Annotated in this window: 53 protein-coding genes and 3 pseudogenes (2 of these 56 running past the window's edge); 21 read left to right on the top strand and 35 right to left on the bottom strand. The window is 58.3% G+C overall.

Features of this window, described 5'->3' with window-relative positions; all coding sequences use genetic code 11:
* A protein-coding gene (locus KBY02_RS13220; RefSeq protein ID WP_011268164.1) for a TetR/AcrR family transcriptional regulator crosses the window boundary here: on the top strand, positions 1–388 show its 3' portion. Its footprint begins 158 nt before the window's first position; 388 of the gene's 546 nt are visible here — the last part of the coding sequence; its start codon lies off the left edge, out of view; its stop codon occupies positions 386–388.
* Between the two features lie 78 nt (positions 389–466).
* Positions 467–1,771, top strand: coding sequence for a leucine-rich repeat-containing protein kinase family protein (locus KBY02_RS13215; RefSeq protein ID WP_024651155.1), 1,305 nt, complete (start codon positions 467–469; stop codon positions 1,769–1,771).
* A 20-nt stretch (positions 1,772–1,791) separates the two neighbouring features.
* Here KBY02_RS13215 and KBY02_RS13210 read toward each other — a convergent pair whose 3' ends face one another.
* Positions 1,792–2,496: a YebC/PmpR family DNA-binding transcriptional regulator gene (locus KBY02_RS13210; protein WP_003364547.1), complete on the bottom strand. Its 705-nt coding sequence runs from the start codon at positions 2,494–2,496 to the stop codon at positions 1,792–1,794.
* Positions 2,497–2,822: 326 nt separating this feature from the next.
* Here KBY02_RS13210 and KBY02_RS13205 point away from each other — a divergent pair, with 326 nt between their 5' ends.
* Positions 2,823–4,445 carry a type VI secretion system Vgr family protein gene (locus KBY02_RS13205; protein WP_225650562.1) on the top strand — a complete coding sequence of 541 codons (1,623 nt, stop codon included), beginning with the start codon at positions 2,823–2,825 and terminating at the stop codon, positions 4,443–4,445.
* Here KBY02_RS13205 and KBY02_RS13200 read toward each other — a convergent pair.
* Positions 4,385–5,158: an enoyl-CoA hydratase gene (locus tag KBY02_RS13200; protein ID WP_024651156.1), complete on the bottom strand. Its 774-nt coding sequence runs from the start codon at positions 5,156–5,158 to the stop codon at positions 4,385–4,387. The two genes, KBY02_RS13205 and KBY02_RS13200, sit on opposite strands and share 61 nt — an antisense overlap.
* Before the next feature lie 90 nt (positions 5,159–5,248).
* On the bottom strand, positions 5,249–6,457 hold the full coding sequence (locus KBY02_RS13195) for an acetyl-CoA C-acyltransferase (protein WP_058821918.1): 1,209 nt from the start codon (positions 6,455–6,457) through the stop codon (positions 5,249–5,251).
* A gap of 190 nt (positions 6,458–6,647) precedes the next feature.
* Here KBY02_RS13195 and KBY02_RS13190 point away from each other — a divergent pair, with 190 nt between their 5' ends.
* On the top strand, positions 6,648–7,127 hold the full coding sequence (locus KBY02_RS13190) for an LEA type 2 family protein (RefSeq protein ID WP_003400587.1): 480 nt from the start codon (positions 6,648–6,650) through the stop codon (positions 7,125–7,127).
* A 129-nt stretch (positions 7,128–7,256) separates the two neighbouring features.
* Positions 7,257–8,135, top strand: a complete 879-nt coding sequence (locus KBY02_RS13185) for a glycoside hydrolase family protein (RefSeq protein WP_024642675.1) — start codon at positions 7,257–7,259, stop codon at positions 8,133–8,135.
* A gap of 37 nt (positions 8,136–8,172) precedes the next feature.
* On the opposite strand, the pseudogene KBY02_RS26265 reads toward KBY02_RS13185, so the two are convergent.
* Positions 8,173–8,469: pseudogene (locus tag KBY02_RS26265) on the bottom strand (hypothetical protein); the annotation flags it as partial.
* Positions 8,470–9,052: 583 nt separating this feature from the next.
* On the opposite strand from KBY02_RS26265, the gene KBY02_RS13180 reads away from it, so the two are divergent.
* Both KBY02_RS13180 and KBY02_RS13175 read left to right on the top strand, forming a co-directional pair.
* Positions 9,053–9,295 (top strand): hypothetical protein, encoded by a 243-nt coding sequence (locus KBY02_RS13180; RefSeq protein WP_024642676.1) that lies wholly within the window; start codon positions 9,053–9,055, stop codon positions 9,293–9,295.
* Positions 9,292–12,033: a glycoside hydrolase family 3 protein gene (locus KBY02_RS13175; RefSeq protein ID WP_032657595.1), complete on the top strand. Its 2,742-nt coding sequence runs from the start codon at positions 9,292–9,294 to the stop codon at positions 12,031–12,033. Before KBY02_RS13180 ends, KBY02_RS13175 begins: the two co-directional genes overlap by 4 nt.
* A 16-nt stretch (positions 12,034–12,049) precedes the next feature.
* Here KBY02_RS13175 and KBY02_RS13170 read toward each other — a convergent pair whose 3' ends face one another.
* From KBY02_RS13170 to KBY02_RS13160, 3 genes are all read right to left on the bottom strand, one after another.
* A complete protein-coding gene (locus tag KBY02_RS13170; RefSeq protein ID WP_011268171.1) occupies positions 12,050–12,700 on the bottom strand; it encodes a TetR/AcrR family transcriptional regulator in 651 nt (216 codons plus the stop codon).
* A gap of 22 nt (positions 12,701–12,722) precedes the next feature.
* A complete protein-coding gene (locus KBY02_RS13165; protein WP_003400566.1) occupies positions 12,723–14,084 on the bottom strand; it encodes an MATE family efflux transporter in 1,362 nt (453 codons plus the stop codon).
* A 113-nt stretch (positions 14,085–14,197) separates the two neighbouring features.
* Complete coding sequence (locus KBY02_RS13160) at positions 14,198–14,452, bottom strand: hypothetical protein (protein WP_003315380.1); 255 nt, start codon at positions 14,450–14,452, stop codon at positions 14,198–14,200.
* A gap of 153 nt (positions 14,453–14,605) precedes the next feature.
* Between KBY02_RS13160 and KBY02_RS13155 the strand changes: the two genes are divergently transcribed.
* A complete protein-coding gene (locus KBY02_RS13155) occupies positions 14,606–14,923 on the top strand; it encodes a DUF883 family protein (RefSeq protein WP_003400563.1) in 318 nt (105 codons plus the stop codon).
* 109 nt (positions 14,924–15,032) lie between these two features.
* On the opposite strand, the gene KBY02_RS13150 is transcribed toward KBY02_RS13155, so the two are convergent.
* Positions 15,033–15,374, bottom strand: coding sequence for a hypothetical protein (locus KBY02_RS13150; RefSeq protein WP_003319121.1), 342 nt, complete (start codon positions 15,372–15,374; stop codon positions 15,033–15,035).
* A gap of 267 nt (positions 15,375–15,641) precedes the next feature.
* Here KBY02_RS13150 and KBY02_RS13145 point away from each other — a divergent pair, with 267 nt between their 5' ends.
* The 7 genes from KBY02_RS13145 (at position 15,642) to KBY02_RS13115 (ending at position 21,574) form a co-directional block, all read left to right on the top strand.
* Positions 15,642–16,712 (top strand): M4 family metallopeptidase, encoded by a 1,071-nt coding sequence (locus KBY02_RS13145; protein ID WP_003400558.1) that lies wholly within the window; start codon positions 15,642–15,644, stop codon positions 16,710–16,712.
* A gap of 30 nt (positions 16,713–16,742) precedes the next feature.
* Positions 16,743–17,042 carry a protealysin inhibitor emfourin gene (locus tag KBY02_RS13140; protein WP_003400556.1) on the top strand — a complete coding sequence of 100 codons (300 nt, stop codon included), beginning with the start codon at positions 16,743–16,745 and terminating at the stop codon, positions 17,040–17,042.
* A gap of 265 nt (positions 17,043–17,307) precedes the next feature.
* Positions 17,308–17,937: a paraquat-inducible protein A gene (locus KBY02_RS13135; protein ID WP_003400553.1), complete on the top strand. Its 630-nt coding sequence runs from the start codon at positions 17,308–17,310 to the stop codon at positions 17,935–17,937.
* Positions 17,934–18,548: a paraquat-inducible protein A gene (locus KBY02_RS13130; protein WP_003315385.1), complete on the top strand. Its 615-nt coding sequence runs from the start codon at positions 17,934–17,936 to the stop codon at positions 18,546–18,548. The genes KBY02_RS13135 and KBY02_RS13130 overlap by 4 nt, the downstream gene beginning before the upstream one ends.
* A complete protein-coding gene (locus KBY02_RS13125; protein WP_003400549.1) occupies positions 18,541–20,220 on the top strand; it encodes an intermembrane transport protein PqiB in 1,680 nt (559 codons plus the stop codon). Before KBY02_RS13130 ends, KBY02_RS13125 begins: the two co-directional genes overlap by 8 nt.
* A complete protein-coding gene (locus tag KBY02_RS13120; protein WP_011268174.1) occupies positions 20,217–20,840 on the top strand; it encodes a membrane integrity-associated transporter subunit PqiC in 624 nt (207 codons plus the stop codon). The genes KBY02_RS13125 and KBY02_RS13120 overlap by 4 nt, the downstream gene beginning before the upstream one ends.
* A 284-nt stretch (positions 20,841–21,124) precedes the next feature.
* A complete protein-coding gene (locus KBY02_RS13115; protein WP_225650561.1) occupies positions 21,125–21,574 on the top strand; it encodes a helix-turn-helix domain-containing protein in 450 nt (149 codons plus the stop codon).
* A gap of 30 nt (positions 21,575–21,604) precedes the next feature.
* Here the strand turns inward: KBY02_RS13115 and KBY02_RS13110 are convergent, their stop codons facing one another.
* A complete protein-coding gene (locus tag KBY02_RS13110) occupies positions 21,605–22,516 on the bottom strand; it encodes a LysR family transcriptional regulator (protein ID WP_003400544.1) in 912 nt (303 codons plus the stop codon).
* Between the two features lie 112 nt (positions 22,517–22,628).
* Between KBY02_RS13110 and KBY02_RS13105 the strand changes: the two genes are divergently transcribed.
* On the top strand, positions 22,629–23,465 hold the full coding sequence (locus KBY02_RS13105; protein ID WP_225650560.1) for a pirin family protein: 837 nt from the start codon (positions 22,629–22,631) through the stop codon (positions 23,463–23,465).
* Positions 23,466–23,532: 67 nt separating this feature from the next.
* On the opposite strand, the gene KBY02_RS13100 is transcribed toward KBY02_RS13105, so the two are convergent.
* Positions 23,533–24,396 (bottom strand): aldo/keto reductase family oxidoreductase, encoded by an 864-nt coding sequence (locus KBY02_RS13100; protein ID WP_225650559.1) that lies wholly within the window; start codon positions 24,394–24,396, stop codon positions 23,533–23,535.
* Between the two features lie 125 nt (positions 24,397–24,521).
* Between KBY02_RS13100 and KBY02_RS13095 the strand changes: the two genes are divergently transcribed.
* Positions 24,522–25,418 carry a LysR family transcriptional regulator gene (locus KBY02_RS13095; protein WP_057456831.1) on the top strand — a complete coding sequence of 299 codons (897 nt, stop codon included), beginning with the start codon at positions 24,522–24,524 and terminating at the stop codon, positions 25,416–25,418.
* A gap of 23 nt (positions 25,419–25,441) precedes the next feature.
* On the opposite strand, the gene KBY02_RS13090 is transcribed toward KBY02_RS13095, so the two are convergent.
* From KBY02_RS13090 to KBY02_RS13055, 8 genes are all read right to left on the bottom strand, one after another.
* Positions 25,442–26,971 carry a sodium:solute symporter family protein gene (locus KBY02_RS13090; protein WP_003400538.1) on the bottom strand — a complete coding sequence of 510 codons (1,530 nt, stop codon included), beginning with the start codon at positions 26,969–26,971 and terminating at the stop codon, positions 25,442–25,444.
* Positions 26,968–27,228 (bottom strand): hypothetical protein, encoded by a 261-nt coding sequence (locus KBY02_RS13085; protein WP_003364607.1) that lies wholly within the window; start codon positions 27,226–27,228, stop codon positions 26,968–26,970. Before KBY02_RS13085 ends, KBY02_RS13090 begins: the two co-directional genes overlap by 4 nt.
* A 146-nt stretch (positions 27,229–27,374) precedes the next feature.
* The gene (locus tag KBY02_RS13080) at positions 27,375–28,310 is read right to left on the bottom strand and encodes a choline kinase family protein (protein WP_003400536.1); all 936 of its coding nucleotides are present in this window, start codon (positions 28,308–28,310) and stop codon (positions 27,375–27,377) included.
* Positions 28,307–29,260: a phosphotransferase family protein gene (locus KBY02_RS13075; RefSeq protein WP_024642682.1), complete on the bottom strand. Its 954-nt coding sequence runs from the start codon at positions 29,258–29,260 to the stop codon at positions 28,307–28,309. Before KBY02_RS13075 ends, KBY02_RS13080 begins: the two co-directional genes overlap by 4 nt.
* Before the next feature lie 10 nt (positions 29,261–29,270).
* Positions 29,271–30,551, bottom strand: a complete 1,281-nt coding sequence (locus tag KBY02_RS13070) for a M20 family metallo-hydrolase (RefSeq protein WP_111522313.1) — start codon at positions 30,549–30,551, stop codon at positions 29,271–29,273.
* Positions 30,529–31,287, bottom strand: a complete 759-nt coding sequence (locus tag KBY02_RS13065; protein WP_024639596.1) for a DeoR/GlpR family DNA-binding transcription regulator — start codon at positions 31,285–31,287, stop codon at positions 30,529–30,531. Before KBY02_RS13065 ends, KBY02_RS13070 begins: the two co-directional genes overlap by 23 nt.
* A gap of 80 nt (positions 31,288–31,367) precedes the next feature.
* Entirely contained in the window at positions 31,368–32,771 is a 1,404-nt protein-coding gene (locus KBY02_RS13060; RefSeq protein ID WP_225650558.1) for an amidase, read from the bottom strand.
* Positions 32,772–33,081: 310 nt separating this feature from the next.
* Entirely contained in the window at positions 33,082–34,689 is a 1,608-nt protein-coding gene (locus tag KBY02_RS13055; RefSeq protein ID WP_225650557.1) for a M10 family metallopeptidase, read from the bottom strand.
* A 450-nt stretch (positions 34,690–35,139) separates the two neighbouring features.
* Here KBY02_RS13055 and KBY02_RS13050 point away from each other — a divergent pair, with 450 nt between their 5' ends.
* Positions 35,140–36,468, top strand: coding sequence for a sensor histidine kinase (locus KBY02_RS13050; protein WP_003400519.1), 1,329 nt, complete (start codon positions 35,140–35,142; stop codon positions 36,466–36,468).
* A gap of 118 nt (positions 36,469–36,586) precedes the next feature.
* Here the strand turns inward: KBY02_RS13050 and KBY02_RS13045 are convergent, their stop codons facing one another.
* On the bottom strand, positions 36,587–37,213 hold the full coding sequence (locus KBY02_RS13045; RefSeq protein ID WP_003400516.1) for a glutathione S-transferase: 627 nt from the start codon (positions 37,211–37,213) through the stop codon (positions 36,587–36,589).
* Positions 37,214–37,255: 42 nt separating this feature from the next.
* A complete protein-coding gene (locus KBY02_RS13040; protein ID WP_003400513.1) occupies positions 37,256–38,152 on the bottom strand; it encodes a LysR substrate-binding domain-containing protein in 897 nt (298 codons plus the stop codon).
* A gap of 158 nt (positions 38,153–38,310) precedes the next feature.
* Here KBY02_RS13040 and KBY02_RS13035 point away from each other — a divergent pair, with 158 nt between their 5' ends.
* The 3 genes from KBY02_RS13035 to KBY02_RS13025 all read left to right on the top strand — a co-directional run bounded on the left by KBY02_RS13035 (position 38,311) and on the right by KBY02_RS13025 (position 42,111).
* Entirely contained in the window at positions 38,311–39,876 is a 1,566-nt protein-coding gene (locus tag KBY02_RS13035; protein ID WP_024642689.1) for an MFS transporter, read from the top strand.
* Complete coding sequence (locus KBY02_RS13030) at positions 39,873–40,850, top strand: LLM class oxidoreductase (RefSeq protein WP_225650556.1); 978 nt, start codon at positions 39,873–39,875, stop codon at positions 40,848–40,850. Before KBY02_RS13035 ends, KBY02_RS13030 begins: the two co-directional genes overlap by 4 nt.
* An 82-nt stretch (positions 40,851–40,932) precedes the next feature.
* On the top strand, positions 40,933–42,111 hold the full coding sequence (locus tag KBY02_RS13025; protein ID WP_225650555.1) for an LLM class flavin-dependent oxidoreductase: 1,179 nt from the start codon (positions 40,933–40,935) through the stop codon (positions 42,109–42,111).
* A 51-nt stretch (positions 42,112–42,162) separates the two neighbouring features.
* Here KBY02_RS13025 and KBY02_RS13020 read toward each other — a convergent pair whose 3' ends face one another.
* The 15 genes and pseudogenes from KBY02_RS13020 to KBY02_RS12950 all read right to left on the bottom strand — a co-directional run.
* Entirely contained in the window at positions 42,163–43,020 is an 858-nt protein-coding gene (locus KBY02_RS13020; protein ID WP_011268190.1) for a DUF6282 family protein, read from the bottom strand.
* Positions 43,017–43,796: a hypothetical protein gene (locus tag KBY02_RS13015; RefSeq protein WP_225650554.1), complete on the bottom strand. Its 780-nt coding sequence runs from the start codon at positions 43,794–43,796 to the stop codon at positions 43,017–43,019. The genes KBY02_RS13020 and KBY02_RS13015 overlap by 4 nt, the downstream gene beginning before the upstream one ends.
* 86 nt (positions 43,797–43,882) lie before the next feature.
* Positions 43,883–44,854, bottom strand: coding sequence for an NAD(P)H-dependent flavin oxidoreductase (locus tag KBY02_RS13010; RefSeq protein WP_058821931.1), 972 nt, complete (start codon positions 44,852–44,854; stop codon positions 43,883–43,885).
* A 77-nt stretch (positions 44,855–44,931) separates the two neighbouring features.
* Positions 44,932–45,294, bottom strand: a complete 363-nt coding sequence (locus tag KBY02_RS13005; protein WP_161936255.1) for an antibiotic biosynthesis monooxygenase — start codon at positions 45,292–45,294, stop codon at positions 44,932–44,934.
* A 34-nt stretch (positions 45,295–45,328) separates the two neighbouring features.
* Positions 45,329–46,048, bottom strand: coding sequence for an RraA family protein (locus tag KBY02_RS13000; RefSeq protein ID WP_003400491.1), 720 nt, complete (start codon positions 46,046–46,048; stop codon positions 45,329–45,331).
* Positions 46,032–47,222: an isocitrate/isopropylmalate dehydrogenase family protein gene (locus tag KBY02_RS12995; RefSeq protein WP_225650553.1), complete on the bottom strand. Its 1,191-nt coding sequence runs from the start codon at positions 47,220–47,222 to the stop codon at positions 46,032–46,034. The genes KBY02_RS13000 and KBY02_RS12995 overlap by 17 nt, the downstream gene beginning before the upstream one ends.
* On the bottom strand, positions 47,219–48,247 hold the full coding sequence (locus KBY02_RS12990) for a nucleoid-structuring protein H-NS (RefSeq protein ID WP_225650552.1): 1,029 nt from the start codon (positions 48,245–48,247) through the stop codon (positions 47,219–47,221). The genes KBY02_RS12995 and KBY02_RS12990 overlap by 4 nt, the downstream gene beginning before the upstream one ends.
* Before the next feature lie 278 nt (positions 48,248–48,525).
* On the bottom strand, positions 48,526–49,437 hold the full coding sequence (locus KBY02_RS12985; protein ID WP_074997275.1) for a LysR family transcriptional regulator: 912 nt from the start codon (positions 49,435–49,437) through the stop codon (positions 48,526–48,528).
* A 407-nt stretch (positions 49,438–49,844) separates the two neighbouring features.
* Positions 49,845–50,813, bottom strand: a pseudogene (locus KBY02_RS12980) (IS5 family transposase).
* 293 nt (positions 50,814–51,106) lie between these two features.
* Positions 51,107–51,337: a hypothetical protein gene (locus KBY02_RS12975; RefSeq protein WP_225650550.1), complete on the bottom strand. Its 231-nt coding sequence runs from the start codon at positions 51,335–51,337 to the stop codon at positions 51,107–51,109.
* Positions 51,324–53,699: pseudogene (locus tag KBY02_RS12970) on the bottom strand (DUF637 domain-containing protein); the annotation flags it as partial. The gene KBY02_RS12975 and the pseudogene KBY02_RS12970, both read right to left, overlap by 14 nt.
* Before the next feature lie 372 nt (positions 53,700–54,071).
* A complete protein-coding gene (locus KBY02_RS12965; RefSeq protein WP_152999819.1) occupies positions 54,072–54,269 on the bottom strand; it encodes a hypothetical protein in 198 nt (65 codons plus the stop codon).
* Positions 54,270–54,499: 230 nt separating this feature from the next.
* On the bottom strand, positions 54,500–54,646 hold the full coding sequence (locus KBY02_RS12960; protein ID WP_154686159.1) for a hypothetical protein: 147 nt from the start codon (positions 54,644–54,646) through the stop codon (positions 54,500–54,502).
* Between the two features lie 341 nt (positions 54,647–54,987).
* A complete protein-coding gene (locus KBY02_RS12955; RefSeq protein ID WP_058398227.1) occupies positions 54,988–55,518 on the bottom strand; it encodes a contact-dependent growth inhibition system immunity protein in 531 nt (176 codons plus the stop codon).
* A gap of 1 nt (position 55,519) precedes the next feature.
* Positions 55,520–57,197: the 3' end of a DUF637 domain-containing protein gene (locus KBY02_RS12950; protein ID WP_225650577.1), read on the bottom strand. Its footprint extends 1,856 nt past the window's final position; only the last 1,678 of its 3,534 coding nucleotides appear in the window; the start codon falls outside the window, past its right edge; it ends in the stop codon at positions 55,520–55,522.

The raw sequence follows: 57,197 nt of genomic DNA, 5'->3' as shown, positions 1-57,197 counted from the left end.
TCGCCGCTGGGGTGATCTGACCACGTTGCTGGCGGACGCTGCCCTGGAGCGTCTGCGCCCTGACGTGCCGATCGATCAGGGCAGCCTGCATCAGGACCTGCTGACCTGGAGTGAAATGTATCTGGACGAAATGTCCTCGGCACCTGGCCGGGCATTGATGCGCGATGTCGCCGCCAGCACCTCCGGCTGTGTCGGCAAGTGCGCGGCAATGGTTCGCGAGCAGCTGCAGGTCATGATCGATCGTGCCATCGCTCGCGGCGAGGTTTCTCCCAGTGCCGACGACATGATCGATGCCGTCGTTGCGCCGATGATTTACCGGATTCTGTATGCCGAATCGGCACCTGCGCCCGAACGCGTGCGTCAATGGGTCGACCGCTGCCTGAGCTGAGCCGCTTTGCAGGGAGTCAGCGGCGGCAACTCCCGTTATCATGCGCGCCTCGTCCGACATCAATGACCGAACCTATTCATGCATACCCTCGCAGACCTACGCGCCGGCAAGCTGGCAGGCATCAAACGGCTTGACCTCTCCTGTGGCCTGAGCGAATTCCCGGTCGAAATCTTCGACCTGGCCGACACGCTGGAAGTCTTGAACCTCAGCAGCAACAGGCTGACCTCGCTGCCTGACGACCTGGGTCGCCTGACCCGCCTGCGCGTGCTGTTCGCATCAGACAACGCCTTTACACACCTGCCGGAAAGCATTGGCCAATGCCCGCAGTTGCAGATTGTCGGCCTCAAGGCCAACCGCATAGAGCAGGTCAGCGCCGCGGCACTGCCGCCGCGCCTGCGCTGGCTGATCCTCACCGATAACCGCATCGAGTTGCTGCCCGACGAATTGGGCCGCCGCCCAAACCTGCAAAAGCTGATGCTCGCCGGCAACCGCTTGCGCACCCTGCCCGCGACCCTCGCGCAGTGTCACAGGCTGGAACTGATCCGCATTGCCGCCAATCGCCTGACCGAGTTGCCGGACTGGCTGCTGAGCCTGCCTGCGCTGGCATGGCTCGCCTTCGCCGACAACCCGCTGTGCGCCGAACGTCCCAACGCGCCGATCCGGGAAATCCCCTGGCAACACCTGAGCCTTCACCAGCGCCTGGGCGAAGGTGCGTCGGGGATCATTCAGCAGGCGGTCTGGCACGACGCCGGCGCTGAGCGCATGGCAGCGGTCAAGCTGTACAAGGGCGCGGTCACCAGCGATGGCTCGCCACTCAATGAAATGGCCGCGTGCATCGCAGCAGGCCGCCACGCACAGCTGATCGAGGTGCTTGGACAGATCAGCGGACATCCCGAGCAGCAGCGCGGCCTGGTCATGGCGCTGATAGCCCCTGATTTCGGCAATCTGGCCGGGCCGCCGAGCCTGGAATCCTGTAGCCGCGATGTTTACGCCAGCGATACGCGCTTTTCCCTGCCGGTGCTGCTGCGCCTCGCTGAAGGCATCGCATCGGTCACCGCGCACCTGCACGCCCGCGGGATCACGCATGGCGACCTTTATGGTCACAACATTCTTGTGCAGGAGGATGGCCATTGCCTGCTCAGCGACTTCGGCGCGGCGTCCTTTCACCCGTCAGCCGGGCTGGGTGAGGCGCTGGAGCGCATCGAAACGCGGGCATTCGGTATCTTGCTGGGGGAATTGCTGGAGCGTTGCGAGGCAGATCCGCAGGATCAGAACGTCATGGCGGGTCTACAGGCGCTGCAGGCGAGTTGCGTGCAGCCTGATTGCCAGCAACGACCGTCGCTGGCAGAGGTTCTTCTACAGATAAAAACATGGAGCGCGTAAAGCGCTCCATTGCGCAGTGATCAACCTGCCAGGCCCACGTACACGTTCTGCACGTCATCGTGGTTGTCGATGGCTTCGAGAAACGCTTCGACTTCGGCCATCTGCTCATCGGTCAGGCCGTCCACGGTGCTTTTCGGGCGATAGCCCAGTTGCGCGGACTGGACGGTGAAACCGAACTCCGGGAGCGCCTTGCAGACCGCGTCCATGTCGGTGGATTCGGTGAGGAACAGCGTCGCGCCCTCTTCACCTGGCTCGAAATCCTGAGCGCCGGCCTCGATTGCCGCCAGCTCCGGGTCGGCATCCGCTGCTGCAGGAACAGCTTCGATCATGCCCTGATACAAAAAGTCCCACGAAACCGAACCCGCAGCGCCCAACTGGCCCTTGCGGAACAGCACGCGAATTTCCGAGACCGTCCGGTTGATGTTGTCGGTTAGGCACTCGACGATCACCGGCACGCGGTGTGGCGCAAAACCTTCGTAGGTCAGACGCTCGAAGTTGACGCTCTCACCCAGCAGGCCTGCGCCCTTCTTGATGGCACGCTCCAGGGTCTCGCGCGGCATCGAGGCCTTCTTGGCCTGCTCGACCACCAACCGCAGACGCGAGTTCATGTCCGGGTCTGCGCCAGCGCGAGCTGCGATCATGATCTCCTTGGACAGCTTGCCAAACGTACGTCCCTTGGCATTGGCTGCCGCTTCTTTATGCTTGACCTTCCACTGTGCGCCCATGTCTGCTCTCTTGATTCGCTAGGCACCTCGCCGCCTGCGCCTGCATGACTGACAGAACGCGGCGCTGGCAAGGCGCTGAAAAAGGGTCACCGGCAAATACCCTGTCCGGCGCGGCGCATTTTATACGCGATCACGGCAGATGAAACCCCCGACAGACAGATTGGCCTTATGAACTCGCCAGGATGGCTGCCAATCCGGCCAACGGCAATCATCTTCTTTCTGTCACCGCTTGTAGGCTCTTTCCGAAAAACCTTGCAGCAATGCTTTTGCGCCTCCTTATTCCGTAACCTGCGCGGCCCCGTTTTTGAAGCTAGAGAGCCCCGCAGATGCGCAAGGACCTGCAAGTGCCCTTCATGCTGGCGATCACCGACTGCCAGCCGGATCTGCATATCATCAACTTCGCCGGCCATGAAGCCCTCAACGAAACATATCGCTTCGACCTCTGGATGATCGGCAGCCACCCGCAGCTGGATGTGCGCAGCCTGCTGCATCGCGAAGCGTTTTTAAGCTTCGGCGAATCTGGCGGCGGCAGGCATGGCCGTATCGAGCATGCGGCCCGGCTGCACAGGGGGAATCGCGTGAGCCTTTACCATCTGATTCTGGCGCCTGATCTGCAGCGGCTGGCGCAACACCGACAACGCCGCACCTATCAGGACCGTGCGATTCCTCAACTGATCGTGCGGTTGCTTGAAGCACACGGTATCGAAACGAACGCTTACCGCTTCGAGCACGTGAACGGTCTTTATCCTGCCAGGCCGCTGCATATCCAGTACGACGAAAGCGATCTGCACCTGTTGCAGCGCCTGTGCGAGGAAGAAGGCATGCATTTCCGCTTCGAGCATCGCCGGAGCGGCCACCGGCTGGTGTTCTCGGACGACCCTGCCAGCTTTCCGGCGCAGCCATTGCCGGTGCGTTTCAAGCGCCCGCAAGCGTCAGACGTGCCTAGAGAGACGCTGTTACACCTGGCCGAGCGACTGGGGTTTCCGCAGTTTTCAAGACAACCCGCCGACCACCCGCAACCTGCGCACGCACCTTCTTCGCCGCACGATGCACACCCTCTGACGATCGCGGCCAATCATGCCTTTCAACCGCCAGGCTTACGTGGAGCGATCAGTCCCCGGGAGGCACTGAGTCGGCAGCGTGGCAGTCGCGGACTGGAGCGCCTGCGTTGCGAACGGAGTGATGTCAGAGGACAAAGCATCGACACCGCCTTGCAGTGTGGTGAAGTCATTCAGGTGCTCGATCACCCGGAGCCATTGCTTAATGATCAGTGGTTGCTGACCGAAGTTGTTCACGCAGGCAGGCAGTTACAGGTGCTGAAGGGCGCCGCCGCTCATGATGCGCTGGCAATCCTGCGCATCCTCGTCGAAGCGCAACGTTCGTCACCCGAGGCTGAACAACTGCAAGGCAACGGTTACTGCAACAGCTTCAGGGTAATACCCTGGGCAACGCCGTTTCGCCCGTCGATCAGCCACCCTCGACCCATTGTCACCGGTGAGCATTTCGCCACCTTGCAGCGCAACGACAACCAACCGGACCCACCCGGATATCGTTCAATCCGCTTCGACTGGCAAGCTCAAGGCCCGGAAGACGAACCCGCACAACGTTGGCCGGTGGCAAAAGTCGCCTGCCCGGAGATTCATCGGCTACCGGCGGGTACACGTGTGCGGGTCTGCTACCTCGACAATCATCCCGAACGCCCCGTGATCTGCGCGGCACTGTTAGCGAATCCGGGGCAGGACGCAGTGACTGCTTACCCCACCGACTGCGTTCGACTGGCGAACGGTCAGCGCCTGCACATCAACGCGCATGACGGATTCACAGTGCGCGGGCGGACCGCCGAGTTGCAGGTCGACGCGCAACGCATTCTGATCGTTGCCCATGCAGATCAGCAGTCCTTGAAATCGGGCTGGCGCTTGTCGATGAAGGCGCGCATGCCCTCCTTCTGATCCTGGCTGGCGAAGGCGGCGTGAAAAACCCGGCGCTCGAAGCGGATGCCTTCGGCCAGGCTCACCTCGAACGCGCGGTTGACGCTCTCTTTGACCATCATCGCCACTGGCAGGGATTTACTGGCGATGACCGCTGCCACTGCAAGCGCTTCCGGCAGCAACTGATCGAGCGGCAGCACGCGGGCCACCAGACCGGCGCGCTCGGCCTCGTGAGCATCGATCAATCGGCCGGTCAGGCACATCTCCATGGCCTTGGCCTTGCCGACTGCGCGGGTCAGACGCTGCGTTCCGCCCATCCCCGGCAACACGCCGAGATTGATCTCGGGCTGTCCAAACCTGGCGTTCTCGGCAGCCAGAATGAAATCGCACATCAATGCCAGTTCACAGCCGCCACCCAAGGCAAAACCGGCCACCGCAGCCACCAGGGGTTTGCGTCGGGCCGCGACCCGGTCGCTGTCACGAAACAGGTCATCGAGGTAGATCTGCGGGTAGGACAGGTCGACCATTTCCTTGATGTCCGCACCAGCGGCGAAGGCTTTTTCCGAGCCGGTCAGCACGATGCAGCCGATCGCACTGTCCGCCTCGAACTGATCGAGCGCATGGTTCAATTCGTTGATCAGACGCGCATTCAAGGCGTTCAACGCATCGGGCCGGTTAAGTCTGACCAGGCCCACACCACCTATAATCTCAATGAGAATAGTCTCGTAAAGCATTGATAAATATCCTTTTTATTTAATTACACAATCAGCAGCTTTTTATAGATTCAACATTCAATTATTAGATCAAGCCATTGATTAACAAGGCTAATTCAACAACTCGATAGCTATCGCAGTAGCTTCACCGCCGCCGATGCAGATCGCCGCCAGGCCACGCTTGAGTTGTCGATGCTGCAAGGCCGCCAGCAGCGTCACGATGATCCGCGCACCCGAGGCGCCGATCGGATGACCAAGCGCGCAGGCACCGCCATTGACATTGACTTTATCGTTCGGGATGCCCAGCTCGCGCATTGCCACCAGTGGCACCACCGCAAACGCCTCATTGATCTCGAACAGATCCACATCATCCAGGCTCCAGCCTGTCTTGCCCAAAAGGCGCTGAATGGCGCCTATCGGCGCTGTTGGAAACAGGCCCGGCTCGTCGGCAAATGCCGCATGCGCATGAAACACCGCCAGAGGCCGCAGGCCACGCCTTTGAGCCTCGGACTGACGCATCAACAGCAGCGCTGCTGCGCCGTCGGAGATAGAACTGGAGTTGGCCGCGGTGACCGTGCCGCCCTCGCGAAAAGCGGGTTTGAGCGTGGGTATCTTGTCGGGACGCGCCTTGGGGGGCTGCTCATCGTGGGTGATTTGCCTCGACTCCTTGCCCACGGTGACTTGCACCGGCACGATCTCGGCGTCGAAATGGCCTTCGGCAATGGCCTTTTGCGCGCGAGCCAGTGAGGCCAGGGCAAACGCATCCTGCGCCTCGCGAGTGAAACCGTTGAGCCCGGCGCAGTCCTCGGCGAAGGTGCCCATCAGCCGTCCTGGCTCATAGGCATCCTCGAGGCCGTCGAGAAACATGTGATCGAGCACCTTGCCGTGCCCCATGCGATAACCGCTGCGCGCGCGGTCCAGCAGGTAAGGCGCATTGGACATGCTCTCCATGCCGCCAGCCACCACCACCGCAGTACTGTCTGCCAGCAACAGGTCATGGGCCATGATTGCGCTCTGCATGCCGGAACCGCACATCTTGTTGACCGTGCTGCACAGCGTCGCATGGCTGAGCCCGGCACCCAGCGCCGCCTGCCGAGCGGGTGCCTGGCCCAGACCTGCCGGCAGCACACAACCAAACAGCACATGCTCCACGTCTGCAGGCTCGATGCCTGCCCGCTCGACAGCGGCACGGATGGCGATCGATCCCAGCGCGGTGGCACTGAGGCTCTGCAGATCGCCCTGAAAACCACCCATGGGCGTGCGCACGGCACTGACAATGACCACGGGGTCTTGATGAGGGGGTGTCCTTTCGATGGACATGGCTATCTCCAGTCTTGTTTTTATAGGTACGGTTTTCTAAAGGTACGGGGGAATCATCAACCTGCTGCCTTGCAGACGCAATGGTTGAGGCAGGCAGATTAGCCGCTATCCCGGCATCGTGCCCGACGCGGCGAATCTCTCACCACTGGCGAGGTCTGAAGATCACTGAACCTGACGCTGGAGCACACGAATGCCGCTACGCCTGATCCGCGCCCTGCTCTCGGGGCTGCTCATCCTCGGCTTGAGCGCCTGTGCGCTGATTCCCCATCGAGACCCGCTGGCGATCAGTGTCGTGGGTATCGAACCCATCCCCGGCCAGGGCCTGGAACTGCGCATGGCAGTCACGTTGCGGGTGCAGAATCCAAACGAGACCGAGATCAACTACAGCGGCGTCGCGCTGGACCTGGACGTGAACGACAGGCTGCTGGCCTCCGGGGTCAGCAACCAGAAAGGCACTGTAGGACGCTTCTCCGAGGCAGTGCTGGTGGTGCCGGTCAGCGTGTCGGCATTCGCTGCCTTGCGCCAGGCACTGGGGCTTAGTCAGAGCCAGCGTCTGGACAATCTGCCCTATACGCTTCGCGGCAAGCTGGCCGGCGGCCTGTTCGGCACAATGCGCTTCAGTGACAGCGGCACGCTGGATTTGCGCCAGGCCGAGGGAGATCCCTGGTAACAAGTCATTACCGGTGGTAATGCCTGTCGGGGTTTGGCAGGGTATACGGGACGATACAGGTGGCATGCTTTCTGCTGGCTGACGGCAGTGCATGCTCTGCACCTCTCCACCCTCAAGGAAGATTTGCCAATGACCCCGCAGAACCCGTCAGCACGTTTTTTCCCGACCTTTCTGGCCCTTGTGGCGCTGATGCTCAGCCTGTGCGTAGCACCGGCATGGGCTGCAGAAAAAAGCGCCAAGCGCGGCATCGCCTACGACATCGCCCTGCCCGCCGACCTGAGTGCGTTATCTGCAGGCGTGAGCTGGTGGTACAACTGGAGCCCCAGGCCCCACGACCGCCTGGCGTCGTACGACTACGCCTCGATGTACGGCGTGGATTTCATTCCGATGGTATGGAACGGCAACGTTGACGACGGGCAGTTGAAGCAATACCTGCTGGCTCACTCAGCCATCCGCTATCTGCTGGTGATCAATGAGCCGAATCTGCTCGATCAGGCCAACATGACGCCCGAAGCGGCGGCCGGCTTCTGGCCGAGACTGGAACAGATCGCCGCCCAGACCGGCGTAAAACTGGTGGGGCCAGCGATGAACTGGGGAACCATGCCGGGCTACGGTGACCCGGTCGTGTGGCTCGATGCCTTCTACACAGCCTATCGGTCGATGAATCAGAATCGCGACCCGCGCATCGATTACCTGGCTTTTCACTGGTACGACTATGGCTTGCCAGGGATGCTCGACCGGCTGTCGAAGTACGGAAAACCCTTCTGGGTCACCGAGTTCGCCAATTGGCACGCTCCGGATGACGGAGCGCAGATTGATTCGGTCGACAAGCAGAAGCAGCAGATGGCGGAAATGGTCGCCACCCTCGAGCAGCGCCAGGACGTGTTCAGATACGCCTGGTTCACCGGCCGGATGAACCCTGACCCGCACTTTTCAAGTTTGCTGGACGCTGAGGGCAAGCTGACTGAGCTGGGCCAGTATTACCTGTCGCTGCCACACAGCGAGTAAGCCCTTGCGGCTCGGTCAACGCATTTTCGCAGCCTCTCAGCGAGGCTGCGCCGACCTCGGTCAGACCGCTGATGATGTGCTGGGTGTAGGGAAATGAATGATCGGGTTCCAGGACTCTTGTCGAGATCAACAGCCCTTCCCTGACCAGCGTGTCGACTGTCGCCACGCAAACGTGGATTGCCGGGGCGCTTGAATACGCGCGCACCAGTTCCCTGTAGATCTGACCGAAGGTCAGTTTTTGCGGTTTGCTGAAGCACAGGCGACCGACGATGCTCAACACCGCGAGGTCGACCCGCTGTTTTCCCTCACTCACCACGATTGCCTTTAACGTAATAAAAACTGACGCGCCGTCGGCTGATTATCCCTATTGCCCTTGCGCCACCTGCACACGGCCATGGTCGGTCGGTAATGCACACTTTCACGTCCAAATTTAATGGAATAGAAATTAAAGACGTCGTTAATTAACGTGCACTTCAAGGCCTGAAAATTCCTTTAAGCGCGCATTAATTCACGTGTACATCCCGATACTTTCTCTTAGGGAGCCGGCTTTTTAAAACGCGCACGAACCACGAGGATGCAAAGCTTACCAGCTCGCTAAACCTAACGACAATTAGGTTTATTAAAAAACAATAAAACTCTAACATTTGATGATTTAATGGATTTTTATGGCTGCAAAATGGCTAAATTACCGATTTTATTCTTAAAAATCGGTCTAAAACCTCCGGCCTATTCTGAAAAAACCACATGATGGCCAGGTGGCATCATTTATTAAAATCTCCATTACTCATACTTTAGCGACCTGTGAACTGTTTACTGTCGCGCTGGACTGATTGTTCAGCCGAGCTTTGTGCCATCGCAACAGCCGTCCGTTTTTATCCTGCAAACCATCAATCGAGATTCAATCGATGACTAGATCAATGCTGTCTGTTTTCAGTGCAGTACTTCTGTGCGCGCAAAGTGCCTTAACTTTCGCCGCGGACTCAACTTCCAGCACACCTGCCGCTGGGTCCGATCAACAGATCCGGACGCAGGTGGAAGCCAAGCGCGACCAGTTGTCAGGCGCCGACAAGATCAACCCGGCCCAACAGCAGAGTTCGTCGTCCCTGCTCGACGCGCCGGTGAACACCGACGACGCCCCTGCCCAGGCACAACGACCATGAACAACCTCAATCAACCGATCACATCGACCGCAAGGACATTTGCCTTGTCAGCCTTCAAACAGACGCTGGGCCTGAGTCTGCTGACGTTCAGCGTCATGCAGGCCAACCTTGCACTCGCCGCCGTGACCCCGGCGACCGGCAACGAAGTCGAAGCGCGCGTCAGCTCGATTCTCGACAACATGAACCAGTCGGAAAAGATCAACTTCACCCGCGTCAACGACGGTCACATGATCCCGTCGCTGCTCAAGTGGGGCATCAAGGGCACCGTGGCGTATGACTCGTCCATGGGCGTGCACGTCAACAACGCCACCTTCGGCGCCCAGTACCCGTCGCAGTCTGCGCTGGCAGCGACCTGGAGCATCAACCGGGCCAAGGAATTCGGCCTGGCCATCGCTTATGAAACGCGAATTTCCGGCGGCCAGCAGATGCTTTCGCCAGGCGTGAACCTGTACCGGACGCCCTACAACGGCCGCTCGGCAGAATACGTCAGCGGTGAAGACCCGTTCCTCGGCGCCGTGCTGGCACCCGCTATCGTCAACGGCATTCAGGCTCAGGGCATCCAGGCCAGCGGCAAGCACTACCTGGCCAACGAGCAGGAAGCCAATCGTCAGGCGATCGACGTCAAGGTCGATGAGCGCACCCTGCGCGAACTGTACCTTCCAGGCTTCGAGTCGATGGTGAAGAACGCCAATGTCGCCTCGATCATGTGCGGCTTCAACAAGGTCAACGGCGACTATGCCTGTGAAAACCATCACCTGATCACTGAAGTGCTCAAGGGCGAATGGGGCTATCAGGGCATGGTCATCAGTGATTTCAACGCCATCCACGATGCCTTCAAGGGCGCGTGGGCCGGTACGGACATCGACATGCCCTCCGGCCTGCAGTTTACCGAAGCCAATCTCCTGCCCTACCTGTGGAGCGGGCAACTGACCCAGAACGTGATCGACGACAAGGTCAAACGCAACCTGCGTGGCATCGTCAGCTACGACCTGCAGAACAACCTCAACACCGCCAAGACCTTGGAACATCCGGAATACGGCATGCGTGCCGCGCTGAATACCGCGCGCGAATCCATCGTGTTGCTGCGCAACGAGAACACCGCTGCCGGCAAACCGCTGCTGCCGCTGGAGCGTTCGGCGAAAATAGCCGTGATCGGCAACTGGGCGCACGACGTACCGGCATCGCCTTTCGGCACCGCCAATTCACCGCCCAACAGCTACGTGACCGAGCTGAGCGGCTTGCAGCAACTGGCCTCCAGCAGTAGCGATGTCACGTATCTGTCAGAGATGAGCCTGAATCCGGCGAGCTCGGTGTGGTATCAGCCAGCAACCGGCGACAACGGGATCAGCAACGCCGGGGTAAAAGCCGAATACTTCTCCAATACCAGCTTTTCCGGTGACCCGGTACTGACGCGCGTCGAGCCCGGCGTGAACCTGAACTGGACCACCGGCAGCAACGTGACCAACGCAGGCAGCACGGCAGTGTCTGGCTTCAGCCCGACAGCCGGCGCTTTCTCGGCACGTTTCACCACTACCATCAAGCCCACCATTTCGGGCGCCCAGGCGTTCAAGGTGCGTGCGGATGGCCCGTACAAACTCTGGGTCAATGATGAGCTCATCGTGCAGAGCGACGGCGTGCCTTACTCGGGCGATGTGGTGAATGCACTGACAACGTCGGGGAAGACTGCCGCATTGTCAGCCGGCAAGACCTATACCGTGAAACTGGAATACCAGCGCGTACAGGGTAATTTCATTCCCGCACTGGGCGGCCTGACCGGCGTGCAGATGAGCTGGGCTTCGTTGCGTCCGCCGAAGGATCTGTCGAAATACGATGCGGTGGTGGTTGCGACCGGGACCACGTCTGAAAACGAAGGCGAAGGTTCCGACCACGGCTTCGATCTGCCGGACCAACAGGCTGAACTGATCAGCTTCGTTGCCAAGGCCAACCCCAACACCATCGTGGTCATGCACGGCGGTGGCGTGGCCAATATGCAGCCATGGGCGAACAAGGTCGGCGCCACGCTGCAAGCCTGGTTCCCGGGCCAGCAAGGCGGTCAGGCACTGGCCGAGATCCTCTACGGCAAGGTCAACCCGTCGGGCAAGTTGCCGGTCACGATCGACAAGAACATCGAGGATAACCCGAGCTATGCCTCTTATCCGGATCCGGCGGCCTATCGCGGCAGCAACCCGCTGACCGAGATGACCTACAGCGAAGGCCTGTACATGGGTTATCGCGGGTATGACAAGAAACACGCCAAGCCGCTTTATCCATTCGGCTATGGCCTGTCCTACACCACGTTCAGCTACAGCGACCTGAAACTGTCGACCAACGTGCTGACCCCAGGCTCGACGATCGACGTGAAATTCACGGTGACCAACACCGGCGACAAGGCCGGCTTCGAGGTGGCGCAGCTGTATGTGCAGCCGGTCAAACCTGCCGTGGACCGTCCGGAGAAAGAGCTCAAGGGCTTCACCAAGGTGTACCTGCAGCCGGGCGAGAGCAAGACCGTCAGCGTACCGATAGACTCGCGCTCCCTGGCTTACTACGTCGACAAGACGGCAAGCTGGGACGTCGATGCCGGGAAGTTCAAGATCCTCGTCGGCGCGGATTCGGAGAACCTCACGCTCAACAGGACGCTGATCACCCTGTACCCGGAAAAACTGACCACGCGTGACAGCAACCCGCTGCCATTGCCACTGCGCAAGGCAGTCCAGGTCAGCGCGGCACAGACCTACTGATGCACCCCGTCAAGGCTCATGGATGAGCCTTGATATCCCTTCCCAATCGCTGCACGTAGATATCGAAAACCGCCATGACATCCACGTCGCGGGGGCTTCGCAGCCACTGAATCTGCAAGCCGTCCATGACCGAGAAGATCTCCTGGGCCAGGGCTTTGACATTGATATCGCCGCGCACTTCCCCCGCTTCTATCAACGCCTGCAAATGGCTGCGTGCGTGTTCGTGGGTCAGCTGGAATCGCTCAAGGTGCCAGGCCCATGCCGGGTGCGCCTTCGACAGGCTCTCGGTATTCATCAGCAGCGCTGCCTGACACTCCTCGGCATTCTCGATACTGAAACTCATGCTCAGCTTGAGAAACTTCAGAAACCCTTCAAGCGTCGGCTCGGTGACCAGATCCTGAAAGCGCGAGGTGACCCGCTGGTCCCTACGCTCCAGCAAGGCGGCGAGCAAGGCTTCCTTGTTGGGAAAATGGTGCAGCAACCCTACCGTAGTGATACCGGCAAGCAGTGCAACCTCGCGCATCGACGCACTCGAATAGCCGTCTCTGGCAAAAACGACGGTAGCGGCATCCAGCAAGGCCTTTCTGCGCATGTCTCCCTTGGGCGCGCGGCGACGCTTGGGTGGGGCCGTTTCTGCGGATTCATTCCCTGATTCTTCGATGACCATAAAAACCTGATAACGCCTTGATTCAATGTGCCCCGATGCTCATGACCGGGGCCCTGCTGGTAAAAAACCGTTTCGCCGTCAGCGACGCCGTGGTGATGGAGATCAGCGCGATGAGCGCATTGCCGGTAAACATGCCGGGCAAGGCGCCGCTGCTGCCGAACCAGTGGGTCCCGGCGAAGACGAACGGCACTGTACCCGCCGTTGCCCTGAGCCAGGCAAATACCGCGACCCACCACGACCTGTTCATGGTCAGGAATACCGCGATGGCGACGAAATCCAGGCCTATCAGAACCCAGAGGCCACCGCCCCACAAGCAAAAGGCCATGAACACGGCACGGGCTTCGTCACCCAACTGGTAGAGGTCGGCAATCATGCCACCACAGAGCAGCAGCACCAGCCACACGGCCAGCCCGTAACAGACCACCAGCCGCCGGGTAAAAACGACCGCAGATCGCACACGATCATCGCGGCTCGCACCAATGTTCTGACCCAGCACCGGAGCCAGCGCGCCAGGCAGGGCAAAAAAGGCGCAGTAGGAAAACTGTATGACCCGATCCAGCACTGTCATGGCGGCCAGAGCCGAGGTGCCAAATGCCGAAAGCGAGGCGACAAGATAAGCCAAACCGACCGGCGTCGCCAGATTTGCCGCCATCGCCGGAAGCGCCAGCCTGAAGGTATGCCGCGCATGCAGGCGCAACAGTTTCAGATTGCGCGTGAACACTATGCCTATTCGGCTGCGCACCCAGTACAGCCCGATGGAAGCGGAAACTGCTGCAGACACAGCGAAGGCGATCCCTGCACCGTCGAGCCCCAGGCCGAGTGCAAAGATGAAAAACGGGTCCGCCACCGCCAGCGTGGCGGCAGCGGACAGCACGACGCCCATCGCCCGGCGGTTGTCACCAATGGTTCTGAGCATCTGCGCCGACATCTGCATCACCGCCTGCAACGCGGTAAAAGGCAGGGTCAACCAGATAAAACTGCGCGCTGCCTCGTAAGTGGCCGCCTCGGCACCCAGCCATCTTGTGATCGGCACGATGAACGTCAACTGCGCGGCGGCGGCCAGACCGCCGACCGTAATCACCATGAGCATCAGACTGCCGGTGAGCCTGGGTATCGACCTGGCCGCCCGATGGCCGATGCGCGCGGAAAGCACCGAGGCCCCGGCGATGATCAGGCCGGTCGCCAGCGCGCCGTTGAAAAACATCAGGACCTTGGCAATACCGACCGCCGCCAGAAGCACGGGGTCATGCAGCATAGACACATAGACCAGCGTGAGAATGTCGACCAGAAAGACGGCGAACAGGCTCAAGGCGCTGGCACTGGCGGTGACGACGATATGGCGCGCTACGCTGCCCTGGGTGAATCTTGCACTGGCTTGGGCCATCAACGTTCTCAAAAGGCCTTACGGATCAGGAAGGCAAGACACCCTCACCAGGACGCCCTCACGCTACACGTGAAGAACGATCAGCGCCGGATTGTCGGGGCGCTGTCGGGCTGCTACCTGCTCGCCGCCATCAGACGATTCACTTCACTGCGGACCATGTTGGCGTATTCCGGGGGACTCATGGTGTCCAGCTCGGAACGAACCCACTCAGACCACTTGCCCTTGCGTTTGGCGCGTTCGCCCATCAGGCGTGCTGCCTCGCCCTTGGCCTTGCCCAGATTGCTCTGCCACAGTTCGAACAGCCGGGATTTTTCGTCTTCCAGAGCGGTACGTTCAGGGAGCGGCCGATTGGCCAGATTGAAACTCATCACAGTCACCTACGGCTAAAAACGGCTGCATCTTACACCCGTAAGGGGCATTGCTTGCAGAGTCTTGCGTCGGGTCATTCAAGCAATTGCAACTTTTCAGGATGCGCGAGACTCCATTGAACACTGTTGCCACCACTTGAAAGGAATACACCCATGGCTCGTAAGACCCCTGCTCAACAAGCTGCCGATCAAATCAAGGATCAGGCATTCAGTGACCTGCAGGCACTGATCGAAGAATCCGACAAACTGCTCAAGGAAAGCGCTGCACTGGTTGGCGAAGAAGCAGAGACATTGCGCGCGCAGTTGAGCGTCAAACTCAAGCAGGCACTGGACTCGATGGCCAGTGTTCGCGACCGTACCAAGCCGGTTGTCGAAGCGACCGAAACCTACATCGGTGGTCATCCATGGCAGACCGTGGCTATTTCTGCCGGCTTTGGCCTGGTAGTTGGCCTGCTGCTGGGTCGTCGTTGATCGACTGATTGACGGCATCGCGGGTCAGGTTACCGGCCCGCGATGCCGTTGCAGTAAGATGCCGTTGCAGTAAAGTGTGATGAAGCAGATGTAAACCTGGCGAACGCCCTTAGCGGGTGTGCTGCACCACCGAAGGCTCGGCAAAACGGTGCGACTTGGTCACCTTCGCCTGTAACGCCACGCGCTCTTCCTCGGCCTTGGCCTGGCTTTCATAAGGCCCTATCAATACCTGCTGCTTACCGTCCACGTCCACGATGATCGGGGCATAACTGCGCTCGAGCAACCAGGCGCTGGAATCGCTGACCGCCTCCCGCGAGTTCATCTGAATGAACCACTGCGGCGTAGAGACCGGAGCAGTCGCTGCCGTCCCCTGGACTTTATCCCTGGCGGGCCCGCCTCCATCGCATCCGGCCAGAGCCAGTACCGCTATCATCATTACCGTCTTGCGCACGTAGGTCTGCTCCTCGTCTGAAGTGGCGCGAGTCTAACATTGCCGCGCGGCCCGTTGATCACCTGTGTCGAGGTGTCGCACTGCCTCTGCAATGACGTGAAGTACCGACAATACGGGGCTATCGCCACATCAGGCAGGTTTGGCGGCAACCGTCGATCATGTAATCAGATATTTCGTTGCATATAAACGCGACATGAAGTGTCACACGACTGCGACCATGTTGATCGGTGGCTTGCCGCCATCGATGCATTAGTACAGGAGTTCATCATGTGCGACGACCGAAATCCCCTGCATTGCTTCATTCCGCCTTACATGCTCGAGCGTATGGCGCAATCCCCCAAGAATCTGGTCAGCGCCCGGGCCATCGCCAACCTGACGAGTAGCTCGGCGTTTCTCGCCTCCCGCCTCTCTGCGCGAACCATGCCATCCATGCACGCGATCAAATCGCCAGACGGACGAAAGCATCGCGTGATTCATGATGCCAAGGGCACTGACGATCTGCCCGGCGCCGTGGTGCGCAAGGAAGGCCAGGCAGCGACGGGCGACAAGGCAACCGATGAAGCCTACGATGGCTCAGGCGACGTCTACGATTTCTATGCGCAACTGTTCGAACGCAACTCGCTGGACGACAGCGGCATGTCGCTGGTCTCGACCGTGCACGTCGCCGAAGTGGATTTCAACGGCGATCACGTACCGTTGAGCAACGCCTATTGGAATGGCAGCCAGATGGCTTACGGCGACGGTGATGACCTGGTCTTCAAGCGCTTTACCGGCAGCCTTGAAGTGATCGGTCATGAACTGACCCACGGCGTGCAGAGTTTCACCTCGAATCTGGACTACCGCGGGCAATCCGGGGCCTTGAACGAGCATTTTGCCGACGTGTTCGGCATGCTGGTGCGCCAGTGGAAACAAGGCACCAGCGCCGCCGAGTCGGACTGGGTGGTGGGCAAGGAGTTGCTGGTGCCGGCGCCGACGCGACGAGGCATTCGCGATATGGAAAAACCCGGCACTGCCTATTCCAACGATCCGGATCTGGGTGATGATCCGCAACCTGCAACGATGGCCGACCTGTATACCGGTGCCAAGGATCGCGGCGGTGTACACATCAACTCGGGCATTCCCAACCGGGCATTCGTGCTGGTGGCCAAGGCGTTGGGCGGAAATGCCTGGGAAGTGGCGGGCAGAATCTGGTACGAAACGATGCTGGAGCTGGCCTCGGACAGTCAATTCATCGATTGTGCCAAGGCCAGCATAAAAGTAGCCTCGGACCCACGCTTCGGCCCCAAAGCCAAGAAAGCCGTGCAGGCGGCCTGGAAAGAGGTCGGTCTCAAGGTATAGGCAAAGCATAACCACCAAAAGGTGCTTGAAATGAAGGTCTGTCTAGTGCAATCCGGCGGTTTTGCAGGTGCAGTCAAACGCTGTGAGGTCGATACAGCCACCCTTGAGCAGCCCGAAGCAGAGCAATTGCAGAGGTTGGTGAGCGATAGCGGTCTGAAGCAGTCCAGCAGTGCTTTCAATGACGAAGCGCGGGACCTGAATCAGTACGAAATCACCATCGAGGATGACGCCAGGGCAATCTGCCTGACGTTCGACGAACACAACGTGCCTGCATCCGCCCGCCAGTTGCTCGGCTTTCTCAAGCAACGCGTCAAACCCGGCAAGCTATAAGACAGGCTTTTGCCATAGGACTCTGGCAGCAGCGATGTCCTTTCGTCGTCAGATGGGGGCGTCGCTGCTACCGGATTCGCCAGCACTCTTCGCGCGTGGAATAATGGCGCAGTGACATGTGAACCACCCACCACCTGGGCGGTCAATGATTTGTACCGATCTGCTAGCGCTGAACGTACAAAAAAAAACGCTTCACACTGCCATTAACGAGGTATCTTTTCGTGCTGCGCGTTCTTACCTCCTTACCTCTGCATCAATGGCGTCGATGAGCACTGTGCATCCTATCGAACACTCTTCCGGCCTGATCATCTGCGAGCACTGTGACTCGCTCTACGAAGCCCATCCCCTGCAGCCCGGCGAGGCGGCATTCTGCCTTCGCTGCGAAGCATTGCTCGGTCGTGGCCATCGAGTGACCATAGAGCAGCTGCTCGCGCTGACCATCGCTGCAGCCATGCTTTTCGTCTTCGCCAATCTGTTTCCGGTCATCAGCATCAATATGAAAGGCCTGTCCAACGAGGTCACACTCTGGCAATCGGTTGAAGCGCTTGCTCAAGGGCGGATCACGATCATTGCCCTGGTGGCCGGCCTGTCGATCATTTTTGCCCCTCTGTTGCAGATCGTTCTGCTGTTCTGGGTGCTGGTACATGCGCACAAGGGCATTATCGCGCCCGGCTTCAGAACCTGCATGCGTGCGCTGGAGCACTTGCGTCCATGGAGCATGCTCGAGGTGTGCATGCTCGGCATTCTGGTGGCGATCATCAAACTGTCCGGGATGCTCGACGTACACCCTGGCGTCGGTCTCTGGGCCATGGCCATGCTGATGGTGCTGATCCTGCTGATCGCCAACAAGGATATCCGCCGATTGTGGGATGAACTGGGAGTGCAGCCGCAATGAACGGCATCCCCTTCGCCCATGAACACAAGCTCTGCCTGTGCCACACCTGCGGTTATGCCTGCCAGGAGGACGCTACGCGCTGCCCGCGCTGTGACTCGCCTGTGCACAAACGCAAACCCAACAGCATCAGCCGCACCTGGGCCTATCTGATTGCCGCCCTGATTTTCTATATCCCGGCCAATGTGCTGCCGGTGATGTACACCAACCTATTGGGTAACCGCAGCGAAAGCACGATCATGAGCGGCGTCATCGAGTTTTTCGAAAGCGGCTCCTGGGACATCGCCATCCTGATTTTCGTCGCCAGTGTTCTGGTGCCGTGCATCAAGTTTCTGGTGCTGGGCATGCTGCTGATCACCTGCCAGCGTCGCAGCACCTGGGCGATGCGCGAGCGTGCGCGCCTGTATCGCTTCATCGAACTGATCGGCTACTGGTCGATGCTCGATGTGCTGGTTGTGGCCCTTGTGGCGTCTCTTGTCCAGTTTCGTGAGCTCAGCACCATCGAGCCGCGAATCGGTATTCTGTTTTTTGGCTTGGTAGTGGTGATGACGATGTTCGCCGCCATGAGTTTCGATCCCCGGCTTATCTGGGACGCAGAGGTTGAAGATGTCTGACAGTACCCTCCCCCCGCCTGCTTCAGTGCCACGCCCTGAAGTCAAACGTCGTCGCCTGCGTGTCTCGCTGATCTGGCTGGTGCCGATCGTTGCCGCGATCATTGGCATATCCATGGCCTTGCATGACTGGATGAACATCGGTCCCAGAATCACGGTCAGCTTCCTGACAGCCGAAGGTCTGGAAGCCAACAAGACTCAGGTCAAATACAAGAACGTGGTCATCGGCATGGTCACGGATATCAGCCTCAGTGAGGACCGCACCCATGTGCTGGCCAACATCGAGCTGAACACCAGCGCCGCACCGTTTACACGGGTCGACAGCCAGTTCTGGGTGGTGCGCCCACGCATCGGCGCACACGGGGTTTCGGGTGTAGACACGCTGCTTTCGGGCGCCTTCATCGGCGCCGACGCAGGCAGCGCCGAGGAAACCAAGAGCAGCTTCACCGGCCTGGAAACGCCGCCGCCGGTGACCTTCGGTGAAAAAGGCAAGCGCTTCACCCTGCACACCGACGATCTGGGCTCGCTGGACATCGGCTCACCGATCTACTTCCGACGCATTCAGGTCGGTCAGGTAGTGGCCTACGACCTGTCCAAGGACGGCCGCGGCGTCGACATCCAGATTTTCATCAACGCACCGAACGATCAGTACATCACCACTGACACACGCTTCTGGAACGCCAGCGGTGTCGACATCACCGTCGGCGCCTCAGGCGTCAAGGTCAATACGCAGTCGCTGACCTCGATCATTTCCGGCGGGATCGCCTTTCGCGAGCCGAACTGGAGCCCGGACTCGAAGCCGGCGGACGAGAACGCAGAATTCAAGATATTCGATGACCAGACCGCGGCGATGGCACCACCCGATGGTGAGCCACGCTACATCCGCATGCGTTTCAATCAATCGCTTCGCGGGCTGACGGTCAATGCGGCAGTTGACTTCCTCGGGGTCAATATCGGCAAGGTGGTATCGGTGGACCTGGATTACGATCCGGCCACCAAGACCTTCCCCGGTATCGTTGGCGCAGTGATCTATCCCAAGCGCCTGGGGGCGGCCGAGTCCAAGCTCAAGGAACTCGGCGGCTCGGGTGATGAAGAAGAACAGTCTGCCCGCGTACTGGGTGCTTTCGTGGCCAATGGTCTGCGTGCCCAGGTGCGTAACGGCAACCTGCTGACTGGCCAGCTGTACATCGCCATGGAGTTCGATCCAAAGGCGCCAAAGGTGGCGTTCAACGCCAAGGCCCGACCGCTGGAGATTCCGACCGTGCCGGGCAGCTTCGACAAGCTGCAGGAGCAACTGCAGGCATTCGTCGAGAAACTCAGCAACTTGCCGATCGACCAGCTGGCGGGCAACCTCAACGGCACCCTCAGCGAGTTGCAGAAAACCCTCAAACAGGTCAACAGCAGCGTGTTGCCGCAAATGCGCGGCACCTTGCAGCAGGCCGAAAAAACCCTGGGGACTGCCAACGACTCGTTCGCCGAAGATTCGCCAGCGCGTCAGCAACTGGGCCAGGCCATGGATGAAGTGCAACGTACCGCGCGTTCGGTGCGGGTCCTCACCGACTTCCTCAGCCGCCATCCGGAATCGCTGATTCGCGGCCGTACGGGCGACGCAGCGCCTCGTTCGTTCAACGCCCCGTCCTCGTCCCGAGCCATTGATCCGGAGCCAAAACAATGACCTTGCGCCTGAAACTGATGGTACTTGCCGCAGCAGTGGGCCTGGGTGCCTGCACATCGACGCAGACCCACTACTACACGCTGATCGCGCCGATGAGCGCGACGAGCACGGCCGCCAGCAAACCCATGCCTTTCCAGTTCGAGATGCTGCCGGTCATCATGCCGGTGCAGGTCGACCAGCCGCCGCTGGTGGTTCGTCAGGGTAACGGCAGCCTGGCCATTCTGGACACCGAACGCTGGGGATCACCGCTGGGCGACGAGTTTCACGATGCGCTGACCCCGCAACTGGAGCGTCGCTTCGGCAGCCGCGACATGGCCGGCTTGCCGAAAAACAGCGATCAGCCAACGCTGTCGCTGCGTACCGACGTGCGGCGCTTCGAGTCGATGCCTGGCAATTACGCACTCATTGACGTGGTGTGGACACTCGGGCTTCGCGAAGCTGGTGCCACGGCGGGCAGCAAACGGCAGAGCCTGACCTGCAGCAGCGTGATCCGCGAGCAGGCCGGTGAAGGCATGGAAAATCTCATCATGGCCCACCAGAAAGCGGTTGCCCAGCTGGCAGACAAGATCGCCGCTACGGCCGCGAGCTGGACCGCACAGCGCGCCTCGCGCTGTCTCTGAAATCTATCGGGAGGTCTGCGTAAAAGGCCTCCCGATTTCGCCTCATTCAGCCTGAAACCGTTGTGCCAGCCACCTGCACGTCGCTGCTCGAAACGTTCAATTCAGTACAAAAATGTATCACCCTGCCGGATTCCTACGTACACTCTGCCATCTGTCTGGTACGTTAGTACCTGATTGGACCGAACACGCAGCTCCTCGCCCTTTTAGGGATGTCTGATCAGACGACGCCAGAAACGCTTGTTAACCCTGACTGTAGCGGTGCACAGTTTATCGAGGACAAACGGATGACAGGGATCGGACCACGACTTAAAAAGGAACGTTTGCGCCTCAAGCTTTCGCAGAGTGCACTGGGCGCGATAGGTGGCGTGGAAACCAACGCCCAGGGCAACTACGAAAATGGCGTCCGCCCCCCCCGTGCGGATTATCTGTCCAGCATTTCGAATGCCGGAGTGGATGTTGCCTATGTGGTCACTGGCCTCAGCGCTACGCGTAACGCCCCCGCTGTCATAACGTCGGACAGTCAGAGCAGCGCCCCGCTCAACCGCGTCGTCGAACGCCTGCACGGCAACCTGCACGACGTGACCCAGAATCTGTACCACTTCACCCGCCTGATCGAATCGAACTCAGGCATTGGCAATGTGGACAGCAATCAGCTGGAAAACATCAAGAACGACGCCGAAGCGATCACCGTCGCCACTGTTCGGCTGATCTACATGACGTCACGAATCAAGTAACGCGCAAGTATCGCGTGCCGCCAAGGCTGTTCAGCGCGCCGGAAACGCCTTGTCCCTGAGTTTGTCCATCACCAACGCAATGAATGCCGACACCGCTGGCGGCAGATGCTGTCGGCTGGGATAAAGCACATGCAGACCATGGCTGGTGCGCTGGTACTGCGTCAGTACCGGCACCAGTCGACCATCCCGCAGATCCGAGCGGATCAGCGTTGCGGGCAACAACGCGATACCAAGCCCGGCAAGGGTCGCCTTGCGCAACGCCTGTGCGGTGTTGGCATTGAACCGGCTGGCAATGTGCACCTCATGCATCTTCGCCTCCGGGCCGAGCAACCGCCAGGCAGTGACGCCACCGCGATGCGCTGCACTGACACAGTAATGACCGTGCAGGCTGTGCAGGGAATCAGGCAGGCCATGAGCGGCAATATAAGCCGGACTGGCGACCATCGTGTCATGGCCTTCATCGATCAGTTGCCGCCCTACGTACCCCGAGTCCTGCAAGGGGCCACCGCGAAAGGCGATGTCCAGCCGGTCAGCGATCAGGTCGGCGTGATCATCACTGAGCACGAACTCCAGTTGAACACGCGGATAACGGGCAAGAAAACCGGCCACCCAGTCCATTGAGAAAAAGTCGAAGAAATCAGCCATCGCTGCAATACGCACCAGGCCGCGCGGCTCGTCACGACCTGACACAAGCTGCTCTGCGGCTTCCATCACCCCGTCCACCGCGCTCACGCAGCGGCCATAGAAATCCTCTCCAGCCTGAGTAAGCACCAGCTTGCGGGTCGAGCGCTGCAACAGGCGAGTGTCCAGCTGCATCTCCAGTTGCTGAACCCTGCGACTGACCGTATTGGACGGCATGCCCAAGTGCCTTGCTGCCTGGGCAAAACTGCCGCTGCGCACCACCTGCACGAACAGCGCAACATCGTTGAGATCGAACGCCACGCCCCGATTCCTCGTATTTATGGATCAGTCCAAGCCAACTATACCGGCTAATCAAGCAATCCATTGACGCTTATTCTTTGCGCTCAGGCATCAAGGCCCAGAGGAATACGCCATGAACAGCATCGTCAGCATTCGGCCACGCGCCATCGTCCATCGCACTACCGGCAAAACCCGCGGGCCGATCACCCGACTGGTGAGCCCGGGCGATCTGGGTCAAGTGTTGAAGCCTTTCGTGTTTCTGGATCGAATCGGCTTCACCTCCGAGCCGGGGAAAACGGGATTCGGCATGCACCCGCACTCGGGTATCGCAACGCTGACCTACATGATCGAAGGCGAACTTACCTATGAAGACACCACCGGCAAATCCGGGATACTGCCCAGCGGCGGTGTGGAATGGATGAGCGCCGGCAATGGCGTCTGGCATGACGCCCAGCCGATAAGCGGCTCGGCTGTCAGGGGCTTTCAGCTATGGGTCGCGCTGCCCGAAGCGCAGGAAAATGGTCCGGCACAGAGCGTATACCTGTCGGCAGCGCAGGTTGCGCAACAAGGCCCGGCAAGCGTGCTGCTGGGACGCTACGGCAGCGCAAAGAGCAGCCTGCCGGCGCCGGAAGGTATGAATTATCTGGCAGTACAGCTAAAGGATGGCGAGCACTGGCGCTACACACCGCCTGCGGGCCATAGCGTAGGCTGGCTGGCAGTCAACACTGGACAGCTCGACGCGGGCGGCCAGGTCGGCGCGGGTGAACTGGTGATTTTCGAGGAATCGGATCGCCCCATCGACATCGTCGCCAAGGGTGATACCCACTTCGTGCTGGGATCGGCAGTCAAGCATCCGCACGAACTGGTCACAGGTTACTACTCGGTGCACACCAGCAAAGCCGCGCTGATTCAGGGCGAGCTGGAAATAGAACGTATCGGCGCACTGTTGCGCGAGGAAGGCAGGCTCTGATTGAGCAGCAGCCTTTAAAACAGACCCACCCGAAAGCATTCAGGTGGGTTGCTCAACAGCTATCCCTCTAAGCAACACTATCGAGTTCGGCGAGCAATTGCGGCGCAATCACCAGCTCGCTGGCGACAAGGTTTTCGCGCAAATGAGCGATGGATGAGGTGCCCGGAATCAGCAGAATATTGGGCGCACGTTGCAGCAACCAGGCCAGAGCGACACACAACGGCGAGGCATTCAGCCCAGCGGCTACTCGGCTCAGGGTTTCCGATTGCAGGGGTGAAAATCCGCCCATCGGGAAGAACGGGACATACGCAATGCCCTGCTCGCCCAGTTCTGCAATCAGCGGCTCGTCATGGCGATGCGAAAGGTTGTAGTGATTCTGCACGCAGACAATCTCGGCAATCCCCTGCGCCTGCCTGACTTGCCGGGCAGTGACGTTACTGACCCCGAGATGACGGATCAGACCCTGGCGCTGCAACTCGGCCAGCACCGTCAACGGTTCCTCGATCGAGCCTTCTGCGGGTGAATGCTGCTCGCCCCATGCCCGGAAGTTGACCACATCGAGCACCTCCAGCCCGAGGTTCTTCAGGTTGTCGTGGACCGCCGCGGTCAATTGCGCCGGGCTGGATGCAGGATTCCATGAAGCATCCGCGCCACGCACTGCGCCGACCTTGGTGACGATCAGCAAGTCATCCGCGTAAGGGTGCAGCGCTTCGCGAATCAGCGTATTGGTGACATGCGGGCCGTAAAAGTCTGCGGTATCGATATGGTTTACCCCCAGGGCGAGGGCTTCGCGCAATACCGCGATGGCGCCCTGCGGATCTTTTGCAGGACCGAACACGCCAGGCCCGGCCAGTTGCATCGCGCCATAGCCCATGCGGTTGACGCGATGGCTGCCCAACAGGAACGTACCTGCCTTGTTTGCATGATTCATTTAGTGCCCCTTGATTCGATGTGTGTTCCTCACTATAGGCACTGAGCACTGCATTGATAATCATGCGTAATCGGCACAACCTGTACGCCTGAGCGAACACTGAACAGAGCAACCGGGCCACGACAATGACTACCGATATTCAGGACCTGCTGGCCTTCGTCGCCGTGGTCAATGCCAGAGGCTTTCGCGAGGCAGCGCGGCTCAGCGGCAAATCCGCCTCCAGCCTCAGCGACGCCATTCGCCGCATGGAAGCGCGGCTTGGGGTGCGGCTGCTGAATCGCACCACCCGCAGCGTGGCTCCGACAGAGGCTGGCGCCAGGCTTATGGAGCGTATTGTGCCCGCACTGGGCGAAGTGGAGTCGGCCCTGGATGTGGTCAATGACTTTCGCGATCGCCCGTCAGGCACTCTGAGGCTGAACGTTCCGGTCAGCGCCGCCAGGCTGGTGCTGCCTTCGATCATCACACCGTTCCTGCAGACCTACCCCGACATCCGCCTGGAGGTGGTCACCGAAGAAAGCTTCGTCGACATGCTTGCAGCCGGATGCGATGCCGGCATTCGCTACGACGAACGCCTGGAGCAGGACATGATCGCGGTGCCCATAGGCCCGAGGTTCCAGCGTTTTGCGACGGCTGCGTCACCGGCCTATCTGCAGGTCAGAGGACGCCCCGAGCACCCGCGAGATCTGCTCGCGCATGCCTGTCTGCGAGGAAAATTCCCCAGCGGGGTCATACCGCTGTGGGAATACGAGCGGGACGGCGAAACCGTCAAGGTTGACCCCACAGGCCCTCTCACCGTCAGGATAGGCGGAGCGTTCGATCTGACGGTGCAGGCCGCCATCGACGGGCTGGGCGTTGTTCATCTGTTCGAGGACTGGCTACGCCCTCACCTGGACAGCGGCGCACTGGAACCGATACTCGAACCCTGGTGGCAGCGCTTCACCGGGCCGTATCTGTACTACCCGGGGCGCCGCTACCTGCCCTCGCCGCTGAGGGCTTTCATCGACTTTATCAATGCGCGATGAGCGGCCTCAGAGCGCAGGCAGCATCAGCTCATCGCCACAACCGGCCCCACGCCACGCCGCGCTGGCGCGGCCATGGCGAACAACTCGTCGACGCGTCTGACTTCATCCGCACTCGGTTTGATGGCAACGGCACAGGCAACGAAGATGCCCGCATTAAAAATCAGACCGACGATGCCACTGGTCAACGAACCCAGTGCCGGAATGTCATCCGGGTAGATCGTGGTCAGTACGATGGCGATCACGATCCCCACCAGCATGCCGGCAATCGCGCCTTGCTTGTTGCCATGACGACTGAACACGCCGAAGAACAGCGGCACGGCCAACTGGATGATGCCCTGATAGGAAATCTGCGCCAGCAATTGCAGGCGGGCATAGTCGAAGGTCAGGTAGGCCAGTAATGAAGCCGCGGCAATGAACACCACCATGCCGACCTTGGCGAGAATGGTCTTCTCGCGATCACTGCGTGGCTTGCTCCAGGTCGCCAGGTCATTGGCAAACTGCGTGCCGCACACCTGAACGCAGCCGTCGACATGACCGATGCTGGCCGCCAGCACGATCATGATTGCCACGCCAAGCAGCCATGGCCCGCCGATGTCGAACAGTGACAGGAACCAGCCGTGTTGCGGATGAGCCGCGACATTCGGGTCCTGGCTGATTGCTGCGGCGAAGAGCATCAGAATGCCGTAGAAGCCGCCGACCAGCAGGATGGTCAGCAGCGTGCCCTTCTTCACCGAACGCACGCCGCTGGCGGTGTAGATGCGCTGAAAGCTCATCGGCCAGCACATCGAGCCGATAACGCCGGTAAAGATCAGGCTGAACATGTACATCGGCCCGTAGGTACTGCCTGCTCCGCCAGGAATCACCAGCATGCTGGCGGGCAACTGCGACAGGTTGCTGAACGACGCCTGCGCGCCGAACAGCAGGAAGATGCACAGCCCGGCGCACAACACATAGGCAATCAACCCCTGATACATGTCGGTCATGATCAGGCCGCGCATGCCCATGCTCACTGTCCAGTACTGACGAATCAGGATCACCACCACCCCGACCAGCAGGCAGGTGGTCACGCCCCAGCGGCCGAAGCTGGCGAACTGGAAAAGCGTCGCGAGGGCCTGAATCCCCATCACCACCCAGGGGAATACCGAGATGATGCCGATGATCGAAGCAATGCGTTTGACCACGGGACTGTTGAAGCGCATGCCCAGCAAATCCGGTTGGGTGGTCAGGTTGAAGCGCTTGCCCCAGGTCCAGGCACGATTGGCCATCAGGTACATCGCGGTTACGCCCAGCGTGGCGTAGACCATGCCGTAAAAGCCCAGCGCGCCACCGACCGACAAGGCGAAAAACGCCGTGAACGTTGCGCCCGGCCACCAGGAGTTGGTGTAGCACATGGCGATGAACCACGGCCCGTAAGAGCGACCACCCACCGCGTAATCGGAAAAGCTCTCGCTCTTGCGGTTCGTCGCGTACAGCACCGCAATCATGCCCGCCAGAAACACGCCGATCAGGCCGAAGGTGATGTAAAGACCCGAAACCGTAGTCGTACTGATCATTGCCCGTCCCCCTCTTGTGGAATTTCACCCAGCAGCGACTCGACCACGTAGAGCATCCACAGGCCCAGCCCCATGAGCACCGCGATCAGAATCCAGTAGAAGATCGGCAGCGGAATGCCGAGCACCAGCACGCTGCTGCCGCTGACCTTGAGGTAAAACGGCGGAAACAGCGCCATCATCAGCAGCGCGAAGAAGTACAGGCCAAACACCAGATTCTTCAGGCGGCCGGGGGTAGAAAGGGACGGAACGTTACTCATGGAGTGCTCCTTGAATTTCAGGATCTGGCTATGGATAAGTGATCGGATAAAACTCAAGCAGTGAAAGAAACACGCGGTTACCCGCTACTTTTTTATTATTGAAATACTTGTCTTACATGTTCAAAGGCGCGCCGGACGAGATCGACTCAGGCCTGCCGCAGCCAGGTTTCCCATTGCGAATCATTGATGATGCTGCGCGCCCGCATGTGTTTCCAGGCGCCGTACTTGTAAAAGTCGAAGTCCAGTTGCGACACCGCGTGCTGCACCATCGCCCAAGTCGACCATTTGATGTCGGCCAGGGCCTTGTTGAGCTTGATCCGCGCTACGGTTTGCGCGCTGACCTGGCCGAAGTAGTCCTCGATCAGCGCCAGCTCCATGTCGTCGCTGAAAAACATCTCGCCGAACCACAGCGCCAATTCGTAATGACGGTCGTTGTTGGAGGCATACTCGAAATCCACCAGACGAATCTGGCGATCCGCGTTGAGCATGAAATTGCCTGCCAGCGTGTCGTTCATGCACGGCGCCAGATCGATCCCGGAAGCTTGCAGCGCAGCTTTTGCGCGCTGGTATTGCAGGCACAGCCAGTCGTCATCCTGAGGCTTGATGCCCTTGAGTTCGGCCACCTGGCTCTGGTGCTCGGTGATCATGTCGAACACGGTCTTGGTCTGTTGCAGCAGCGGCTGATCGTTGAACGCCTTGAGCCCGCGCAAGGCACTGTGGCGTATATCGCGTTGCAGGAAGTCATGGTTGGACGACGCCCGCCAGCCCTCCATGAACTCGAACACCTCGACACCGAAGGCTTCGAGAAAGGCGAAAACCGGCGCGCCATAACCGGTTTGCGCAGCTTTCACACTGGCCTCGTGAGCAGTGTGACGATCAATGAACATCTCTGTACCGACGCCTGGCACCTTGAAGAAGTACGCCGTGTCGGCGCCCTCAACCTCGACCCGCCAGTTGGTGTTGGAAATGCCACCACTGACAGGCTCGTAGTCAACGCGGCGGCCCTGCCAGCTGTCGATGCTGCGCACGGCGGCTTCCAGTTGTCGCTCCTGGGTACTGACCGACTGCCCTAACGTTTTCATGCTCTACCCTCCTGAACCTGACGCATCCAGCCTTCCAGCCGCGGGTCCTGAACGCACTGCCGACACCGCAGCAGCGTCCATTGCCCGACCTTGGAAAACTCCAGTGGCCGCGAGGACGTGGTACCGGCCCAAAGCCCCCACAATGTCCAGTACCAGTCGTTGATCAGCGCATACAGACGGCACACGGCGTAGTCGATTTCCAGGCATTGCCCGGCCCACGCGCCGATTCCTTCGCGCCACTGGCGCTCGAACGAATAAAGCTCGTTGAGGGTAATCGCCACGTCGTACCACGGGTCCATGCAGCCACCGTAGTCAAAATCCACCAGACGCAACTGACCTTCGCTGGACACCATGACGTTGCTCGACACACCGTCGCCGTGCAGCGGAACCGCTTGCACGGATCGGCTCTGCAGCGACTGCCAGGCCATGTCGACGCAACGGTCGATCCATTGATGCTCGGCAGGCAGCGCAACGTTGTCGCGTTCGCACACTGCGCGCAGGCGCTCGATGTCCGCCATTGGCGAGCGCACCACATCAGGCACCGGCCCGGCATGCACCTGCCGCTTGAGTGCCCACAGTGCCTGAAGCCGGCCGGGTGCGAGCAGATCGTCGAGCCGCGCAGCTCGCCAGTCCGGGCCCAGATCCTCGAAGATCAGCACGCCAGTGGCCTGGTCTGCCCCAAGTAAACGCGGTGCAGCAGCGCTAAGCCCGGCACAGTCGCTGGCCTGGGCTACCGTGTCGAAATCGATCAGTGGCGCCATGTCGGCATGCAGAACCTTGGCGTAGCAACCGCCCTGCGCACTGCTGACCCGAAAGCCGGCCCACTCGGTCGACAGTCTCGAGGGTGACGCAACGCCCTGGGTAACGTTCTCGATCCCGGCGTCTGCCGCGAACCCGCAATGTGCCAATGCGCTGCGCAGGCGTGTGGTCAAGTCGTCGGCATATGACATGGTCAGCCCCTCAACCAAATGAAGCGGACGAGGTGCAAGCCCGATGCAACAGACCGGTCAGCATGCGCAAACCGTTGTGCATGTCCTGATCGCTGGTGTATTCGGCCTCGTTATGAGAAACGCCATTACTGCTGGGGATGAACAGCAGGCATACGGGATAGCGCCTGTTCAGACTGATCGCGTCGTGACCGGCCACGGTCATGCTGTCGGTGGTCGACAAACCCAGCTCGGCGCCTACGTCATGCGCCAGTGCAGCGAACCCTTCATGCAGCCTGGCAGGTGAGCGCAGCACGCTGCTTTCCACTTCAAACGCGGTCATGGTCTTGTCAGCGATCGCACGCAGCGTTGCATCCAGGCGTTCCGAGGCAGCACTTAGCAGATCGACGTCGCGGGAGCGGTACTCAATCAGCAGCGATACCCGCGACGGCACCACGTTGGGCGAATTGGGGTAGACCTCGATACGCCCTACCGAACTGTGCATCTGCACGCCGTGCTGCAAGGCCTCGTCATGCACCGCAGTGATGGTGTGTGCGGCGGCCAGCAACGCATCCCGGCGCGCGGCCATGGGCGTGGGGCCGGTGTGATTCTGTTCGCCGTCGAAACGTACCCGCCGTTTCAGGGCGGCCCAGGTCTCGCGCACCACGCCGATCGCCGTCTGGCTGCTTTCCAGGCCAGCGCCCTGCTCGACATGAATTTCGACATACCCGGCAATGTTCAAGTCAACCTGATCATTGCCCAGATAACCGATGGCCTGCAGGGCGTCCTTGAGACGGATACCGTCGCCATCGCGGCTTTCCCAGGCGCTGTCCAGCGTCAAGGCACCGGTGAACACACCACTGCCGATCAGGCTCGGCTGAAAGCGCGCGCCCTCCTCGTTGGTCCAGTTGACGACCGCCAGATTGCAGCGCGGGACTTCACCACGCTCAAGCAATTGCCGCGTCAGACTGGACACCGCCACGGCGCCGGCAAGCACGCCGTATACGCCATCGAAACGCCCGGCACTCGGTTGGCTGTCCAGGTGCGAACCGCAGAGCAGATAAGGCGCATCCGGATCAAAGGTCATGAGGCCGAACAGGTTGCCCACCGCATCGATACGGACTTCGAAGCCGTGCGCTTCGAGCCAGCCATTAAACAGGTCACGTACCTGACCGTCTTCAACCGAGGCCGCCAGCCGATGCAGGCCACCGGCCGGTGTCGCACCGATGGCCGAGCTTTGCCGAAACAAGGCTTCGAACGCTGCCAGATCAGTTGCGCTCGGCTCGATCAGCTCAGGAATAGAGGGTATCGACATGATCGTTCTCCAGGCGTGTCGCAAACTCGTCGGATAGCGCGCGATTGGTGACCAGGGTGGTGATCGCGGCAAATGGCAGGGTGTTGATGAAGGTGCGATGACCGAACTTGCCATCGTCGGCCAGCACCACACTGCGCGTGCAATGCCTGACCAGCGTTCTGCGCAACATGGCTTCTGGCTCCTGGTAATCCATCAGGCCGAAGTCCAGATCAATGCCGCCGATGCCCATGAAGGCAATGTCGTAGTGAAACTGCCGGGCGAATTCCAGCGTGTGGGGGCCGATCAAGGCGTTGTCGGTACGTCGCACGTCGCCGGGCGCAACCAGAACCTGATTGTCGCTCTGGTGCGATATCAGCTGGGCGATGTCCAGCGAATTGGTGATGATCTTCAGCTGGCTGAATCGGGTCAGTTGCTGGGCCAGCGCCAGCGTCGAGGTACCGGTGTCGAGGAAGATCGCCATGCCTTCGCTGACCAGTTGCGCAGCGCGCACAGCGATGCCCGCCTTGGCGCGAGGCTTGAGCCTGCTGCGCTCCTGCAGCGGTAATTCTTCGCTGGACCTGGGCAGAATGGCGCCGCCGTGAATTCGCCTTAACCTGCCCTCCTCCTCCAGATGTTTGAAGTCGCGGCGGATGGTCTCTTCGGAGACGAACAGCAATTGTGCAAGGTCCGACGCCTTGACCCGCTGTTGTTGAACGAGCAGACGCATGATTTCGTCCAGGCGCGGCTGATTGAGCATGGGGGTGACATTCCGTTGCAAAGTGATGACTCCAGTGTCCGGGCCCTTGGGCCGCTGATCTGCGTGCAAGAGCGACATGTCTATTGCCCCGAAACCGGTGGCAGGTGCTGATCCCAGGGCGCGATGGCCTCTACCGCAGCACAGAACTGCAGCACCTGGGCATCGGCAAAGCGTGGGCCGACGACCTGCAGACCGATCGGCAGTCCTGCGTCGCTCCGCCCACAAGGCAGATTGGCGGCCGGGTTGCCAGTGATGTTGAAAGGGTAAGTGAACGGCGTCCAGCGCGCCCACGGTACAGCGCCGTCCTGTCCGGCATAGCCGACGGGCGCTACATCGTCTGCGGCAAACGGCAGGATCGGCAGCGTGGGCATGAGCAGCAGATCGTAATCGTCAAACAGCGCGTGCACGTGATTGGCGAACGCCGCACGCTGTTGCAGGGCCTGTAGATAATCACTCAGGCTGTACTGGGCAGAGCGCGTGATCAGATCGGCAAAGCCCGGATCGAGCTGGTCCAGTTTCTGCGCAAGCGCCTTGCCATAGGCAATACCGCGCCCGGCGACCCACAGGGTTTCGAAGGTTGCCAGCGGGTCCTGCCAGTCCGGCTTGAGCGTGCTGACTGTAACGGGCAGCGACCTGGCGATATTGCCCACGGCGGCGTCAACCGCTGCAGCGACTTGCGCATCGACCGGCGTGTCGAACAGCGTCGGGCAGAAACCGATGCGCAAGGGCTTCAGCGGCTGGTCGCAACGGGCCAGAAAGGATTCGTCGGGGGCTGGCAGCGCCTGATGATCGAGTGGATCGGGGCCCGACAGAATGTCGAACAGCAACGCGCTGTCGCGCACGGTTCGGGTGATCGGCCCGGCATGACTGAGCATTTCGGTGGCCGACCAGGGCCAGGTTGGAATACGCCCCAATGTACCTTTGAGGGCAAATGCGCCACAGAACGAGCCTGGTATGCGCACCGAGCCGCCGCCATCCGAGCCCAGGGCCGCAGGCACCATGCGCGCCGCCACGGCGATGGCCGAACCGGAGCTGGAGCCGCCGCTGGTGAGGCTCGGGTCCCACGGGTTGCGTCCGTTGCCGAACACCCGCGACGTACTGGCGCCCGTCCAGCCGAACTCGGTGGTCGCGGTCTTGCCGAAAATAATTGCGCCAGCGTTTTTGAGGCGACGGATGATCGGTGCGTCCTGAACCGGCACCGACTCCAGCGCAGTCAACGAACCCCGCGTGGTGCGCAGCCCGGCAGTGGAAAAGAGATCCTTGATTCCGAAGGGTATGCCGTGCAGCGGCCCGCGTAGCTCACCGCGCTGCAGTTCGGCCGTCATGCCTGCGGCCTGTTCGAGCGCGGCATCGGTGTATACGTCACCGAATGCATTCAGTGTGGAATTGTGGGTTTCGATCGCTGCCAGGCACAACTCGGTCAAACGTATCGGCGTCAGGCCCCCTTCGCGAACACGCGTGGCAGCTTCAATCACGGTAGGCATGGAAGATGGCTTGGACTCAATCAAAGCAGATACCTCTCAGACACTTATGCGTAATGCACGGCACCAACGACTGTCGGGGCATTACATTCAGCAGCCCCTGATGAGTCAAGTGGGTTTTGTTGGATATATTGAATTTGTGGTTTTAAATTTTGTAACAGCACCGTCACGGTGCCGAAAAACGCGCAAAACGACGCGTCGCACAATTGCGGTGCGCGATTAAAACCATAAAAGAAGGGGAGATTCGGCCAGAAAAGACTGCGCCTGTCAGCGGCGCAGTCCTGTCATTGAGATCGGTCTTTCAGGTCAGCGATCAGACCGCAAGATCGTGGGCATGGAACTCGCTGACGCCGACCAGCTGGATTTCAAAGTCCGCATGCAGGTCGCCGTTGACGTTGCCGGACAGCACATGGTCGGCGAAGCGCAGTTGGCCAGCGCCGGTGAACTCGCCGCTGCCGATGAAGCTGAAAGCATCGAGGGCCTTGGTGTCCACGTTGGCATCCATCTTCAGGAAGCTCAGTTTGTCGCCTTGCTGGCTATTGAAGTCGGTGATCACGTCGCTGTTGTGGCCTTTGCCCATTTCCGACAGATCGTTGAACACGAAACGGTCGGCGCCGCTACCGCCAGTCATGATATCGGCGCCCTGACCGCCCACCAGTTTGTCATTGCCGGCACCGCCGAAAAGAACATTGTCCGCATCGTTGCCGGTCAGAGTGTTGTTGCGATCATTGCCCAGCACGGTAAAGGCGCCCTCGCCTTTGAGGTGGACATTCTCGAAGTTCGCCAACGTCCCGGCATTGAGGTTGATCACCTGTGCGATGGGCGAGGTATTGTCGTAGGTGATCTTCAGCGTATCGACGCCCTGATCGGCCTTTTCCTGAACCAGGTCCAGTTCGCCTGCCTGATCAATGACGTAGGTATCGTTGCCCAGCCCGCCGATCATGGTGTCCAGACCGCCGCGGCCATTGAGCACGTTATCCAGATCGTTGCCGATCAGCGTGTCATTGAAGGCAGAACCTATGGCGTTTTCAATGTGCGCACCGTAGGCGATCGCCAGGCCGGAATTCATCGACGTCGGCGCGTCAGGGTTCGCGTTGTAATCGAGAAACGCCTTGCCGATGGTGCTGAACTCACCCTCGTTGAGGTTGATTTTCACCGATGCTTCCTGATTGCTGGCATCAATGGTGTCCTTGCCGCCAGCGTCCCAGATGGTCTCGAATACCGACTGCCCTGGTGCCCATTTATAGACGTCGTCGCCGGTGTGATAGTGGGTGTTGGCGCCGTATATGAACTGCATGGCCGCAACATCGAGCAGCATCGGCGTGGTGGGCTTGAAGCTGTAATTGTTGGTGTAGCTCATGATGGTGTAACGCGCATCTTCGAATTTGGCATCGAGCAGAACATCGTTGTACTGCGAGGCTTCGAACGAATGCTTCAACCCCAGTGCATGACCGGTTTCATGCATGAACGTGAGGTAATCATCCGTGCCCTTGGCAGGATCGACCGCGTTGACGTTCGGCCCGATCCAGACATCGCCGGAGCGGCCCAGCGTACCCGGCGCATAAGCCTGGCCAAACTCTGTACCTTGCAGGCCCTTGAAGCCGCCGAAACGGATGTCTCCGACATTATCGGGGGTGTCCTGAACCTCGGTGAACTTGATATCTGCCACCGCACTCCAGGCATCCAGTGCGCTTTTTGCGGCTGCCGCCTGAGCGTTGGTCAGCGAATAGGCATCGCCGGGCTCCTGAGAGCGACTGTAATCAGTGGCGTAGACCGAGTCGGCCTTATGAAAACTGTAAGTCAGATGGGTGCCGGACGAATCTCCAAGCCAGAATGGCCCCCATAACAGGCTGGTGACTCGGTCGTCGGGAGCTCCCTCGGGCAGAAGTTCGGCAGGACTTGATTCATTTGGGCCGGGCATCGGCGTTGCTCCAGAAGAATACGGACGTTATTAATGGGCTCACGACTTTTGCCAAGGCAAAAACCGGAAACAGTTTATTACACGGCACGCAAAATATGGACATAATAAGTTACAAAAACAGTACTCTGAAAGGCCGACTCATTACTCTCGACACCTGGCAACTTCTTATGACGAGTGAACTTTAATTTTTATGACAAGCGTCATTTAATGGCGCGCCGTTATATAGATTGGAAGCACCGGCGATGACAGTAAGAAGTGACTGTTCCGAGAGAGTTCGAACACGACCGTGACGCCCTTCGATTGCGCAGGACTGCTTCACTGCGTGTCGAACGAGCAACCTGAATAAAGGGGACACCGGCACGCCGAGCTGATTTATGCAGCGTATGCCTTGCTGCGCTCTATGGATCATAGGCATCATAAGACCTATTTCATCCGATCGCGGTGCGCCCCATGACCCACCACCCTGCGCCACTTCCCGCCAGCGAGGAAGAACGTGTCCTGTCCCTTGAGCATCTCAAGATACTGGACAGTGCTCCCGAGCAAGACTTCGACGACATTGTGCTGCTCGCGACAACACTGTGCGACGCGCCCATTGCGCTGGTCTCGCTGGTTGACCGAGAACGCCAGTGGTTCAAGGCCTGCATCGGCCTGGACGTGCAGGAGACGCATCGCGACCTGGCATTCTGCGCCCACGCCATCCTGCAGCCCTCCGATGTGCTGGTGGTGGAAGATGCAACCACCGATCCTCGCTTCAGAGAGAGCCCGCTGGTGCTGGGGCCTCCTTACATCCGCTTTTATGCGGGTGCGCCGATTCGTACCGAGGCCGGTCATGCACTGGGCACCGTCTGCGTGATCGATATCTGGCCGCGCGTACTGAGCGAACAGCAACGTCGTGCCCTGCTGGCACTGGCGCGGCAAACCGCAGCCCTGATGCAATACCGCCTGGTCTCGGAGCAACGTGACCAGCACGCCGCCGAGCTGGCACTGGGACTCGAAAGCGCACAGAGCCAAAGCCTGGCGCTGGAGCGCAACCTGCGCCAGTCGCAACGGGTGTCATCGCTGGGCATGCTCACGGCGAGCATCGCTCATGACTTCAACAACCTGCTGCAGGCACTGAGCGCCAGCCTGCAGTTGATCCGCATGCGCTCACGCCGCCCGACGGACGTCGAAACGCTCAGTGATACCGGACTGCGGGCAGTGGATCACGGTCGCCAATTGGTAACTCGCCTGCTCAACAGCGTTCGCCAGGACGGTTCCGAACTGATCTGCATCGATGTCAGCGAACGGATCGATGCAGCCCGTGATCTTCTGTTGCGTTCGGCGGGCGACACGCTGGATCTGTCATTCGACTTATCCGCCCAGGGCTGGGGCGTGTTGTGCGCCGAAGCGCAATTGCATACCACCTTATTGAATCTCCTGAGCAATGCGCGTGATGCAATTTCAGGCCCCGGCAAGGTGCATATCTCGACCCGGCTGGAATCCGTCAAGGACGACCCGCAATTCCCGGAAGGCGATTATCTGGTACTCAGCGTGAAAGATAACGGTCCCGGCATGACAGCCGAGCTCAAGGAGCAAATCTTCGAACCTTTCTTCACGACCAGAAGTTCGGACCCGGGTGCCGGGCTTGGCCTTGTTCAGGTGCAGGAGTTTGCGGTAAATGCCGGCGGAGGCGCACGCGTTGAAACAGCACCGGGGAGTGGCACTACCGTGCATCTCTACTTGAGAATACTGGGGCCGATCAGTGCAACGAATGCACCAGCCCATATAACCGAACAATAACAACGGCTCATCGCCAGCGAGGCGTGGTTACTTCAGATACCCGTTAAATAAAAATGGCCGGACATTCACTGTTCGGCTTTTTTATTTTCTGACCTGCTTCATCCTGTCGCCGGGGGTTTCAAGGCCAATGGCGTCGTATGACCTCGTTGACCAGCGGCTCGGCGTCAACCAGTAACAACAGCGCATGAAAATCCGGCCGGGTGTTACGCAGGTGCTCGCGCGCGCCACTCCATCGCGTCACTACAGAGGTCAGAATCTCCACTGCGCCGGGCGCATCGCAACGCCAGATCCCGGCATCACCAAACAGGTCGGCAAACGTCTCCCAGTGTTCATGCAACCGCGTCCGAGCGCCCGCTTCGAGCAGCCTCTCCAGACCATCGTCGGAACTTGCCAGCCAGCGCTGCGGGTAATCAATGATGCCGATGGCGGCGTAGCAATTGGCTGCAATGTAAACCAGCGCGCGTAGCGCTTGAGCACGCTGCGCGGACTTGCCAGGCAGAAGTCCGGAGTCGGGGTGCTCCAGGCCCAGATGAATCAGGATCGCCGCACTTTCAGTGAGTACCGTGCCATCGGCGAGCACCAGCGTGGGGACCTGCATCAACGGGTTGACCCGCCTCAACGCCTCCTTGCCAGGCCCCTCTTCCCACCCACAGGCTTCGCTCAGGGTAAAAGGCACCGAGCAACGCCGAAGCGCTATCTCGATCGCAGCCGAACCAGAACCTTGCGTGCCGAAAAGCGTGTACATAGCAGTGCTCCTTGCCAGGTGCTGCAGGCTCGCTCCGCGCAGTCACACTGGCGGAGGAGCGAACAAATGGGCGTGCATGAAATCAATGAAGACTCGCAGGCGCAGCGAAAGATGCTTGCTGGACGGCCAGAGCAATCTGAACGTTCCGGTATGCACCGTGTAGTCATCCAGGACAGGTATCAGCTCGCCGTTGCGAATGGCCGATGAAATCATGAAGTCCGGCAGACAGGCAATTCCCAACCCGGCCCGCGCAACGTCCACCAGAATCTCGGTGGTATTACACACCATGGCCTGGGGTAACTCGAGATCGTCGACGCCTGCTTCACGACGCAGCGGCCAGTGTTCAAACCTTCCCGTGGAGGGAAACTTGTGCAACAGACAGGCGTGCTGACTCAGGTCCCCAGGATGCCGGGGTATACCGTGCCGGGCAAAATAGTCCGGAGCGCCGACAATGCGCAATTGGAAACTGCCCATCCGCTTCGACATCAGCCCCGAGTCGCCGGGATCGCCGGTACGTAACACGATATCGAAGCCCTCCTCGATGATATCGACCATGCGGTCCGAGAAATCGATGTCCAGTTCGATATCGGGATAGGTACGCATGAAGTTGATGATCACCGGCATCACCAGTCCGCTGACTAATGGCAAACTGATTCGCAACCTGCCCCTGGGCAAGTCTCTGGCATTGCTCAACTCCATTTCTGCCGCATCCAGCTCCGACAGAATCCGCCGGCAACGCTCAAGGAATATCGAGCCCTCCAGCGTCAGGGCGATACTGCGCGTACTGCGATGAAAAAGGCGGACGCCGAGGCTCTCCTCCAGACGGCCGATACTCTTGCCGATCCCCGACGAAGAGATGCCCAGGCGCTTTCCGGCCTGGGTAAAACTCCGTGTTTCGGCAACCAGAACGAACACGGCGATGCTTCCGAGCGATTCCAATACCCACTCCTATTCAGGACAACCTTGTCCCATACGTTCGGAACATAAGCCTGTTTTTGTTTGCGGGCGCAAGCCCTAATCTCCCGGCAGGGCGATCGCTCTTGGATAAACGCGTGAACCACGGCAAAACCCGGGCACGCTTCACAGGGACATTGCACATGACCACAGCACGCCAGGTTCCAACACAGCCCACCGCCGGGCGATGGGGACAACTGCTCGCCGCTTGCCTGACCGGCATTCTGATCCCGTTATGCTTCACAGGCCCTGCCGTGGTGCTGCCGTCGATAAACCAGGCGCTGGGCGGATCAGCCGTCGAGCTGACCTGGGTGATCAACGCCTACATCCTGACCTACGGCAGCGCGATGATGGCCGCCGGGAGCCTCACGGATATCTACGGCAGAAAACGCGTCTGGTTGATCGGGCTGGCAATATTCGTGCTCTCCACCTTCGCCATTCCGGCAGCCTCCTCCGTCGTCCAGATAGATTTGCTCAGACTGGTTCAAGGCCTGGGCGGTGCGGCAGCGTTCGCCGGGGCGATGTCGTCGCTTGCCCAGACCTTTCATGGCGCCGACCGTACCCGAGTCTTCAGCCTGCTGGGCACCACCTTCGGTATAGGTCTGGCCTTCGGCCCTCTGGCAGCCGGCTCGCTGGTGGATTCGGCTGGCTGGAAATGGTCATTCCATGCGACTGCACTCATCGGCGTCGCGGGATTTTTGCTGGTGCTGTTCAGCGCCACCGAGTCAAAGGATCCCGACGCCACGGGCATGGACTGGCCGGGCGCAATCAGTTTTACCGCAGCATTGACCCTGTTCACTTATGCAATTCTGCTCGCCCCTGAAGAGGGCTGGACCGATCCATTGGTGATGGGCGGCATCATCGGCTCACTGCTGCTGTTCTGGGTATTCATTGCGGTGGAGCGACGCGTCGCCCGTCCCATGCTGGATCTCTCGTTGTTCAAAAGCGCGCGCTTTGTCGGCGTGCAGATTCTTGCAGCCACTCCCGCATTTTTCTTTGTCGTGCTGATCATCATGCTGCCGGCGCGCTTCATTGGCATCGACGGCCTCAGCGCCCTGGAAACCGGGCAGATGATGACCGCGCTGGCCGCGCCCCTGCTGATCGTACCCCTGCTTGCCGCGCAGCTGGCACGTCGTTTCACATCGGGACTGCTGTCCGGCGTCGGGCTGCTGCTGGTGGCGGCCGGACTGCTATGGCTGGCGCTGGCACTGGACAGCGGCGCGATCAGGACAGCGTTGCTGCCGATGGCCTTGATCGGTATCGGTATCGGCCTGCCCTGGGGGCTGATGGATGGCATGGCGATCAGCGTCGTCGAAAAGGAACGCGCCGGCATGGCCACAGGCATCTTCAATGCGGTGCGCGTTTCGGCGGACGGGATCGCTATCGCAATCGCCGGTGCCCTGCTGGCTACGTTCATTCAATGGGGACTTTTCGACGCACTCAAGGGTGTCTCACCTGATGCAGTCACCGAAGCGGCCAACCGCGCTGCCCTGGGCGATCTGCACAATGCGACAAGCCTGCTGTCCGGTCAGTCAGCGTTGCTGCACCAAGAGTACGTCAATGCATTCCGCAATCTGCTGTTCATTCTCAGCGCCGCCACCGTGCTGACGGCGGTGGCGGTCTTTGCCCTGCTTGGTCGCGTACGCGCTCATGAAGAACCGCCCATAGAGCCCTCCGACACGCTTGAACTGGCGGGTGAAACCAAGTGAGTCCCTATGAAATACCCGACGCAAAGCGCCATCCTGCCTTTGCAAAGGTGTTCGCGCCGGGACATCTCACGTTCGGTCTGATCGCGCCACTGGAGGGCTACCCGGACTCCGCAGCACCGACCATGAAAGACCATCTGGCCCTCGCCATTCAGGCCGACAAGGCCGGTTTCGCCGCGCTGTGGCTGCGCGACGTACCGCTTCTCGATCCGGGGTTCGGCGACGCCGGTCAGGTGTTCGATCCTTTTGTCTACGCCGCGCTACTGTCTGCGGTCACCCGGCAAATCTGCATCGGCACGGCAGGCATCATATTGACGTTGCGCAATCCGCTGATGGTTGCCAAACAGGCGTGCAGCGTCGACGTGTTGCTCGAAGGACGCTTCCTGCTGGGTTTGTCTACAGGGGACAGGCCCGGCGAATATCCCGCGTTCGGCGAGCGTTTCGAGACCCGCGCAGAACGCTTCAGAGACGGCGTCGAACTGCTGCACGCGGTGACCGAGCAGTCTTTTCCAGTGTTCAAATCGCGTCATTACGGGCAACTCAATGGCACGCTGGATCTACTGCCGAAACCGGTTTTCGGGCGGCTGCCGATGCTTGCCATCGGCCGCTGTCAGCAGGACATCACATGGCTGGCCAATAACATGGACGGCTGGATATGGCATCAGAGCGGCTTCGACACCTTGCCTGAAGTGATCAATCACTGGCGCAGCGCCAATGAGCAGATGCAGTTCAAGCCCTACGGCTATGCGACGTTCTTCGACCTGGACGAGAACAAGGACGCGCCGATGAAAGTCGGCCGTGGAATCAGTACCGGGCGCAACGCCCTCATCGCCCTGTGGCAGCGTCAGCGGGAACAGGGTGTTTCGCATGTGGCGCTGAACCTCAAGCCACTGAGGCGTCCGGCCACAGAAGTGTTACAAGAGCTGGAAGAGTATGTGCTGCCGTACTTCCCGACCCGTCGGGGTGATCGTGCCTGAACGAATACTTCGTCGGCACGGCCACCGCAGGTTCAGGATGTAGCAAGGACGAACGATCCAACTATCGACCTGGGAGGTCACGATGCGCGCTGAAAAATCCTATCCGATAAAAACCAACCCGATGCGCAGCAGCCCGAACAAGATACAGCTGGGTGTTTTCTCCACCAATACCGAGGGTGGCTGCACCGTCACCAACGCGCCTGAACGCCTGCGCGGAGACGATTGGGCAGGCAACCTGGAAATCGCCCGGATTGCCGACGATGCAGGGTTTGAAGCCTTCATACCGGTCGGCCGCTGGAAAGGTTTCGGCGGCACCAACAATACCGGCGGTGTCTGTTTCGAAACCTACACCTGGGCTGCCGGGATTGCAGCCCTGACCAGTCAGATCGCCGTGTTCACCACCTCGCACCTGCCCACCGTGCACCCGCTGTTCGCGGCCAAACAGGCGGTGACCATCGACCACATCAGCGGCGGGCGCTTCGGGCTGAATATCCTTTGCGGTTGGTATGGCGCGGAAATGCGCATGTTCAACGGCCATATGATGGAGCACGACAAACGCTACGACTACGCAGAAGAGTGGCTGCACATTGCAAAAAATGCCTGGGAGCAGCAGACCCCGTTCGACTTCAAAGGCGAGTATTTCAACATCTGCGGCGCAATCTCGCAGCCACAACCTCTGAATAAACCCTACCTGATCAACGCAGGGGGGTCGCCACGCGGCAAACTCTTCTGTGCAGAACATTGCGACGCCGCGTTCCTGATCGTCAAACATCTGGACGGCGAACAGGCCGTGCGTGAGCAGATTGCATCCTACAAGGACCTGGCGAAACAGAAGTTCGGCCGCGACATAAAGATATGGTGTTATGGCTATGTGGTGCAGAAGGACACGCAAGAGGAAGCAGACGCTTACCTGGACTATTACGCCAACCAGGTCGGTGACGATGAGGGCTGCGACATCATCACCGGCGAGCTGGGTATCCAGACCGGCATTTTCACCCCCGAAGACGCCGTGCGTTTCCGTTTCCATTTCAAGGCCGGATTCGCCGGGGTGCCACTGGTAGGCACACCCGAGAAGATCGTGGAGCTGTTCAGGAAATATTCTGACTGGGGGATCGACGGCATTGCCCTGACGTGGCTCGATTACCATGAGGGTATAAAGGACTTCGTGAGGGAAACACTGCCACTGATGGAGGACGCGGGCCTGCGTGAATCCAGGGTTGTGGAGGCGATGACTTCGAAGGTGTCCGCAGAAGTAGCCTGATGGCCGGGCCTCCCTGGCGGTGCTGGCCAGGGAGGCGCTTATCCGGACAGCTTAAAGGGCCAACATGCGTTGCGGATTCAGCAGCGTCACCTCGGTGCGGCGCTCGTCGCTCAAGCCGAACGCGTCGAACCACTGCCCGCTCAGCGACAGCCACTGGTGGACATCGATCTGACTGGTCTGCCCCAGGTCCGAGCTGTAGACCACATTGCCGACATGGCTCAACACATCGCTGAAATCCTGCCGGTCCTGATAACCCAGCAAGTACGTCAGTGCGGTCTGCTCGATGTAGACCGATGGCTCTGTGCCGATCAGCGCCAGCTCGGCCGCGTCAAGACCGGTCAACGGATTGGCAGGCTGATTGAGCATCAACCTTGGCACACCGATGCGCAGCGCTTCGTCGATCAGCGTCCTGACTTCATTGGCATCGGCATGCCCGGTCGAGATCACCAGCGGATAGTCACGCGCCATTCTCAGAATATCCAGCGTCTGTGGCGTCAGCCGGCCGTTGTCCGATGTCACTCTGGCAGGCTTGATGGGCTTGTCCCGCAACAGCGGATGGCTCAGGTTGCGGGTCAGCGTACTGGCATGCGTCCTGCCGGTCACGGTTGGCAAGTGAACCAGGAAACGCCCGGGCTCATCGCCACGCAAACACAGGCTGCGCTCGACCACACGGTAGTCGATGCCGCCGGCAATCTCGTTCAGCACCACCGAGCCGCTGACCGGAAACCCCTGATCGCGCGCTTCCCACGCCTGGGCTGCCGTACACCCCAGATGATTCTTCAGCACCACCCTGCCCTGCGCCCGCGCGTAGCACCTGCCCGCCTCGATCGCACCATGACGACGAATGAACGCGTCAGGATTGGCGTGGTAATGCACATCAATGAAGTTCAGCGCATCGACCTGACTCATTGCACGCACTCCTGGCGGGTCATCAGGAACGTGTCGATGCTGTCCAGCACCTGCTGCAAGTCATCCGCCAGCGGACGCATCCCGCCGCCATCTATGCACAATGAGCGCTGCTGCAGGCCACGGGTACGCAGTACATGGCGTGCACTCACCAATTGCGACTTTTCACCGAACACGCTCAACACGCGGCCCTGGTAATCGAGCAGGCATTCACTGACATCGACACCAGCCAGCAACCGGAAACCCACTGTCAGGCGCTGCCCTTGCATCGAAAGCGTCGCGTCACTCTCTTTTTCGGATGGGTCCGTTCGTTCATGCGACTGCCCGTCAGGCAATACCAGATTGTCCAGCAGATGCCTGGCTTGCTCGACATGCCCCTGTTCGGCCAGGTCTGCCATATGTCCCAGCCTGGAATCGAGTAACCCGTCGGCCTTGGCCGGGGAAGACAGCAGCAGCAAGGCAGGTGTCGACTGCAGAAATGAAGTGCCTGCCAGTGCCTGCGCCAATGCACCGCCCAGGGCAACGCCGACCAGTACATCCGGCACACCCCATGGCTCGAGCGCGCAGGCCCAGCGCTCGGTAAAGGCACCAAAGTCCTCACCCTGCATAACGGGCAGCGACAGGGAATCAAACACCGTGACCTGAAAACCGGCGGCGGTGAAGTGCTCGATCAGCGGCTGGGCAAATCCACCCTCGTCCCAGACCGGCATCACCGGTGACAGAATAAAGACGCGCGAATGCCCGACACCAAAGGTCCGGAAGGTCATGCAATGACTCATGGCTTTTGCTCCTGCAAAAAGAACCAGACCCGCCTTGTCAAGCGGGTCCGGTCGTTGCTCCATCGTGAGGGCTCAATCGTGAAGGCTCAGCGGGGCGTGCGAAGGCGTTCGACACTGGCGGCATACCCGCGCAGGGTCGACTCGATAATCCGTTGCGCAGGCAGCACTTCCTTGATCAGGTCCGCGACTTCGCCCGCCCAGATGGCCCGGATACTGACATCATCGGCCGCCAGCGCGGCTTCATAGTCCAGGCGCAGTTGACCGGCTGAGGCAGCGAAAGCCTGCTCCTCACCCGCCCAGCTAGCGGAAAAGTCATTGCCGATCACGCGTCCGCTGTAGCCCTCCGGCCAGTCGATGCCGCGCACCTGATCAAAGATCCGGGTTCGCACCGTATCGCTCGCAACCGCCTGCAGCAGTCGCTGCTTTACCCGTTCGGAAGGCAGTGCCTCCTGCGAAGCCAGAAAACGCGTGCCCATCATCACGCCGTCCATGCCCAGCGCCAGCGCAGCAGCCATGCCGCGCCCATCGGCGATCCCGCCGGCACCGATCAGCACGACATGCTCACCCACCGCGTCGCGGACCGCCGGGAACAGCGGCAATGAAGCGCGGCGCAAACTGTGACCACCCGCCTCGGCGCCTTGTACGATCAGCGCATCGGCACCAGCGTCCAGCGCTTCAAGCGCCTGATCGACGTCGTGCACCTGAACGATGACTTTGGCATTGGCCTGATGGATGGGCCTGACGAAAGGGCGTACATCACCAAACGACAGGGCAACCACCGCCGGACGATACTCCAGCGCCAGGTGAAGCAATTCGAACTGTTTGGCCACGGTAAACATGACCAGGCCTACGCCCCAGGGTTGCTGCACCTCGCGCATCATCTCCAGTTCACGCGCCATCCATTGCGGGTCGCCGTAACTGGCACCCACCAGGCCAAGGCCACCGGCACGGGAAACCGCAGCCGCCAGACGCCCACCGGACGCGCCGCCCATGGGCGCCAGAATCAGCGGGTGGTCAATACCCAGAAGTGAGGTCAGTGCTGTATTGATCGTGGTCATCGCATAATCCCTGTGCAAATCCGAGTGAATGTCAGACGAAGGCGGCCTGTGCGCCGCCCTCTTCTGCCGGTCGTGGCTCAGCCGGCCTTCTGTAAGGCAATTTCAGGGGTGATGTACTCGGCCACGTTGTACAGGTGATATTCCCAGGTGCCGGTTTCTTTCAACCGCGAGTAACGCGACAGAAACTCTGCGTCGCTAAACAGCGACTCGAACTGGCTGCGATCGCTCCATTGCGCCTGATTGATGACGGTCTTGCCGTCGGTGCTTTTCATCAATCGGCTCCATTTGAAGGCACTGTAAGTGCGTGCCACGTAGCTGACGGTTTCTTCGAGAATCTGAATGGCCAGATCCTGAGCCCCCTCGTTTACCTGTACGACATTGACCAGATAGACCGCGTTGTCATCGGTGACGGATTGAGCGTCGAACAATTCCATTTTCATCATCATTTCCATTCAAGTGGGAAGGCAGATCGGTTCACGCCTGTGAAGGCACAGCGACGCTGACTTTTTCAGCGTCAGTCAGCCAGGGCTGGTCGTAGCGATAGGTGCTGCGGGCTTTTTCCAGGGGCCAGCCAGCCGATATGGCTTCAATGATGCTGCGCTCTGTGTGCTCGATCGCCTGGGCACGGCGTACGACCTCGACGGCCAGCTGCTGTGGAATCACCACGCAGCCGCTGCCATCACACACCAGAAGGTCGCCGGGCCGGACCGCCACGCCCGCGATGAGCAGAGGCACCTGTACAGCCTGGAGTCGAGCGCGGTTCTTTGCTGACTGCATGAAACGTCCGCGACTGAACAATGGGTAATTGCACTCGATGACCGTATCGATATCGCGTGCCACGCCATCGATCACGGTGCCCTTGATGCCATTGGCCAACGCGAAGCGGGTCATGATATCGCCCCATACCGTGCAGTCCTGGCGTCCGTTGTTTGAGGAAACAATCACCGCGCCGGCAGGTACATGATCGATATAGTTGGCAGCACCCTTGAAGACCGCAGATGCACCAACCGGCTCGTACTGCACGGTAAATGCGATACCCACGCAACGAGTGCCCGGTACTTGCGAGGCAATACCCGAAAGCCCGCCGTCGATCCCCAGGCTGTCCAGCGCATCAGACAAGGACGCAGTGTCGAGATGTTCACATGCGTCCAGCACGGCTTGCGCAATGGGCACCGCTTCAAAGTGCGCTGACATGACGTTCTCCCGGTGCCGAAGCCTGCTCGTTGCGATACCCAAACGTGCGGGACTGCAACTCGATGCACTGCTGAACGATCGCTTCGCCCACCTGGGCCGTGGTATGGGAACCGCCAAGGTCATACGTGCGTGTGGATGTGCGCGAAACCAGACTGACGGCCTGGCTGATGCATGCCGACTCGGTCGGAAACCCCAGATGCTCAAGCATCAGCGCGATGGCCATGAACATCGCGCCGGGGTTGGCCTTGTTCAACCCGGCATGGGCAGGCGCACTGCCGTGTACCGGTTCGAAATAAGCCCCTGAATTGCCGAAGTTGCCACTGGGCGCGAACCCCAGGCCACCCATTACTCCGGCGCCCAGATCGGACAGAATATCGCCAAACATGTTTTCGGCAACGATCACCCCGAAGCGCTCGGGGCGCTGCACCATCCACAGGGCAACCGCATCAACGTTTTCGATGACCCCGCTCACGTCCGGATAACGCTGAGCTGTTGCTTCGAAGATGCCCCGTGCAAACGCGCTGCTGTGCCTGAGGACCATAGGTTTGTCGACAAACGTGACCCGCGTGAAGTGGTTCTTGCGGGCGTACTCGAAGGCGTATTCGAAAATACGCATCAGGCCACTTCGCGTCTGCAGGCGCAACGTCACCGTCGCATCGTCCTGCCCTTCTCGCTGCCACGCCGCGCCGAGGGCTTCCCGCTCTTCAAGCAGCGGCACCAGTGCATCCGGGATACAACCGAAGTCCAGCCCCGCATAAAGCCCTTCGGTGTTTTCCCTGATCACGACAAAGCGAAATCTGTTTTCGCCAGTCATGTCAGTGACCGGGCGTACATTGGCGTACAGGTCGAGATTCTGCCTGAGCTGAATGACCGGACTGACATAGCGGCGGTTCTGGCCCTGAAGCGTCAGTGGCAACTCTGCTTCGGCCTCTGCCAGAGGTTTGCTGGTGATTGCGCCAAGCAATGTCGCGTCGCAACTGGCCATGATCTCCCAGGTCCGGGCCGGAACGGTTTCCCCCTCGGCCCTCCAGCATTGCCAACCTATGTCCGCCGGTACCAGATCGAACGGCAGGTTCAGCGCCGCAATCACCGGAAGCGCCGCCTCCATGACTTCAATACCGATCCCGTCACCGGGCAAGACACATATGCGCTTTCGGAGCACTTGAGTGGTCATAGCGCGACTCCCTTCGCGCCGTTCGGCAAGCCGGTGGCGATGGTCGACAACACCGCTCGCGGCGCGAGGCGCGCCACCTTGTCCTGCTGATACATGACCTCGATCGCTCGGTACTCGGAGGTCAACTGAAAGCGCTCGAGGGTGTCGCGCACGCGTTGACTGCTGTCATAGGGGAAGTTGTAAGTGCCCAGAATGATATCCATCAGCGGGCTGGGCATATTATTTTGCGGGATCGCGCGGGCTGTGGCTTCCGACAGTTCAATCACTTTCACCAGGTCATAACCATGACTGACGCCGGTACGCTCCAGATAGGCAACCAGCATACTCAGGTGAAGATTGCCGGCCCCCTTGCCCATACCGCATATGGACGTGTCGATGTATTCAGCGCCGGCTTCTATAGCCGCCGCTGCATTCGCCAGCGCCAACGACAGATTGTTATGCGCGTGAAAGCCCAGCGGCACCAACAATCGGCTTGAGAGACGACTGAACAGCCGATCTACATCGGTCGGCACCATATGACCATTGGAATCCGCGCAACAAACGATATCCGCGCCGGCCCCCTCTGCGCGCACGGCCGTATCGAGCACGGAGCCTGGCGTCTGCGAGGTCACATGCGTCACATTGGCGCTGACGCTAAAGCCGTGATCACGAGCCAGCGACAAGGTCACAAGCCCCTCATCCAGTTGATCGCGCCTCAAACAGACACGGATCATCGAAACGCCCTGCTCCTTGAGCATGGCCAAGTCATCGGTGGTGATGTTTCTGGGATGAACCATGACGGCCAGTTCGATGCGGCCTTTGGCGGCCTGTGCAATCTTTTCAATGAAGACTGCGCCTACATCACTGGTCAAACCGTGCTCGCCTTTCGGCGCGAAGGATCCTTTGCAATAACCAATTTCGCAGAGGTCCACACCCGCACTGGCCAAGCCAGCGACCACTATCTGCGCCTGATCTTCTGTGAAGTTGAAGTTGTTCCGATAACCACCGTCACGCAAGGTAACGTCGAGAATTTTTACGTCGGCCATGAGAATCTCCGGCTGTCCTTAGGGTGTCATCAGGGTGCTTGAGATGGTCTTGCCACTGCTTGAGTTTTTATAATTATCCAACAGCGCGCCATCTAACAAACCTTGCCGAGCCGACACCTTAACGTCTCGGAGTTTCGAGTCATGAACTGCTCCACTCGATATTGATCCTCGTCAAAACAGCCGAACTTGTAAACTGTCGATATTTGATGAGGGGATGGGAATTTTTTCACCGCAAGACTGTTTTACCGCCAACATGACCAGCGCGAACTCAGGCCTGCCTAGAGATAACAGCTTTCCACATAATTCATGGCAGCCTGGATGGAAGCCACCGCGCGCAAGTCTTCATGCACGCCGAGCCAGACATCGACTTCCAGCGGAGCCGACAACTCCACCCGGCACAGGCGATTATTGTCCTCTACGGCAAAACTGGGCAGTAACGCGATGCCCACACCGGTTTCGGCAGCACGAATTTGCAACTCCACCGTTTTGGCCTCCAGCACAAAGGGTCGATCACCGACGATATCCCTCAGCCATCCGTTCTGACTGTCACTCATCAGTTCATTGTCATAAGCAATAAATTCATAATGCTCCGGAGGGCGTTGCTCCAGATAAAAACGTGCGCAATAAAATGAAAAGGAAGCCGTGCCAATGCGCCGCGCGACAATGCCGCTTTCAACAGGTTTGGAAAACCGTATACACAGGTCAGATTGGCAACTGGATAACGACGAATACTGGTGATCGCCCAACAAGCGCAACACAATGCCGGGATGCATCGCCCGAAACGCCCCCAATTGTGGCACCAGCTTCTCGACCGCCACCGACGGCGGCGCACTGATGGTCACCTCCACACCCTGCACCACCTGAGCCGCAACCGCGAGACGACCAACAGCCTGGGTCTGCGCCTCGATCTGTCGCCCGATCGCCGCCACACGTCGTCCCTCATCAGTCAGTTCATACAAACGCTTGCGACGGTCGACAAGCTTTACATTGAGAGACCTTTCCAGCGAAGCGATACGGCGCGAAACAGTGGCGTGCTCCACACCCAGTATCCTTGCAGCACCACTCAGGGAACTGACCGTGGAAAACATCACGAAGTAACGCAGGTCCTCCCAGTCAAAACAGATCCTGGGTTTTCTGAACAGGTTGTTAACCTCGAAGGTAGCCGATCCGTCCACTGGAGTCATTGTCATCCAAGCCTTATCCTTATGCGGTTCGTGCGAATAGGTAGTTCTGTTATGTTTTAAACCGAGCATTGACAGGTGCGTAGAACGATAAGGATAAGGCTGACAACTTCCTCAGGCCCGGACAGCGAGCGGGTGCCGCTGGGTAGTTTAGTTTATTGAGGGGTGGGTATTGCGGAGTGGGGTTCGGATGATTTGGGACGGGGGTGTCCGAAGTGGGGATTTTGCTAGGGTGAGCATTTTAAACAGAGGCAAGGCAGAATCATTTTAGGGAAGGTCTGAAGTAGGCAGACTTTTTAACCCACTCGTTGCTTCAAGGTTTCAAAAAACGTCGTTTCAATCGAAAATCAGAACTTTGCCTCGCCCAACTCCTCTTTTTTCTTCAGACAAGCGCTTTTTAGCGTCAATTGTCCACATTACAGGCGCACCTCTCCTGTATTCAGCAGCCGTTTCGCATCATCCACAGATTGGACAGAGCAAACAGCGTGGTCTGCTGCGCAGTGTTTTTCAGCAGGCCGCGGAAGCGTACTTTCGTATAACCAAACTGGCGCTTGATCACTCGAAACGGATGCTCAACCTTGGCGCGCAGTTGAGCTTTTGCGTATTCGATTTTGCGACGCATGCGCCCGATCAGACTTTTCTTTGCATGCTTTTTATAACTGCTGGGCCGCGCTGCAATCGACCATATCATTTGGCGATTTTGATGCTCGGGACGCTTTTCGACACTGGTATAGCCCGCGTCGCCAGAGACGTAAGTTTCTTCTCCGTGCAGTAACTGGTCGACCTGAGTTACGTCAGCTACATTCGCCGCAGCGCCCACCATGCTATGCACCAAACCGGATTCGGCATCGACACCGATGTGCGCTTTCATCCCGAAGAAATATTGATTTTCTTCGTCTGGTGCATTTCAGGGTCACGTTTTTCGTCCTTGCCTTGTTTTTGGTCGAACTCGGCGCATGAATAATCGTTGCATCGACCACGGTGCCTTGGCGCAGCAACAAACCACGGTCGCCCAAATAGCCATTGATGACCTGCAAAATCCTACCGGCCAGCTCATGTTTCTCCAGCAGTCGGCGGAAATTGAGGATCGCGGTTTCGTCCGGAATCCGATCCAAGTGCAATCCTGCAAACTGTCGCAGAATTGTGGTTTCGTAGAGCGATTCTTCCATGGCCGGATCGCTGTAGCCGAACCAGTTTTGCATCAGATGAACCCGCAACATCGCCATCAACGGATAGGCAGGGCGACCACCTTCGCCCTTTGGATAGTGTGGTTCGGTCAGTTTGACCAAGCCATTCCAGGGCAAGACCTAATCCATCTCGATCAGGAAGCGTTCACGGCGGGTTTGTTTGCGTTTGCCAGCGTATTCGGCGTCAGCGAAGGACATCTGCTCATCGGGACTCAACCGTTCAGTGGTCGGGACTGGCGCATTTCACCAGATTTGGAAGTCTTTTTCAGAGTTTCCTTAGCAAGAGCATCCACTTCTTCGCGTGGGCATTTTCAATACAAACATTGGCAATGCTCACACTTGTCTGGACTTAGTCAACGCTAGCAGCAGCTTTCCTTGCAACCTCTCCGCTAAAAGACGATCAAAGTTGTTCAACTGTCTGCGGTTTTCCGTCACCGAGCTATGTCCTACCCTTGTGACGAGGAACGGCAAATATTCCTTTCGGAGATAATTCATTCCGTCACAAAAGCCTTCACAAAAGCCCAACGCTTAATAGTCCAAAAAGTCGCGAACAGAACAGCCAGAGGCCCACCAACCACATAATACACCCAAGCCGAGTCGGTCTTAAATAAAACCGAGAAAAGAGCGGATATTATAATTGCAAAAAATATACTTACACCTAAAACCATGTTTAACAAGGCAAAAGACATAAACAAAAAATAGAAATATTTATTTCTTTTCATCAGAAACCTCTTTATAGATGCTATTTCCTTTTCCTGCGAGACTATAGAAATACATACCCATCGCAGTGCCATAAGGAGTAGCCCCTATAGCTGGTAGAAAGAAGTTGTTATCCACGCCACTCACCATAACTCCAAACATCGACTTAGGCCTATTCAGACCATCAGCCAAGCCCATTTTTAAAGGAACCTTCACTAGCCCGGCACCCAGCGAAAGAGCAAAATCGGCGCTACTGTAGGCAACGCCCCCCAGGTTACCAGGAAGAAGGGAGAATGCCTCTTTTACAGGATTATACCCTTCACCTCCACCATAAAAGTGGTTGTAAATACCCGTACCGCCTTCTACGACGTTACCAGCGCCAAATGCAGCCATCGGAGCACCGAAGACGCAACCTACTCCGCTTCCACATAAAGTATACCCTGATGCCACACTAATCCCACCAGTTACAATAGATCCCGTTTCAGTACCCAAAGGAATAACATCGCGAGTCGCTAGATCTTTAGCGGCATCGATATAGCGATAGTTGAACAGTCCCTTCTCCTGCTGGGCCTCAACCCACATAAGCTCATTACCAAGCCCTGCGACGTCAGACTCTTTTATCATACTATCTCGATATTCCGAACTAGCACGATCATACTGCGCCCAGCACTTAATTACATAACACGATGCTTTGTCCAAATTCTCCTTAGTGAGCCCTCCTTTCTTCACCTCGTCACGCTTAACCATTTCTTCATCTTCATGGGACTGCCGATTATACATCGTGGCATTTTTAGTAATCCAGGCAGCTTTTTCAATTGAGTCCGCGTTGGCATCGTCAGATGAAGCTGCTGCCAAAACGCCAACAATTTGTGAAGCCATAGGAAGCAGAGTTTTATCGTTCTGGACCAAACTCTCCAAAGACACAACCAAGGCTTCATTGGCACCTGCAGCCAACGCACCAGTCCTGAAATCTCCTCCGGTGGCCTTTGACAGCAGCCCTCCCACCATCGCGTGAATAACAACCTTGGAAGGCGTTCCGTCCGCGAATGTACCGTGGGTATAGTCACCCACTGCATTGAAACTCGCCGCCGCCAAGGTGTTGAATAGCGCGGTTTTGAGCGCATCACTGCCGCTCCCGCCCGTACCCAGCGCTTTACCCAAAATGGCAGAGGTTCCATTTTGGAGAATCTGATTCGCGGCGAATTGTCCAACGCCTGTCAAGGTTGAAAGTTCGGGGCCAATGATTTTCCCGGATGCAATATCAGTATGCGTACCCGTCAAACCATCAAAGTACGCAGCCGTCAGACCCGCCGTCACACCCGAGATGACATACCCTTTTATGGCATCGGAAGAAGTTACATCTTTAAATGCCGCCCCAAGGTTCCCGCGGTTATTAATAACGCTGACCGTTGCGTTGGTAGCAGCTCCAGCCGCAATAGCGCCTGCGCCGGCAGAGAGAAACGTTGCCGTACCTGCACTCATCGTTCCGGCTGTGACTGCAGCCCCTGTCGATGCACCTACCGCGCCCATTGCCATAGGCCCCACAACAGCAGCCATGATAATCGCGATGATAATCGCGATGATAATTTGCGAGGCTGGGCCAAGACCGGAGTTGCTGTACTTGAAGGAGTCGTGAATCTCCTTCACCTGCCGCCAGTCCACGTCACCGCGCTTTTCAGCATCCTTGAGCCAGGCCAGTTGTGGATCGGCTTTGACCATTGCATCGATGCTCTGAGTGACCGTTCTCTGATCAACCTGCCTGATATCGATCTGCAGTCCATTGACGGCTTTAATGGTTACTTCACCAGCGGCAACCAGTTCGCTCTGGCGTAAGGCCTCGTCGGTATTACCTTTACCTTTGGAGGAAACCCAAAAGGCGTTGTTATTACTCTTCTCGTGACTCTCCTGATGCAGGTCCTTCACGCCCTCAAACGTAACTGCACCACCACTTTCAATCATCAGGTCCTTACCGCTCTCCAGCTTCGAGGCTTGGTACTTCTGATCTCCCCCACTCGCCAGCAACAAATCACCACCAGTGGTGATTTCACTGCCGACGTTTTTCACATCAGTCACTTCATCGCGCTGGGTTTTCTTCGCGCCGAAGCTGCCTTTTTTCTTCATGTCGTACAGCGAGTAATCACTGTCCTGCGCAGCAAGGATGTCCAGATTCTCACCCGCAACCAGATACGCCTCTTTACCGGCCGTAATACGGCTGGAGATCACGGAGAGGTTCTGTCCGGCCTGCAAGGCAACGCTACCCCCGGCATCAAGATCGGAGGAAACCTGGCTGACGTGGTCTTACTGACGGGTCAGTTTCTTGCTTTTCGACAGGGAGTGTTCTTCGTCCGCCGCAGAGCTGATGGTGAGGTTTTCGGTCGCGGCCATCCTTCAACTATCCGTGGTCAATATCTTTACAAACTTTTCAAACGCCTGAGAAACAGATTCTTTTTCTTCTGGAGAAAGCAATACATTCATAACCTGACCACCAAGAGTACAGTCATATATATCAATACCCACCCATCCTTCAGACTAAAACTCTACAACTCCTAGTTTGTTAAAACCGTCTAACTCTATCCTTTTTAAAGTCACGAAAATCTTCATCAGCAAATGATGAGTACTCTAGAGAAAAACCCTTCAAAAGTGGTTTTACGCTTTCATTAAACCAAGCGCAACTCATAAGCCCCCTCACTTCCTATCTAGAATTTCAATATTCTTGATCGCCGGAAGACACTCGCCACCCTACTTATTAAGCAAGAACTATTGTGACTTACCTGCATCAGGGCCAATCATTTTAGACCAGCCATCTTTCCCGCCTTGAAACAGTCTATTAGCTGGAACAGCAAATTCAACATAGACAGAGCCTTTGGGTGCAGCCGCTTTAAAGTCGGCGATGCCATTAGTCGAGATAAAGGTTTGTCCTCCACAGCCTTGCACCACTTTATTTGTATTTTGCATCTGCGCCAGCTCATCAGGAGACATCCACCTTTACACGAGTCATGCTGACATCGCTGATCACGTTGGTTTCGCCAAGCTTTAACGGAGAGCTGACTTTTGCTTTTTCACCTAAAACGCTAATACTATTCGTAAATCTTAGATGCAAACAATATTTTTGCAAATGTCTGCCAACTAGGGATGAGGGCTTCCTCATCTCCAGAGTTAAGTGCATAGAAATTCATTGCTCGAACTCAAGCTTCCATTGCATCCAAAAACCTTTCCAGCGTAGGGTTTTCCCATTCACCTGAATTCAACTCCAAATCCTCCCTAAGCCCACAAATAAAATCTGCAAACTCATCTCTTGTTTTAACGCTCTCAATCACCTTATCTAAATCCATAAGTCACCTATTTACAAACCCCGCGAATACAAATTATAGAACCGTTGTTTGGTGTAGTCATCTTCCTTCCAATTTCCTTGGCTATTTCGGCCTCGATGGCGGGAACGATTTTGATGGGCACGCTGTCTGCAGATTCAGCTAGAATTCGGCGATTATCTAAACAATTGGAGGCCATTGACCAACTACCCAAGAGTCAACAGAAATTCGTTGCGCAGATGCTTGATGCCCTGATCGCTTAGGCCACGACTAAAGCGAGCAGCGACGGACGGGAGGTTTTGCAGTAAGCAGATAAAACAACACCGGCACGAGGCCGGTGTCAGATCAACTCGAACCCCTACACATTAGGTGCACCGACTAAAAGCCAAGCGCAGGGCCGCACCTATATCAGAAGGGCTACTACCGCTGGGGATAGTGACATAGTTACTCTCACTTATACCCTTACCACTCCAGGCTTCTAGCTTTTCGTGATGGCTGGGGCGAATAGTGATCTGATCACTCTTACTTTCGATACTGCATTTTTTCATATCTTTAAATAATGCACGCTTGGTCTTGTAGCCATAGCGCTCCAAAGTGTTGCCAACCCATTGATCATATCGTTGATTGGTCAGATTGTAGTCGTAGAGTTCCATATCAAAAGTAGCTTCAGGATGAATCCAAACATCCTTTCGCGGCTCGGGAAGCACAAATCGGCTATGAGCCAAGGCGTCAAGCACAGCAAGGCCTAGCTCTTTATCGGCAGCGTCAGGGCTGAAAAAATACTCCACACCTTGCGGATCTGCTTGGCTACTTCGATAGCCAGAAAAAGTTTTTACGGAAATGAAATCTTTATTCATTTTCGCATCTGCCCAAGCTGTTTTTACGACATCACTCATCTTAATCTACCTTGGTAATTTTCACCGTAACGCCTTTGTTCTGACCATACTCAATAGCTCTATTAATTTGATCCCACTGAGCACTCGTCGTAGCCTTTGGAACTGCCACTTGCAATTCACGACTAGTAATTTGACTAGAGGATACTGTTACGTCTTTCAAACCGTACTCAGTAAATCCTGCGGCGGTATCAATATTTCCTTTGAGTGATGAATATACCTGGCTCGGATTGGCCATTTTAGCCGCAGTGGTCGTATCAAGTGTTTTTGCACTAGTCGCAACACCGGTCGTTCTATCAAAAAAGTCAAATGTCTTAAAGTTTGGGGGTAGTCGAGAGCCAGCTGGCAGTTGCGTCCCAAGGTAATCCTCCCAAGGCATGCCCTGTCCTTGGATACCCTTACCCCACTCAATCCCAGTAGTAGCACGGTCTATCGCTCCGCCAGTTGCTTTTGCACCTTGTCCTAATGGCTCGCTCCTTTGCCCACCTACCGCAGCTTTTGCACTCAGCCCCCCCATCACTTCGAGGGAACCGACCACCATGTTGCCTACCGCATTCCACGTATCGCCATCGACCGCCTGCCCTACGCCATATTTAAATTGCGCGGCGCCGTTGATCGCAGCAATGCCCCGGATTCCAATTCCCAGCGGCCCTGACAACCCATATATAGCAGGGCCGCCAATATTCGCCAACCCTTGCTGCTCATTGTTGACCAGCAGAGTGCCTTTTGCGTTAGCGTAGATCTGCTCCTCGGCAGTCTTGGTCCGGGACCAGCTCAACTGGGCGAATACGCCATCAAGCTCAGCTCGTGCAGCGTCGCTGTAGGCGTTTTTGGCTTCGGTCGTGCCTGCGTAGGAGAAGCCCTGAGTCGCAGGCGTGGTGCTTTGCAGGAGATTGGTCAGCCTTGCCTGCGCCTGCTCTTGACCAACATCTTTTGTCAGCTCATAGGCGTATACCTGAAGATAGGCTTGCAACTCTGACAAATCAGCCTTGGTCAAAGACTCGGGATTGGCTTTGTAGGCGTCCAACAAATTGTTACTGCGCTGATCCGACTTCTCGAGTGATACCAGCTTTCTCGCAGCCTCAATCCCCTGATCTTTTTCGTAAGCTTCTCGTGCGCTGTTTCTTTCCTTGATGTCATGGTCATTCAAGAAATTGTATTGCGTCGCGTTTTTGGCTATCCAACTACCTTTTTCAATCGAGTTGGCATCAGCGTCTTTCTGAGTGGCAGCGGCCAAGGCGCCTACTATCTGAGAACTCATGGTCAGTAAGTTTTCATTACCATTGACCAGACTATTCAGGTGCACAACCAAGGCTTCGTTAGCACCTGCAGCCAACGCACCCGCTCTGAAGTCTCCGCCTGTAGCCTTTGACAGCAGCCCCCCCACCATTGCGTGAATAATGACCTTGGAGGGCGTGCCATCCGCGAATGTGCCGCGGGTATAGTCGCCCACTGCATTGAAACTTGCTGCCGCCAAGGTATTGAATAGCGCGGTTTTGAGCGCATCACTGCCACTCCCCGCCGTCCCCAGCGCTTTACCCAAAATGGCTGAGGTCCCATTTTGGAGAACCTGATTAGCGGCGAATTGTCCAACGCCAGTCAAGGTGAAGAGCTCTGGGCCAATGATTTTCCTGGAAGCGATATCAGTATGAGTACCCGTCAAACCATCAAAATACGCAGCC

It is taken from the genome of Pseudomonas sp. P129 (assembly GCF_020312195.1).
Lineage (GTDB): Bacteria > Pseudomonadota > Gammaproteobacteria > Pseudomonadales > Pseudomonadaceae > Aquipseudomonas > Aquipseudomonas fragariae.
This window is presented reverse-complemented; position numbering and strand designations above follow the sequence as displayed.

Excerpts from the sequence above, each read along its gene's own strand:
- KBY02_RS13215 (WP_024651155.1), top strand. The coding sequence starts at position 467 with ATGCATACCCTCGCAGACCTACGCGCCGGCAAGCTGGCAGGCATCAAA.
- KBY02_RS13210 (WP_003364547.1), bottom strand. The coding sequence starts at position 2,496 with ATGGGCGCACAGTGGAAGGTCAAGCATAAAGAAGCGGCAGCCAATGCC.
- KBY02_RS13205 (WP_225650562.1), top strand. The coding sequence starts at position 2,823 with ATGCGCAAGGACCTGCAAGTGCCCTTCATGCTGGCGATCACCGACTGC.
- KBY02_RS13200 (WP_024651156.1), bottom strand. The coding sequence starts at position 5,158 with ATGCTTTACGAGACTATTCTCATTGAGATTATAGGTGGTGTGGGCCTG.
- KBY02_RS13195 (WP_058821918.1), bottom strand. The coding sequence starts at position 6,457 with ATGTCCATCGAAAGGACACCCCCTCATCAAGACCCCGTGGTCATTGTC.
- KBY02_RS13190 (WP_003400587.1), top strand. The coding sequence starts at position 6,648 with ATGCCGCTACGCCTGATCCGCGCCCTGCTCTCGGGGCTGCTCATCCTC.
- KBY02_RS13185 (WP_024642675.1), top strand. The coding sequence starts at position 7,257 with ATGACCCCGCAGAACCCGTCAGCACGTTTTTTCCCGACCTTTCTGGCC.
- KBY02_RS13180 (WP_024642676.1), top strand. The coding sequence starts at position 9,053 with ATGCTGTCTGTTTTCAGTGCAGTACTTCTGTGCGCGCAAAGTGCCTTA.
- KBY02_RS13175 (WP_032657595.1), top strand. The coding sequence starts at position 9,292 with ATGAACAACCTCAATCAACCGATCACATCGACCGCAAGGACATTTGCC.
- KBY02_RS13170 (WP_011268171.1), bottom strand. The coding sequence starts at position 12,700 with ATGGTCATCGAAGAATCAGGGAATGAATCCGCAGAAACGGCCCCACCC.
- KBY02_RS13165 (WP_003400566.1), bottom strand. The coding sequence starts at position 14,084 with ATGGCCCAAGCCAGTGCAAGATTCACCCAGGGCAGCGTAGCGCGCCAT.
- KBY02_RS13160 (WP_003315380.1), bottom strand. The coding sequence starts at position 14,452 with ATGAGTTTCAATCTGGCCAATCGGCCGCTCCCTGAACGTACCGCTCTG.
- KBY02_RS13155 (WP_003400563.1), top strand. The coding sequence starts at position 14,606 with ATGGCTCGTAAGACCCCTGCTCAACAAGCTGCCGATCAAATCAAGGAT.
- KBY02_RS13145 (WP_003400558.1), top strand. The coding sequence starts at position 15,642 with ATGTGCGACGACCGAAATCCCCTGCATTGCTTCATTCCGCCTTACATG.
- KBY02_RS13140 (WP_003400556.1), top strand. The coding sequence starts at position 16,743 with ATGAAGGTCTGTCTAGTGCAATCCGGCGGTTTTGCAGGTGCAGTCAAA.
- KBY02_RS13135 (WP_003400553.1), top strand. The coding sequence starts at position 17,308 with ATGAGCACTGTGCATCCTATCGAACACTCTTCCGGCCTGATCATCTGC.
- KBY02_RS13130 (WP_003315385.1), top strand. The coding sequence starts at position 17,934 with ATGAACGGCATCCCCTTCGCCCATGAACACAAGCTCTGCCTGTGCCAC.
- KBY02_RS13125 (WP_003400549.1), top strand. The coding sequence starts at position 18,541 with ATGTCTGACAGTACCCTCCCCCCGCCTGCTTCAGTGCCACGCCCTGAA.
- KBY02_RS13120 (WP_011268174.1), top strand. The coding sequence starts at position 20,217 with ATGACCTTGCGCCTGAAACTGATGGTACTTGCCGCAGCAGTGGGCCTG.
- KBY02_RS13115 (WP_225650561.1), top strand. The coding sequence starts at position 21,125 with ATGACAGGGATCGGACCACGACTTAAAAAGGAACGTTTGCGCCTCAAG.
- KBY02_RS13105 (WP_225650560.1), top strand. The coding sequence starts at position 22,629 with ATGAACAGCATCGTCAGCATTCGGCCACGCGCCATCGTCCATCGCACT.
- KBY02_RS13100 (WP_225650559.1), bottom strand. The coding sequence starts at position 24,396 with ATGAATCATGCAAACAAGGCAGGTACGTTCCTGTTGGGCAGCCATCGC.
- KBY02_RS13095 (WP_057456831.1), top strand. The coding sequence starts at position 24,522 with ATGACTACCGATATTCAGGACCTGCTGGCCTTCGTCGCCGTGGTCAAT.
- KBY02_RS13090 (WP_003400538.1), bottom strand. The coding sequence starts at position 26,971 with ATGATCAGTACGACTACGGTTTCGGGTCTTTACATCACCTTCGGCCTG.
- KBY02_RS13085 (WP_003364607.1), bottom strand. The coding sequence starts at position 27,228 with ATGAGTAACGTTCCGTCCCTTTCTACCCCCGGCCGCCTGAAGAATCTG.
- KBY02_RS13080 (WP_003400536.1), bottom strand. The coding sequence starts at position 28,310 with ATGAAAACGTTAGGGCAGTCGGTCAGTACCCAGGAGCGACAACTGGAA.
- KBY02_RS13075 (WP_024642682.1), bottom strand. The coding sequence starts at position 29,260 with ATGTCATATGCCGACGACTTGACCACACGCCTGCGCAGCGCATTGGCA.
- KBY02_RS13070 (WP_111522313.1), bottom strand. The coding sequence starts at position 30,551 with ATGTCGATACCCTCTATTCCTGAGCTGATCGAGCCGAGCGCAACTGAT.
- KBY02_RS13065 (WP_024639596.1), bottom strand. The coding sequence starts at position 31,287 with ATGCTCAATCAGCCGCGCCTGGACGAAATCATGCGTCTGCTCGTTCAA.
- KBY02_RS13060 (WP_225650558.1), bottom strand. The coding sequence starts at position 32,771 with ATGCCTACCGTGATTGAAGCTGCCACGCGTGTTCGCGAAGGGGGCCTG.
- KBY02_RS13055 (WP_225650557.1), bottom strand. The coding sequence starts at position 34,689 with ATGCCCGGCCCAAATGAATCAAGTCCTGCCGAACTTCTGCCCGAGGGA.
- KBY02_RS13050 (WP_003400519.1), top strand. The coding sequence starts at position 35,140 with ATGACCCACCACCCTGCGCCACTTCCCGCCAGCGAGGAAGAACGTGTC.
- KBY02_RS13045 (WP_003400516.1), bottom strand. The coding sequence starts at position 37,213 with ATGTACACGCTTTTCGGCACGCAAGGTTCTGGTTCGGCTGCGATCGAG.
- KBY02_RS13035 (WP_024642689.1), top strand. The coding sequence starts at position 38,311 with ATGACCACAGCACGCCAGGTTCCAACACAGCCCACCGCCGGGCGATGG.
- KBY02_RS13025 (WP_225650555.1), top strand. The coding sequence starts at position 40,933 with ATGCGCGCTGAAAAATCCTATCCGATAAAAACCAACCCGATGCGCAGC.
- KBY02_RS13020 (WP_011268190.1), bottom strand. The coding sequence starts at position 43,020 with ATGAGTCAGGTCGATGCGCTGAACTTCATTGATGTGCATTACCACGCC.
- KBY02_RS13015 (WP_225650554.1), bottom strand. The coding sequence starts at position 43,796 with ATGAGTCATTGCATGACCTTCCGGACCTTTGGTGTCGGGCATTCGCGC.
- KBY02_RS13010 (WP_058821931.1), bottom strand. The coding sequence starts at position 44,854 with ATGACCACGATCAATACAGCACTGACCTCACTTCTGGGTATTGACCAC.
- KBY02_RS13005 (WP_161936255.1), bottom strand. The coding sequence starts at position 45,294 with ATGAAAATGGAATTGTTCGACGCTCAATCCGTCACCGATGACAACGCG.
- KBY02_RS13000 (WP_003400491.1), bottom strand. The coding sequence starts at position 46,048 with ATGTCAGCGCACTTTGAAGCGGTGCCCATTGCGCAAGCCGTGCTGGAC.
- KBY02_RS12995 (WP_225650553.1), bottom strand. The coding sequence starts at position 47,222 with ATGACCACTCAAGTGCTCCGAAAGCGCATATGTGTCTTGCCCGGTGAC.
- KBY02_RS12990 (WP_225650552.1), bottom strand. The coding sequence starts at position 48,247 with ATGGCCGACGTAAAAATTCTCGACGTTACCTTGCGTGACGGTGGTTAT.
- KBY02_RS12985 (WP_074997275.1), bottom strand. The coding sequence starts at position 49,437 with ATGACAATGACTCCAGTGGACGGATCGGCTACCTTCGAGGTTAACAAC.
- KBY02_RS12975 (WP_225650550.1), bottom strand. The coding sequence starts at position 51,337 with ATGAAAAGAAATAAATATTTCTATTTTTTGTTTATGTCTTTTGCCTTG.
- KBY02_RS12965 (WP_152999819.1), bottom strand. The coding sequence starts at position 54,269 with ATGCAAAATACAAATAAAGTGGTGCAAGGCTGTGGAGGACAAACCTTT.
- KBY02_RS12960 (WP_154686159.1), bottom strand. The coding sequence starts at position 54,646 with ATGGATTTAGATAAGGTGATTGAGAGCGTTAAAACAAGAGATGAGTTT.
- KBY02_RS12955 (WP_058398227.1), bottom strand. The coding sequence starts at position 55,518 with ATGAGTGATGTCGTAAAAACAGCTTGGGCAGATGCGAAAATGAATAAA.